49 protein-coding genes (2 of these 49 cut by a window edge) are annotated in these 57,671 nt (G+C 41.6%); 45 read left to right on the forward strand and 4 right to left on the reverse strand.

What is annotated here, in order from left to right; all coding sequences use genetic code 11:
* Positions 1-427 carry the 3' portion of a S9 family peptidase gene (locus tag AAA938_RS12485; RefSeq protein ID WP_338229068.1) on the forward strand. 2,384 nt of this gene lie to the left of the window's left edge, so only the last 427 of its 2,811 coding nucleotides appear in the window; its start codon lies off the left edge, out of view; the stop codon is at positions 425-427.
* Between the two features lie 36 nt (positions 428-463).
* Here AAA938_RS12485 and AAA938_RS12490 read toward each other — a convergent pair whose 3' ends face one another.
* Positions 464-847, reverse strand: coding sequence for a nuclear transport factor 2 family protein (locus AAA938_RS12490; RefSeq protein WP_338229069.1), 384 nt, complete (start codon positions 845-847; stop codon positions 464-466).
* 82 nt (positions 848-929) lie between these two features.
* On the reverse strand, positions 930-1,724 hold the full coding sequence (locus AAA938_RS12495) for a thymidylate synthase (RefSeq protein ID WP_338229070.1): 795 nt from the start codon (positions 1,722-1,724) through the stop codon (positions 930-932).
* Between the two features lie 124 nt (positions 1,725-1,848).
* Here AAA938_RS12495 and AAA938_RS12500 point away from each other — a divergent pair, with 124 nt between their 5' ends.
* Positions 1,849-4,137, forward strand: coding sequence for an efflux RND transporter permease subunit (locus AAA938_RS12500; RefSeq protein ID WP_338229071.1), 2,289 nt, complete (start codon positions 1,849-1,851; stop codon positions 4,135-4,137).
* Here AAA938_RS12500 and AAA938_RS12505 read toward each other — a convergent pair.
* On the reverse strand, positions 4,102-5,145 hold the full coding sequence (locus AAA938_RS12505) for an endonuclease/exonuclease/phosphatase family protein (protein ID WP_338229072.1): 1,044 nt from the start codon (positions 5,143-5,145) through the stop codon (positions 4,102-4,104). The two genes, AAA938_RS12500 and AAA938_RS12505, sit on opposite strands and share 36 nt — an antisense overlap.
* A 261-nt stretch (positions 5,146-5,406) precedes the next feature.
* On the opposite strand from AAA938_RS12505, the gene AAA938_RS12510 reads away from it, so the two are divergent.
* The 19 genes from AAA938_RS12510 (at position 5,407) to AAA938_RS12600 (ending at position 27,021) form a co-directional block, all read left to right on the forward strand.
* The gene (locus tag AAA938_RS12510; RefSeq protein ID WP_338229073.1) at positions 5,407-5,973 is read left to right on the forward strand and encodes a DUF2911 domain-containing protein; all 567 of its coding nucleotides are present in this window, start codon (positions 5,407-5,409) and stop codon (positions 5,971-5,973) included.
* 123 nt (positions 5,974-6,096) lie between these two features.
* Complete coding sequence (locus AAA938_RS12515; protein WP_338229074.1) at positions 6,097-8,511, forward strand: penicillin acylase family protein; 2,415 nt, start codon at positions 6,097-6,099, stop codon at positions 8,509-8,511.
* 6 nt (positions 8,512-8,517) lie between these two features.
* Positions 8,518-8,889 carry a hypothetical protein gene (locus AAA938_RS12520; RefSeq protein WP_338229075.1) on the forward strand — a complete coding sequence of 124 codons (372 nt, stop codon included), beginning with the start codon at positions 8,518-8,520 and terminating at the stop codon, positions 8,887-8,889.
* A gap of 137 nt (positions 8,890-9,026) precedes the next feature.
* On the forward strand, positions 9,027-9,545 hold the full coding sequence (locus AAA938_RS12525) for a DeoR family transcriptional regulator (protein ID WP_338229076.1): 519 nt from the start codon (positions 9,027-9,029) through the stop codon (positions 9,543-9,545).
* Positions 9,546-9,692: 147 nt separating this feature from the next.
* Positions 9,693-12,305: a polysaccharide biosynthesis/export family protein gene (locus AAA938_RS12530; RefSeq protein WP_338229077.1), complete on the forward strand. Its 2,613-nt coding sequence runs from the start codon at positions 9,693-9,695 to the stop codon at positions 12,303-12,305.
* Positions 12,306-12,311: 6 nt separating this feature from the next.
* Positions 12,312-13,631 (forward strand): UDP-glucose dehydrogenase family protein, encoded by a 1,320-nt coding sequence (locus tag AAA938_RS12535; protein WP_338229078.1) that lies wholly within the window; start codon positions 12,312-12,314, stop codon positions 13,629-13,631.
* A 54-nt stretch (positions 13,632-13,685) separates the two neighbouring features.
* Positions 13,686-14,291 (forward strand): DapH/DapD/GlmU-related protein, encoded by a 606-nt coding sequence (locus tag AAA938_RS12540; RefSeq protein WP_338229079.1) that lies wholly within the window; start codon positions 13,686-13,688, stop codon positions 14,289-14,291.
* Positions 14,288-15,727 carry a lipopolysaccharide biosynthesis protein gene (locus tag AAA938_RS12545; RefSeq protein WP_338229080.1) on the forward strand — a complete coding sequence of 480 codons (1,440 nt, stop codon included), beginning with the start codon at positions 14,288-14,290 and terminating at the stop codon, positions 15,725-15,727. The genes AAA938_RS12540 and AAA938_RS12545 overlap by 4 nt, the downstream gene beginning before the upstream one ends.
* 29 nt (positions 15,728-15,756) lie before the next feature.
* Positions 15,757-16,806: a DegT/DnrJ/EryC1/StrS family aminotransferase gene (locus tag AAA938_RS12550; RefSeq protein WP_338229081.1), complete on the forward strand. Its 1,050-nt coding sequence runs from the start codon at positions 15,757-15,759 to the stop codon at positions 16,804-16,806.
* Positions 16,807-17,041: 235 nt separating this feature from the next.
* Positions 17,042-18,085, forward strand: coding sequence for an ATP-grasp domain-containing protein (locus AAA938_RS12555; protein ID WP_338229146.1), 1,044 nt, complete (start codon positions 17,042-17,044; stop codon positions 18,083-18,085).
* Positions 18,086-18,090: 5 nt separating this feature from the next.
* Entirely contained in the window at positions 18,091-19,155 is a 1,065-nt protein-coding gene (locus AAA938_RS12560; RefSeq protein ID WP_338229082.1) for a polysaccharide pyruvyl transferase family protein, read from the forward strand.
* On the forward strand, positions 19,152-20,087 hold the full coding sequence (locus tag AAA938_RS12565; protein ID WP_338229083.1) for a glycosyltransferase family 2 protein: 936 nt from the start codon (positions 19,152-19,154) through the stop codon (positions 20,085-20,087). The genes AAA938_RS12560 and AAA938_RS12565 overlap by 4 nt, the downstream gene beginning before the upstream one ends.
* Entirely contained in the window at positions 20,087-21,169 is a 1,083-nt protein-coding gene (locus tag AAA938_RS12570; RefSeq protein ID WP_338229084.1) for a glycoside hydrolase family 88 protein, read from the forward strand. The genes AAA938_RS12565 and AAA938_RS12570 overlap by 1 nt, the downstream gene beginning before the upstream one ends.
* Positions 21,162-22,037, forward strand: coding sequence for a glycosyltransferase family 2 protein (locus AAA938_RS12575; RefSeq protein ID WP_338229085.1), 876 nt, complete (start codon positions 21,162-21,164; stop codon positions 22,035-22,037). Before AAA938_RS12570 ends, AAA938_RS12575 begins: the two co-directional genes overlap by 8 nt.
* Positions 22,037-22,981: a glycosyltransferase family A protein gene (locus AAA938_RS12580; RefSeq protein WP_338229086.1), complete on the forward strand. Its 945-nt coding sequence runs from the start codon at positions 22,037-22,039 to the stop codon at positions 22,979-22,981. The genes AAA938_RS12575 and AAA938_RS12580 overlap by 1 nt, the downstream gene beginning before the upstream one ends.
* Positions 22,974-24,035, forward strand: a complete 1,062-nt coding sequence (locus AAA938_RS12585; RefSeq protein ID WP_338229087.1) for a GNVR domain-containing protein — start codon at positions 22,974-22,976, stop codon at positions 24,033-24,035. Before AAA938_RS12580 ends, AAA938_RS12585 begins: the two co-directional genes overlap by 8 nt.
* Positions 24,036-24,087: 52 nt before the next feature.
* On the forward strand, positions 24,088-25,272 hold the full coding sequence (locus AAA938_RS12590; protein WP_338229088.1) for a hypothetical protein: 1,185 nt from the start codon (positions 24,088-24,090) through the stop codon (positions 25,270-25,272).
* Positions 25,260-26,330, forward strand: a complete 1,071-nt coding sequence (locus tag AAA938_RS12595) for a glycosyltransferase family 4 protein (protein WP_338229089.1) — start codon at positions 25,260-25,262, stop codon at positions 26,328-26,330. The genes AAA938_RS12590 and AAA938_RS12595 overlap by 13 nt, the downstream gene beginning before the upstream one ends.
* On the forward strand, positions 26,251-27,021 hold the full coding sequence (locus tag AAA938_RS12600) for a WecB/TagA/CpsF family glycosyltransferase (RefSeq protein WP_338229090.1): 771 nt from the start codon (positions 26,251-26,253) through the stop codon (positions 27,019-27,021). Before AAA938_RS12595 ends, AAA938_RS12600 begins: the two co-directional genes overlap by 80 nt.
* Here the strand turns inward: AAA938_RS12600 and AAA938_RS12605 are convergent.
* A complete protein-coding gene (locus AAA938_RS12605) occupies positions 27,018-28,340 on the reverse strand; it encodes a right-handed parallel beta-helix repeat-containing protein (RefSeq protein ID WP_338229091.1) in 1,323 nt (440 codons plus the stop codon). The two genes, AAA938_RS12600 and AAA938_RS12605, sit on opposite strands and share 4 nt — an antisense overlap.
* A gap of 328 nt (positions 28,341-28,668) precedes the next feature.
* On the opposite strand from AAA938_RS12605, the gene AAA938_RS12610 reads away from it, so the two are divergent.
* From AAA938_RS12610 to AAA938_RS12725, 24 genes are all read left to right on the forward strand, one after another.
* Positions 28,669-30,054 (forward strand): capsule assembly Wzi family protein, encoded by a 1,386-nt coding sequence (locus AAA938_RS12610; protein ID WP_338229092.1) that lies wholly within the window; start codon positions 28,669-28,671, stop codon positions 30,052-30,054.
* Positions 30,055-30,277: 223 nt separating this feature from the next.
* On the forward strand, positions 30,278-31,573 hold the full coding sequence (locus tag AAA938_RS12615; protein WP_338229093.1) for a nucleotide sugar dehydrogenase: 1,296 nt from the start codon (positions 30,278-30,280) through the stop codon (positions 31,571-31,573).
* Positions 31,574-31,648: 75 nt separating this feature from the next.
* Positions 31,649-32,476, forward strand: a complete 828-nt coding sequence (locus AAA938_RS12620; RefSeq protein ID WP_338229094.1) for a polysaccharide biosynthesis/export family protein — start codon at positions 31,649-31,651, stop codon at positions 32,474-32,476.
* Positions 32,477-32,484: 8 nt separating this feature from the next.
* Entirely contained in the window at positions 32,485-34,869 is a 2,385-nt protein-coding gene (locus AAA938_RS12625; RefSeq protein ID WP_338229095.1) for a GumC family protein, read from the forward strand.
* A gap of 99 nt (positions 34,870-34,968) precedes the next feature.
* Complete coding sequence (locus AAA938_RS12630) at positions 34,969-36,669, forward strand: ABC transporter ATP-binding protein (RefSeq protein WP_420915743.1); 1,701 nt, start codon at positions 34,969-34,971, stop codon at positions 36,667-36,669.
* A gap of 10 nt (positions 36,670-36,679) precedes the next feature.
* Entirely contained in the window at positions 36,680-37,765 is a 1,086-nt protein-coding gene (locus AAA938_RS12635) for a glycosyltransferase family 4 protein (protein WP_338229097.1), read from the forward strand.
* 21 nt (positions 37,766-37,786) lie between these two features.
* Positions 37,787-38,779 carry an N-acetylneuraminate synthase family protein gene (locus AAA938_RS12640; protein ID WP_338229098.1) on the forward strand — a complete coding sequence of 331 codons (993 nt, stop codon included), beginning with the start codon at positions 37,787-37,789 and terminating at the stop codon, positions 38,777-38,779.
* A gap of 6 nt (positions 38,780-38,785) precedes the next feature.
* Entirely contained in the window at positions 38,786-39,943 is a 1,158-nt protein-coding gene (neuC, locus tag AAA938_RS12645) for a UDP-N-acetylglucosamine 2-epimerase (RefSeq protein ID WP_338229099.1), read from the forward strand.
* Positions 39,944-39,946: 3 nt separating this feature from the next.
* Positions 39,947-41,068, forward strand: coding sequence for a class I SAM-dependent methyltransferase (locus tag AAA938_RS12650; RefSeq protein WP_338229100.1), 1,122 nt, complete (start codon positions 39,947-39,949; stop codon positions 41,066-41,068).
* 21 nt (positions 41,069-41,089) lie between these two features.
* Positions 41,090-41,776 carry a class I SAM-dependent methyltransferase gene (locus AAA938_RS12655; protein WP_338229101.1) on the forward strand — a complete coding sequence of 229 codons (687 nt, stop codon included), beginning with the start codon at positions 41,090-41,092 and terminating at the stop codon, positions 41,774-41,776.
* Between the two features lie 2 nt (positions 41,777-41,778).
* The gene (locus tag AAA938_RS12660) at positions 41,779-42,483 is read left to right on the forward strand and encodes an acylneuraminate cytidylyltransferase family protein (protein ID WP_338229102.1); all 705 of its coding nucleotides are present in this window, start codon (positions 41,779-41,781) and stop codon (positions 42,481-42,483) included.
* Between the two features lie 3 nt (positions 42,484-42,486).
* Complete coding sequence (gene asnB, locus AAA938_RS12665; RefSeq protein WP_338229103.1) at positions 42,487-44,184, forward strand: asparagine synthase (glutamine-hydrolyzing); 1,698 nt, start codon at positions 42,487-42,489, stop codon at positions 44,182-44,184.
* Complete coding sequence (locus AAA938_RS12670; protein WP_338229104.1) at positions 44,181-45,587, forward strand: hypothetical protein; 1,407 nt, start codon at positions 44,181-44,183, stop codon at positions 45,585-45,587. Before asnB ends, AAA938_RS12670 begins: the two co-directional genes overlap by 4 nt.
* Positions 45,587-46,729 (forward strand): glycosyltransferase family 4 protein, encoded by a 1,143-nt coding sequence (locus tag AAA938_RS12675; RefSeq protein ID WP_338229105.1) that lies wholly within the window; start codon positions 45,587-45,589, stop codon positions 46,727-46,729. The genes AAA938_RS12670 and AAA938_RS12675 overlap by 1 nt, the downstream gene beginning before the upstream one ends.
* Entirely contained in the window at positions 46,726-47,856 is a 1,131-nt protein-coding gene (locus tag AAA938_RS12680; RefSeq protein ID WP_338229106.1) for a glycosyltransferase, read from the forward strand. Before AAA938_RS12675 ends, AAA938_RS12680 begins: the two co-directional genes overlap by 4 nt.
* Positions 47,846-48,961, forward strand: a complete 1,116-nt coding sequence (locus AAA938_RS12685) for a glycosyltransferase family 4 protein (RefSeq protein ID WP_338229107.1) — start codon at positions 47,846-47,848, stop codon at positions 48,959-48,961. Before AAA938_RS12680 ends, AAA938_RS12685 begins: the two co-directional genes overlap by 11 nt.
* On the forward strand, positions 48,954-50,369 hold the full coding sequence (locus AAA938_RS12690; RefSeq protein WP_338229108.1) for an O-antigen ligase family protein: 1,416 nt from the start codon (positions 48,954-48,956) through the stop codon (positions 50,367-50,369). The genes AAA938_RS12685 and AAA938_RS12690 overlap by 8 nt, the downstream gene beginning before the upstream one ends.
* 9 nt (positions 50,370-50,378) lie before the next feature.
* The gene (locus AAA938_RS12695) at positions 50,379-51,698 is read left to right on the forward strand and encodes a phenylacetate--CoA ligase family protein (RefSeq protein WP_338229109.1); all 1,320 of its coding nucleotides are present in this window, start codon (positions 50,379-50,381) and stop codon (positions 51,696-51,698) included.
* Positions 51,698-52,159 (forward strand): GNAT family N-acetyltransferase, encoded by a 462-nt coding sequence (locus tag AAA938_RS12700; protein ID WP_338229110.1) that lies wholly within the window; start codon positions 51,698-51,700, stop codon positions 52,157-52,159. Before AAA938_RS12695 ends, AAA938_RS12700 begins: the two co-directional genes overlap by 1 nt.
* Positions 52,156-53,811, forward strand: a complete 1,656-nt coding sequence (locus AAA938_RS12705; RefSeq protein WP_338229111.1) for a hypothetical protein — start codon at positions 52,156-52,158, stop codon at positions 53,809-53,811. The genes AAA938_RS12700 and AAA938_RS12705 overlap by 4 nt, the downstream gene beginning before the upstream one ends.
* Entirely contained in the window at positions 53,786-54,868 is a 1,083-nt protein-coding gene (locus AAA938_RS12710) for a lipid II:glycine glycyltransferase FemX (RefSeq protein WP_338229112.1), read from the forward strand. Before AAA938_RS12705 ends, AAA938_RS12710 begins: the two co-directional genes overlap by 26 nt.
* Positions 54,865-56,061 carry a glycosyltransferase family 4 protein gene (locus tag AAA938_RS12715; RefSeq protein WP_338229113.1) on the forward strand — a complete coding sequence of 399 codons (1,197 nt, stop codon included), beginning with the start codon at positions 54,865-54,867 and terminating at the stop codon, positions 56,059-56,061. The genes AAA938_RS12710 and AAA938_RS12715 overlap by 4 nt, the downstream gene beginning before the upstream one ends.
* Positions 56,058-56,936: an NAD-dependent epimerase/dehydratase family protein gene (locus tag AAA938_RS12720; protein WP_338229114.1), complete on the forward strand. Its 879-nt coding sequence runs from the start codon at positions 56,058-56,060 to the stop codon at positions 56,934-56,936. The genes AAA938_RS12715 and AAA938_RS12720 overlap by 4 nt, the downstream gene beginning before the upstream one ends.
* A gap of 1 nt (position 56,937) precedes the next feature.
* Positions 56,938-57,671, forward strand: partial view of a glycosyltransferase gene (locus tag AAA938_RS12725; protein WP_338229115.1) — the 5' portion only. It continues 301 nt past the right edge of the window; only the first 734 of its 1,035 coding nucleotides appear in the window; it begins with the start codon at positions 56,938-56,940; its stop codon lies beyond the right edge, outside the window.

Consider the following 57,671-nt stretch of genomic DNA (forward strand, 5'->3'; position numbering starts at 1 on the left):
CTACGGAGGGATTCGCTGGGGTACAGGGATGAGCCGTATGTTCCAATACGAGCAAACTCAGTCCAGAATCGGTGGCACCCTTTGGGAAAAGCCAATGTATTACCTGGAAAATTCCCCACTGTTCATGATGGATCGAGTGCAAACTCCTGTTCTAATCATGCATAACGACCAAGATGGTGCCGTGCCATGGTATCAGGGAATCGAAATGTTCATGGCTATGAAGCGATTGAATAAGCCTGCTTGGCTGCTTCAATACAATGGTGAGGATCACAATCTGACCCAGCGAAAGAATGCAAAAGACCTCTCCATCCGCCTCAGTCAGTTCTTTGATCATTACCTCAAAGGAGCTCCTGCTCCTCTATGGATGACCGAAGGACTTCCTGCAGTGGAAAAGGGAAGAACATTGAAATACGAACTGGCAGATTGATCGAAAAACGCCTCGGATTAAGAAATCCGGGGCGTTTTAGCTTATGTCTGTAATTTTTGTGATGCCTTTTGACCCAAACTCAAAAACTGATTTTCCCTGAAGGGAAAGTTCTTGCCCTTTTTTGATTCCATTCGGAAAATCCATTGCGGCTATAGCCCAATAGTCAATTTTGATTTCTGTCTTCTCTTTCTCATGGGTCATTGATTTTATCTCCTGCTTTCTGCTGGAAAAATAAGCCAAAGCATCATTTGCCTGAGTTTGGAATTCCTTTTTACCATTAAGAGAATGAGTTTTTTCTCCGGATGAAAAATTTTCGAATACTACGTCGTCTTCCAAAACCTCCATCATCCCTTCCACATCTTTGGCGTTGTAGGCCTCCAGATAAGCCTGAATCAGTTTTTCTCTTTCCTCGGTTTTCATGGTTAATCTATTTAGGTATAAAAAAAGAAGGGCTGAAAATCTCTTCTCAGCCCAATTTCAAACTTTAGTCCTTCTTCTCTCATTAGACAGCGACCGGAGCCTTGATATGTGGGTGAGGATGATAGTCAAGCAATTCAAAATCCTCAAACTTAAATCCAAAGATATCTTTTACCTCAGGATTGATTTTCATCTTTGGGAGCGGTCGGATATCCCGGCTAAGCTGCAATTCAGTCTGCTCGAGGTGGTTCAAATACAAGTGAGCATCCCCAAACGTGTGGACGAACTCACCCGGCTCCAAATCGCATACCTGAGCAATCATCATTGTGAATAAGGCATAGGAAGCAATATTGAAAGGAACTCCCAAAAACACATCCGCGCTGCGCTGATATAGCTGGCAAGAGAGCTTGCCCTCTGCTACATAAAATTGGAACATGGTATGGCAGGGAGGCAAAGCCATGTGATCCACATCCGCTACATTCCAGGCACTTACGAGATGTCTTCGGCTATCCGGCTTGGTTTTGATCTGATGGATCAGGTTTTTTATTTGATCGATTTCACCGCCTTTGCCGTCAGGCCAGTGTCTCCACTGATAGCCATAGACAGGGCCCAAGTCTCCGTTTTCATCAGCCCATTCATCCCAGATGGATACCCCGTTTTCCTTCAGCCAGTTGATATTGCTATCTCCTTTCAAAAACCAAAGCAGCTCAATGATGATGGATCGAAGATGAAGCTTTTTGGTCGTCACCACGGGAAAACCTTCGGATAAATCAAATCGCATCTGATGGCCAAAAATACTCAAAGTGCCTGTGCCGGTCCGGTCGGTCTTTTTTACTCCATCCTGGAGAATTTTTTTCATCAAATCGTGGTACTGCTGCATATTCGGTCTAGGAAAATCTTGAAGTGGCAAGATAGTAATTCAATAAAATTAAAACATTCCTATCTCCATTGGTTTTCTAAAAGAAGGTATATTTCCTCTTTCACTTGGTGATCTAAGGCACTTCATGTTTAAAAAGAAAGGAGCATTTACTTCATTGACCCTAGGTCTTTTGATCACTGCTTTGCTGCTCATTTTCAGGGCAGAACCTAAGTTCGATTACGATTTTGAGCAGTTTTTCCCTCAGGATGACCCGGATTTGGAGTTTTATAGGATTCATAAATCCACATTCGGAGGAGACAACGATTACCTTTTGCTTGCCATAGCCAATGGTCAGGAGACTTGGCTGGATTCTTCCTTTCTGGAAAGAGCCTACTCCGCACAATCCGAAATTCAAGAACTGGAAAAAGTAGACACCCTACTTTCAATTTTGGATCTGAAAGTCCCTGTCATCAGCCCTTTTAATATTCGAACCAAAAAAGTTCTGGACTGGGAATCGCCTGATGGAGTTCAGGCCTCTCCCGATCTCCTCGATCAATTTTGGTCTACTTTGATTTCAAAAGACGGAAACAGTCTTCTTTTCTTGGTTCAAAACCAAGATGGCATATCCAAGGAGGCAGGAGATACGCTGTATTCAGAGATCAGGGAAGTCCTTCAGCGGCACCAACTCCAACCTGAGGCTGTGGCTGGAAAAATCCAAACCCAAGGTGATTTTGTCACTTTAATGCAGCGGGAATTTGGTTTGTTTTTGGGCGCCTCGGTGGTATTGATAGTTCTTCTTTTGCTGTTGGTTTTTCGTTCTTGGTGGGGAGTGCTGATCCCTGTTCTGGTTCTTTGTTTGGGGATTTTATGGGCTTTTTCCCTTATCCTGAAGTCAGGAAAAGCTCTGGATATCATGTCCGTAATGCAGCCTACGCTATTTCTTATTGTGGGAATGAGCGCTTTGGTCCATTATTTTTCTCTTTTGGAAAAAAAGCTGAAGTCATTGTCCAAGGACAAGGCAATTGAGGAGACCTTCCGGGAACTGACTCCGGCTGTGGCATTGACAGTCTTCACTACTTCACTTGGGTTTTTGTCGCTTTATTTCACATCTATTCCAGCTTTGCAGGATTTTGGACTGTGGACAGGTTTGGGGATTGTTTTGCTTTTTTTCGTCATTCTGATTTTCACTCCCGGGTTGATCTATTTGTTCCCTGTTGACAAAAAGTTGAGTAAAAACTGGGATACGGGCTTTGGATGGTTTCCTAAGCTCTTTCTTGGAGTGGTGAAATCTAGGAAAACCATCTTTTGGAGCTTCTTTCTCTTAACAGCCGCAGCACTAATTGCTGGTTCTCAACTTCGAGTCAATGGGTTTCTATTGGATAATCTACCCCTTGACCACCCCATTCAGCAAGATTTCACCTTCTTCGATCAGCAATTTGGCGGGTCCAATCCTCTGGAATTGTCGATTGAAGCCGGGGATAGTGCGCAGTCTCTGTTGGACTACGAGGTTTTGGAGGAATTAAACAGGCTGGAGGAAAAGCTGGGAGAAGTTTTTCCCGGAAGTCAGTTCGTCTCTCCGGTAAGCTTGGTGAAGACCCTCAATCAGGCCCAAAATCAAGGCTCACCTTCCGCATTTCGTTTTCCTTCAAGAGGGCAGTTTCAAAGAATGACCCGCTACTTCGGACAGTTGGACTCGTGGGGAGGGGGGCAGGTGCTTGCTGAAGATGAAAAAAGAGGAAGAATCAGCTCCAGAACTGCTGATTTGGGCAGTTGGGAAATGGGAAAAAAGCGTGCTGAAATTCTAGCTTTTGTAAGACAAAATATCGATTCCAAACTGGTGAGGGTAAGATGGACAGGAACAGGCTATCTGATTGACCGGGGACATGCATCCGTCACCTGGCAGATGGCAAAAGGTCTGGGAGTTGCTTTTCTCATTGTTGGCGTGATCGGAGGGGTTTTATTTAGATCTTGGCGTATTTCTTTTATTCTTTTGATTCCCAATACGATTCCCCTGATTTGGATGCTGGGCATGATGTATCTTTTGGGTATTGATTTCAAGTTGACTACTGCCATTTTATTTACGGTAGCATTCGGCATTGCTGTGGATGATACCATTCATTTCATGACCAAGCTGAAGCTGGAATTGGAAAAGGGGAAAAGTATGCTTTACGCGATCAAAAGAACTTTTATGGAAGCAGGTCGGGCAATTTTCCTAACCACATTGATCTTGGTTTCTGGCTTTGCTTTGCTGATTTTCAGCAAGTTTGGAGTGACCCATTTCACAGGATTATTGATCAGCTTTTCCTTGGTCTTTGCCTGGTTAGGGGATATGTTTTTGCTACCCGTGCTTCTTTTCCCGCTCAAAAAAGTCTGGGAATCCAAACGCGCCAAAAAGCGGTCAAAGCTCCATTCCCTCCCAAGTGAAGGTAGCTGATACTGGGTAATGATCTGAATAATCTACTTCTCGGTGGGTTTTGAAAAACACAGGATTGAGCTTTTCTGATGCAAAAATATGATCGATTCGTAGAAAAAACAGGACTCGGTTATACGTGAAACCAAAACCTCTTCCAGCCCCTTCAAAGGCGTTTTTAAGAAGCTGGCTTAATTTGAAGTAAGCGAAGGAGTAGGGGATTTCGTTCAAATCTCCCAGGAGAATCACGGGATGTGGACTGTTGGACAGATGCTCATACAGCAAATCCAACTGCTCAGCCCGAGCTAGACTGCCTCGATGCAACTTTCCCAAAGTTTGCCTGTAGACCTGCTTGGCTTGTTCGTAGTTATCCAGGGACTCCGCCTGAATTGCCATTGACTCGAGGTGTGTATTATAGATCCTAATTGTATCCCTTCCTACTTGAATATCTGCAAAAATCGCCCCATTGGTGTGGCGGGTGTCGAAGACAATCCCGTCGTTAAGAATGGGGTATTTGGAAAAAATGGCCATTCCCATGGACCTTCTGTTCTTATTTCCATCCACAGGATGATAGCTTTGAAAAAATTCCCCGTTTTTCCCGATAATTTTCAGGGCATCTCTACTCGGTGTGGTATTATCCTGATAAAACTCCTGAAACACTTTGATATCAGCCGGGTGTTCGGCAAGCCAGGTGTAGACATTGGGATCAAATTCCCCGGTTAGCCTCCTTTTGTAATCAAACAGATGGACATTGTAAGAAAGTACTCGAAGACCGGCTGTACTTTCTTCCCCTGGATTTAACTGAAACGTGATCAGAAAAAATCGGTATCCAATTCCCAAGGCCAGAATAGGGATAAATGCCATTTTTTTGCCAGAAAGGATTAGAATTCCTGCCAAAAACAGGTTGATCACTAAAAAAAACGGAATAAGAAAAGGCAACAGTCCTGCGTATGGAAAATAGGCCGGAGAAATATACACGCTGGAATAGAGTAAAAGGGAAAGGATAAAAATGACCCAAAGGATATACTTCATGTAGGACTTAAAGTGAGTGATTAAAAACAGTAAACAATTTTAGGCCCAAAAAAAGTATTTTTCAATGAGTTTTATTTTTCTTTAACCAAATTTGAGAGGAGATGGAGAAGTTGGAGTGGAAATTATCTTGAATCTATTTGGCAGACTTTTCGTAGTATGACAAGATAATTCAAGAGTAGAACGAGTCCAGACAGAGGAGGAAATTATATCGTTGTTGGCATAGTCTGGTCATAAGCACATAAACAACTTATTTACAACCCTATGAAAAAATTGATTTTAGCAGCATCGGCCCTTATTGCTGTAAATTTGATCAGTTGCCAGCCTCAAAAGACAGAATCTGTCGAAGAGACTGTAGAAAGCCCTTCCACTGAGACTTCTGAGGAAGATCAAAGGCCTAGCCCTACTGAGGTCAAAGACGGAATGATTGGAAGCAAAGCTGTTCAGGTGCATTATGGTTCTCCTGCAGTAAAAGGCAGAACAATCTGGGGGGATTTGGTTCCCTACAACGTAGTTTGGAGAACGGGAGCAAATGAGGCCACCTACCTCGATTTTGCCGAACCAATGACCGTGGAAGGAAAGGCTGTCCCGGCAGGTAAATATTCCTTATTTACCATTCCCAAAGAATCCGGCAAATGGACTGTGATTCTCAATTCAGACTGGGATTTGGAACACGGCCATTTTCAGTACGATGAAAAAAATGATGTTTTGCGGGTGGAAGTTAGTCCTTCTTGGGAGGAATCAAGCTCTGAGAGACTTTCTATCGAAATCGAATCTCCCGGTTTGGTTCTACGATGGGAAAAGCTAAAACTCCCCATCTCCGTTCAATAAGTAAAAAAATCCCCGACTGGTCCGGGGATTTTTGTTTGTATTCCTTGAAATTTCTTAGTTTCGGTTTCCTGATCACCCTGAGTTAAATTTCCTTCTGGTTTATTACCTCAAATTCCAAGGTTTATGAAATATTTCTCCTTCTTCTTTGTATTGGCGATTGCCGTTGCTTTGGCGATTGCTGCATCTATTCCATTGGGACCCATTCCGCCGTTGGCGCCCTTGCTGGATCCCAATCATGGCTTTTGGCAAAATACCCTGAGCGAAGATGCACTTGCTGAAGAAGAGTTGGAATTGAAGAATTTCTCAGCCCCAGTCAAAGTGGTATACGATGAAAATTTGATTCCTCACATTTTTGCAGAAAATGAGGCCGATCTCTTTCGGGCACAGGGGTATGTCACCGCACAGCATCGCCTATGGCAGATGGAATTTCAGACTCGAGCGGCTGCTGGACGAATTTCTGAAATAGTAGGGCCGGTTGCTTTGGAATTGGATAGAATGACCCGAAGAAAGGGTTTGGCTTTTGGGGCAGATTTGGGTCTTAAGTACCTTCAGGAAAATGATCCTGAAATCTACACACTGATTGAAGCTTATTCCGACGGGGTCAATCAATACATCGAAAGCCTAACTCCAGCCAGACTGCCTGTAGAGTATAAAATTTTGAACTATCGACCTGAGCCCTGGACTCCCTATAAATCCATTTTGCTTCTGAAATACATGTCGGATATGCTCGTCGGAGACCGCGATCTGGAATACACCAATCTAAGGGCTATCTTGGGAGAAGCAGGTCTAAATAAACTTTTTCCCAATTTCCCGAAAGAAAATGATCCGGTGATCGAGGCAGAAAGAGTATGGGATTTTTCGCCTTTAGCCATCAATAAGCCTGATTCTACCGGATATCCAGATCAAACTTTGGTGATGACACCCCTGCCTCAGCCGACTGAAGGTACAGGCTCCAACAACTGGGCAGTAGCCGGTAAAAAAACCAAAAACGGGAATCCGATTTTAGCCAATGATCCCCATCTCAGTTTAAATCTTCCATCACTTTGGTACAGCATGCAGCTGACCACCCCTGAGCATTCTGTGAAAGGAGCTACCCTTCCCGGAGCCTTGGGTGTCATCTCAGGATTCAATCAAAACATTGCCTGGGGGGTCACCAATGCCACTAAAGATGCGAGAGATTGGTATAAAATCACCTTTCAGGATGAATCCAGAAAAGCCTACAAATACGGAAATGAATGGAGACAGACTGATTTCAGGGTCGAGGAGATCAAGGTAAAGGGAGAAGATGCCTTTTTGGATACAGTGGTCTATACCCATTATGGGCCTGTGGTATATGACAAAAACTTCCGATCTGACCGACAGGATGTCAATTTTGCATTGAAGTGGACCGTGCATGAAGGTTCCAATGAGCAGAGGACCTTTATCATGATGAATAAGGCAAAAGACCATGCGGGCTACAATGCTGCCTTGGACCATTACACTGCACCCGCTCAGAATTTTGTTTTCGCTTCCCGCACTGGAGATATTGCGATGCGAATTCAGGGGAAATTCCCTCTTAAATGGGAAGGTCAGGGGAAATTTTTCATGGATGGGGCGGACCCTTCCATGGAATGGCAGGGTTATATTCCTTTCGATCAAAACCCCAATACCTTGAATCCGGAGCGCGGGTTTGTCTCTTCGGCCAACCAGCATCCTGTAGATCCCTCATATCCTTATTATGTGTTTGACAACTCGTACGAACATTACCGAAACCGGAGGCTCAATCGAAGACTTCGGGAAATGGAGGGCATTACAATAGAGGACATGAAAGCCTTGCAGTTTGATGATTACCATTTACAGGCTGCAGAAGCTCTTCCTGTCATGATTCAGCTTTTAGGAGATTATCAAGCTGATGCTCAAGAGGCTCAAAAGTACCTTTCCGAACTCAAATCTTGGGATTTTTATGCCGATCCGAATCAAAAGGCTCCTTCACTTTATGCCATTTGGTCCTCAGAAACCATGGAAAGTATCTGGAGAGAGTTGGTCAGTCAGCCAGCCCCGGTGGTAAGACCCAATTCCTACCAGACGATCGAGTTGATGACCTTAAACCCCACAGATACAGTTTTTGATATTTCCTCTTCGGCAGCGATAGAAACAGCATCTTACCATGTCAAGGCGGGTTTTGACTCTCTGTTGGTCGCCATGAAAAAATGGGAAATGGAAGAAGGAGATTATTCTTGGGCTAATTACAAGCGAACTTCCATTCAGCATTTGGTCCCTAATTTCAAGTCTTTTTCTGTTTCCAATGTTTACACAGGAGGAGGAAGCGGGATTCTAAACGCTACGGGTAGTCGTCATGGTGCTAGTTGGAGAATGGTAGTGGAAATGGGAGAGGAAATCACCGCCTTTGGGATATATCCGGGTGGGCAATCAGGAAATCCTGGAAGTAAGTATTACTCCAATTTCATTTCCAGATGGGCAAATGGGGAATACCTGAATTTTAACCTTCGTACTCCAGATCAAGCCGAGGGTGTACTATTTGAAACCACTTTAAAGTAAAGAAAGATGAAATTTATACTGCTGACCTTGGTAAATATCTTACTAGTTGTCTTTCTTGGGCCATTTGTTCCTTTTTGGGGACTGATGATAGGGATAGGCTTGCTAAGCTTTTTGATTGGTCCCAAAGGGATTGGAGCTTTTTTAGGCGGAGCTTTAGGGATGGGGCTGGGCTGGGTAGGAATCAGTACCTATTTGGGACTTACCTCAGCCAGTGCACTTCCGGATCAAATGGGGGAGCTGATGGGGCTTGGGTCTGGAATGACTTTGGTGGGTTTAGTCGGAGTTTTAGGATTTCTATTGGGAGGATTTAGTGGGCTGACTGGAGTTTTGTTTCGGAATTTGCTCAGACCCACAGAAAAAAACATCTACCGTGGCTAGTATTTCCAACGAATAAATTCTGCTTTTTTCGGATTCTCAACCAATTCCATCGGATTCTCAATTCCTAAGGTAATTTAACGCCTATTGTTTTTACGAAAGTTAAGAATGAGTACCTTTGTTGCTCATTTGGATTTTTTATGCTCGAATCACTCATCACATCCAAAACCAGACTCAAGCTTCTGATTAAATTTTTTGTGAATTCACAAAATCACAGTCACTTACGTGGTTTGGCAGATGAGTTTGGTGAATCCACCAATGCCATCCGAAAGGAACTCAACAATCTTACCCAAGCGGGTATTTTGGTTCGTCACTCAGATAAAAACAAAATTGAGTATCAGGCTAACGTAAAGCATCCGTTTTATACCAACATCCGGGATATCATCCGGAAGTATTTGGGGTTGGATATGCTTTTGGAAAATATCCTGGAAAGAATGGGAGCTGTGGAGCAAGTGGTTTTGACAGGGGACATTGCCCGGGGTAGCGATACGGGTACCATTGACGTAGTGGTCAGCGGGGAAAATCTAAATGATGAATACATCAATCATCTCACCAAAAGAATAGAAGAACTGATCGATCGTAAAGTAATCTTTACGCTTTCGACAGGTCGTACTTCGGTGGGTGGTCTTGTACTTTTTGACAGGGAAGCGGGAATCTGATTTTTTGGATTTCCGATTTACTGCTAGGTCCAATATGGGACTGAAAGGGCGAAGCTGTATCCAATTGGTAGTTTTCTACAGGATTTTATGCAATTTTAGCCTTGTTTCGAAATTAGAATTAGGACATACTTTCAACACGGGAAGAATTTGAAAAAAATAATTGGATTTCTTTTGCTGTTTTTGAGCTTGACTTTGGCCGGATTTGCCCAAAATCTAAGCAACCTCAGCACTCTAAGGGTAGATAATCTCTCTGATGCTCAAATCGAACAGTTGATCAAAAGAGCTGAGTCAAGTGGACTCACTCCCACTCAATTGGAGGCCATGGCTAGAGAGCAAGGTCTTTCACCAATTGAAGCAGCAAAGCTTAGGGAACGAATTAACAATCTCCAAAGAAGAACACAGTCTTCCAATCCAGGGTCTGCTTCCATAGGAAATAGAAATATGAATGGAAGTATGATGACCAATGACCCTTTTGATTCCATTCGGAGAGCGGATCCCTATTTTGACCTGACCCCATTCCAAAAGAAGATTTTTGGTTACAAGCTTTTCCATAACAGAAACTTGGATTTTAATCCCAGTCTGAATTTACCAACCCCCCAAGGGTATGTGATTGGTGCAGGTGACCAGCTCCTTGTAGATGTATATGGTGCTTCTCAACAATCATTTGATCTCACAGTCAGTCCTGAAGGCAGGGTTTTGATCCCTAATATTGGGCCAGTTCAGGTAGGTGGTAGTACAATCGAAGCAGCTACCTCAAGATTAAAAGGTTCTCTTAGTAGAATTTACTCGGGTTTATCCGGAAGCAACCCCAATACCTTTTTGGAGATCAGACTTGGAAATATCCGCTCGATCAAGGTCTCCATGGTCGGAGAATTGACCAAGCCGGGTACATACACACTTCCATCTTTTGCCACGGTGTTTAATGGGCTTTTTGCTGCAGGTGGTCCAAATGAAAACGGAGCTTTCAGAAACATTCAGGTATATAGGGACAGCCGATTGGTGGCCACGGTTGATATTTATGAGTTTTTGGCCAAAGGAGAACAATCCTCCAATATTACTCTACAGGATAATGATGTGGTCATAGTGCCCCCGGTACAAGCTCGGGTGGAGATCGTGGGGCCTGTCCGTAGAGAAGGTTTTTTTGAGGTAAAACCCAATGAGTCTCTACAGGACCTGTATATCTATACTGGTGGGTTTTTACCCACAGCCTACAAAGAAAGGATCACCGTGAGGAGATTTGAAAATAACCTAAGAAAGGTATTGGATGTAGTCCAGGCTGATTTCGGAAGCTTTTCTCCCAAAGACGGCGATGAAATTCTCATCAGCGAGTCCATAAACCGATACACTAATCGTGTACAGATTTCAGGGGCGGTTTTCCAGCCGGGAGAGTATTCTTTGGAGGAGGGAAGCTTGACCGTGTCCCAACTAGTCAAAAGAGCGGAAGGCCTAAAGCCAGAGGCATTTGTGACTCGAGCTACCTTGTATAGAACCAATTCTGACTTAACTCTTGGAGCAGAAAGTATTGATTTGAAGGGAATTTTGGATGGAACTTCTCAGGATGTAGATCTCAGAAATGAAGATTTATTATTTATCCCTAGCCGATATGAGATACAGGAGGAGTTTTATGTGAAAATTTCCGGTGAAATTAATTTGCCGGGTACCTATCCTTATGCTTCAGAAATGACTGTGGGCGATTTGATTTTGAGATCAGGTGGGCTTTTGCAGTCAGCAACCAATTCATCTATAGAAATAGCTAGGAGGGTCAGAGATGCCAGTTCTGGTAAGATTGCAGAGATTCTTACCCTTTCAATCAATTCGGATTTAAGTCTTTCTGAAGAAGAGAAAAACCTTTCCCTTCAGCCATTTGATCATGTTTTCATTAGAAGAAGCCCTGGTTTTGAACGAGAGCAGCTAGTTAGGGTTACTGGAGAGGTGATTTATCCAGGGGATTTTGCGATATCCGGTGCAAATGAGCGAATCTCTGATGTGATCAGAAGAGCAGGTGGGTTAAATCAATTTGCCTATCCAAGAGGAGCAAACTTGATCAGGAGAACGGTTTATTATAAGGGCATGACCGAGGAAGAAATCAAGGAAATGTTGATGAAAGAGATTCGTTCAAAGCTTGACCCTGAAAAGAACAGAGAAATCAATGAAGCTGAAAACATCCTTTTTGAAAGACTTAATAACAAGCTCCTAGAATTGGAAGAAACTAAACTTGAACGGTCTAGATTAGCCGCTGAAAAGCGTCTGGACCAACTCAATGTGATGGATAGTCTTAGGTTGGATTCTGCTCTCAACGCAGTTAGGCTTAAAGAGCAGGATTTGGTAGGGATAGATTTGGAAGCGATTTTGGCCAATCCTGGGGGACCTGAGGATTTGATTTTGCAGGAAGGGGATATCATTCAGATACCCAAGCAGCTTCAGACTGTCCGAATGGTAGGGGAGGTACTTTTGCCCACCACTACCCGTTTTGTGAAAACACAAGGCCTTAGAAGTTATATCTCCAAAGCGGGAGGGTTTTCGGAAAACGCCAGGAAAAGCAAGACATATGTCATTTATGCCAACGGAGATGCCCGAAGGACACATTCTTTCTTTGGAATTAAATTTTATCCGAGGGTCGAACCGGGGGCTGAAATTGTAGTACCTGAAAAACCGGTCAGAGAGAGAATCACAACGGCAGGCTGGATCGGTTTAGCATCCAGTTTGGCAACAGTTGCCATCTTGATTCAAACTATTGTTAATAATTCAAATAATAATTAAAGGCTTATGAAAATTACTGTGGTAGGTACTGGCTATGTCGGATTGGTATCCGGAGCTTGTTTCGCAGATGTGGGGATCGAAGTTACCTGCGTGGACATCGACCAAAAGAAAATTGATAAACTCAAAAATGGCATCATGCCGATTTATGAGCCTGGTTTGGAGGAAATTGTAGTCCGAAATTATAAAAGTGGCCGTCTCCACTTCAGCACAGACTTAGGGGAAGCCATCCAAGGAGCTGAGGTTGCATTTATTGCTGTGGGAACCCCTCCTGGAGAGGATGGCTCAGCTGATCTCAAGTACGTTCTTGCTGTTGCCGATGAAATCGGCAGAAAAATGACAGATTACATTGTTGTGGCGACCAAGAGTACAGTCCCTGTGACCACAGGAGAAAAGGTAAGAGGTGCCATCAAGGCTGCTTTGGAGAAAAGAGGCTCCGATCTACCGTTTGCAGTAGCATCTAATCCTGAATTTCTCAAGGAAGGTGCTGCAGTGGAGGATTTCCTCAGACCGGACCGAATTGTAATCGGAGTAGATGATGAGCGGGCTGAGAAAATTATGCAGAGACTCTACAAACCTTTCCAGCTCAGCGGGGAACGTATCATATACATGGATATTCCCTCTGCTGAGATGACCAAGTATGCAGCCAATGCCATGCTTGCCACCAAGATTTCTTTTATGAATGACATTGCCAACCTCTGCGAACGAGTAGGGGCAGATGCCAATATGGTGAGAAAGGGAATCGGTTCTGATCCTAGAATCGGCAATAAATTCATTTATCCAGGTGTAGGATATGGAGGTTCTTGTTTTCCCAAAGATGTGAAAGCGATTATCAAAACAGCCAAAGAATATGGGTATGATCTTCGCGTACTGCAATCTGTAGAGGATGTAAATGATGATCAAAAGCACATTTTAGCTTCCAAGGTCAAGGCTCATTTTGGTGAAGATTTAAGCGGGATGACTTTTGCCATGTGGGGTTTGAGTTTCAAGCCCAATACCGACGATATGCGGGAATCTCCTGCAGCAGTCATCATCGATGAGTTGAGAGCCGCTGGCGCCAAGGTTAAAGCCTACGATCCCAAAGCGATGGAAGAGGCCAAAGCGCATTACATTTTCGATAAGGTAACCTATTGTAATGATGCATATGACGCTTGTGTGGATGCTGATGCATTGTTGCTGGTGACGGAATGGTCCGAATTTAGAATTCCAAGCTGGGAGGCGATTGGTAAGCTTCTGAAGAATAAAGTAGTATTTGACGGAAGAAATATTTACGATAAAAAGTACCTGTCTACGCTCGGTTTTGTGCATTACGGAATTGGGTCTAAGTAACAGATTACAAATGATGTTCCCTGAGAATAGCTCGGGGAACACTTTTTATTTATTATGGTAATAGCAGGTGCAGGAGGTCATGGTCAGGAAGTTTTTCAACTTTTGGTAAACCAAGGGTTTGAACCTGAAGGCTTAATATTTTTTGATGAAGACGTGACTAAAAAAGGCAGGAGAATAGGAGGAACTGAGATAATTACAGACTGGGATACTTTAAATAAGGAGATTGAAAAAGATCCTAGATTCTGCCTTGGGGTAGGTAACCCGGAATCAAGACAAAACCTAACACAAAAGATTGAGAATCTTGGAGGTAGGCTATTTGGTCTAAAAGGATCGTTTTTGGATTCATTTTATAATGTCCCCGTCGAGTTTGATCAAATGTCATTTACATTCATTGGTCCTTCAACAAAAATTGGAAAAGGGGTACTTATCAACACTCGAGCGAATGTACATCACGGAGTGGAAATAGGTGATTTTTCGGAGATCGGACCTGGAGCTCTCCTTTTGGGAGAAGTAAAAATCGGAAATATGTGTCGTATTGGAGCGGGGGCTATAGTCCTTCCTGGTGTGATTCTTGGCAATCGAGTCATTGTAGGAGCAGGAGCAGTGGTAACAAAGAATAGAATTACTCAAGGAACAATAAAGGGGATTCCGGCAAAATGAGCTTAAAAGCAAAAACTATTACCGGATTTTTTTGGAGTTTGAGTCAGCAGTTTGGGGTCCAGATTACTTCGATTGTTGTTACCGTTTTTTTAGCTCGAATTTTAGAACCATCGGATTTCGGGTTAATTGGAATGCTTGCTGTATTTATGGCATTGGGAAATAGTCTGATTGATGCAGGGATGACTTCCAGTTTGATTCGAACCAAAGATGCCGACCAGAGAGATTATTCTACGGTTTTCTTCATCAACTTGATTGTAGGCATACTCGTCTATGCAATCATGGTCGCTTGTTCAGGCTTTATCAGTCAATTTTTTGATCAGCCTGAACTAGAACATATTGTTAAAATTTACTGTCTGACTTTTGTTATTTATCCTTTTTCGGCTGTTCAGCGAACCCGCTTGGTCAAAATGATGGATTTTAAGACCGAAATGAAAATCACGATTCCTTCAACCCTCTTAGGAGGCATTACAGGTTTGGTTTTAGCTTTTCAGGGATACGGGGTTTGGTCTTTGGTAGCAATGAACCTTCTTCAAAATCTTCTTCTGAGCATCCAATTTTGGATCTATTCCAAATGGAGACCTTCTTTGCTATTGGATTGGTCTTTATTCAAGAAGCACTTTGATTATGGGGCAAAGCTTACCTTAGCAGGGATAATCAATTCTGTTTTTTCCAATATTTATCATTTAGTCATCGGGAAATATTACCCATTGGCTCAATTAGGGTATTACACCAAAGCGGATTCTTTGAAGCAAATTCCAGTAAAAAACATTTCGACTACACTTTCCAAGGTGACTTTTCCGTTGTTTTCTGAGATTCAGGATGACGATGCGCGACTGAAGGTGGCCTATAAGCGAATCATGCAACAGGTTTTGTTTTGGCTGACTCCAGTCATGGCACTTTCCGCTGTTTTGGCAGAGCCCTTATTCAGAATCGTTTTGACAGAAAAGTGGCTTCCTGCCGTTCCTTATTTTCAAATCCTGTGTTTTATCGGTTTGATGTTTCCGGTTCACTCTTACAACTTAAATATTTTAAAAGTGAAGGGAAGGAGTGATTTGTTTCTAAAACTTGAGATTATCAAAAAATCACTTACCCTCATCGGCATCGTCCTTGCTCTTCCCTATGGTATATTTGCTTTGCTTTGGACTCAGGTAATTTTAAATCTTGTGGCATTTGGAATCAATTCTTTCTACAGTGGGAGATTTATAGATTATCATGTGTTTAAACAAATTCAGGATATATTTCCCATTTTCTTTGTTGGAGCATTGTCGGCATTGGGGTCTTGGTTATTGATGGATTGGGTTCAAAATATCCCTTTCCTGGATTGGATTCACCTGATTGGTGGAGGATTGATTGGAATGATAATTTATTTCTTGATTATGTGGGGAGCTAAGTCTGAGCCATTTATTGATTTTAGGAGAATTATACTGAAGAGATGATACCCGTTACCAAACCTTATTTACCCCCTTTGTCTGAATATCAGGAATACCTCGAGGGGATTTGGAAAAGACAATGGTTGACCAATAACGGTCCATTAGTCAATGAATTGGAGCTGAAGGTTTCAGATTATCTGAATGTGAATAATTTCCTGTTTATGTCAAATGGGACTATAGCACTACAGATAGCAATTAAAGCTTTGGGATTAAAAGGGGAGATAATCACCACTCCATTTTCTTATGTGGCTACTACAAGTAGTATAGTTTGGGAAGGTTGCAAACCTATCTTTGTTGACATTGATCCAAAAACACTGAATATTGATCCCAAAAAAATTGAAGAGGCAATTTCTGAAAATACCTCTGCGATATTGGCAACGCACGTCTATGGGAACCCCTGTGATGTAGAAGCAATTCAAAAGCTAGCCACCAAATATAAGCTGAAAGTAATCTACGATGGGGCGCACGCCTTTGGGGTCACTTTCAAGAAAAAGTCAATTTTTTGCTTTGGAGATATTTCCACAGTTAGTTTTCACGCCACAAAACTTTTTCATACGATAGAAGGCGGCGGGGTTTTTTCCTGTTCCTCTGAGCTGATTCAAACCATGGCTTATCAGCGAAATTTTGGGCATGATGGTCCCGAAGCTTTCCAAGGCTTGGGGATCAATGGTAAAAACTCTGAATTTCATGCCGCTATGGGCTTGGTTATCCTGAAAAAAATGGATTCTATTGTCGCGAAGCGTAAAGAACTATCCGAGTACTATGATAACCGACTGGCTGATTTGGGATTGCAGAAGCCCCAAATCAATAACCAGACTGAGTATAATTATGGATATTACCCGGTTATTTTTTCTAGCGAAGAACAAATGCTTCGATGTATTAAGAAGCTGAACAGATCTGAAATTTTTCCTAGGAGGTATTTTCACCCTAGTTTGGACCAATTGCCCTATGTAGATAAAGCAGAGATTCCAAACACGGAATCTATTTCCAGACGAATTCTTTGTTTGCCTTTGTACTATGAGCTTTCATTTGAAGAAGTTGATTTAATTTGCCGCCTTATAAAATCAGTCTGGGATAATGGGTGAAAAAAAAATCAGGGTTCTGGTTTTTCCCTGTGGGTCAGAAATCGGACTTGAAGTGTACCGATCGTTAAAATATTCCCGACAGATAGAGCTTTTTGGAGCAAGTAGTGTTGACGACCACGGAAGGTTTGTTTATAAGAACTATTTTGGTCACATCCCCTACATAAATGACTCTGATTTTAAGGAGGTTTTTACAGCTCTAGTTCAAAGTCTTGGAATTGATGCAATCTATCCTACCATGGATGGAGTAATTACCAAACTTCATGAAATTTCAGCTCATTTGAATTGCAAAATCATTGGATCCCCCAATGAAACCAACCTACTTGCTTTATCGAAAAGTAAAACTTATAGCTTTTTTGAAGGAAAAATCAGGGTGCCCAAGTTGTTTTCTTCTGTAAGTGAAATTGAGGCTTTTCCGGTTTTTTCGAAGCCTGATATTGGATATGGTTCTCGGGGTACAAAGCTTTTGGTAAACCAGGAAGAAGTGATTAAAAGATGGGAAAAGAATCCTGAAACCCTGGTTTTGGAATATTTGCCTGGTGAAGAATTTACCGTTGATTGCTTTACAGATCGGGAAGGAAATTTACTTTTCTGTTCTCCTAGAAAAAGAGGAAGGATACAAAAAGGAATCAGCGTCAATACCACTCCAGCTACGGAGATTGCCAGTTCTGTCAAAGAAATGGCTGAAGTAATCAATAAAGAGGTTAAACTTCGGGGCGCTTGGTTTTTTCAGGTCAAGGAAAATAGCAACAAGGACTTAACTCTTTTGGAGATAGCCACTAGGCTTGGAGGAAGTAGCGCCCTTTATCGGGCAAAAGGGGTGAACTTCGCCTTAATGAGCGTTTTTGATGCTTTTGATTTCTCTGTTTCTGTCTTGGAAAATGACCATTTCCTAGAGATGGATAGGGCATTGGACCAGCGATTCCAATTGGATATCACGTATGATGCAGTTTATGTTGATTTGGATGATTGCCTTATTATAAATCAAGAAGTCAATCCTGTATTAGTAGGGTTTTTATACCAATGTCTGAATCAAAACAAAAGAATAGTTTTACTGACCAAGCACGAAAAAAACTTGGAGGAAACCTTGAATCGCTTTCGCTTATCAAGAATTTTCGATGAGCATATCCATATCAAAAAAGAAGAATCTAAAGCCGATTTTATAACAGACCGAAGCGCAATATTTATTGATGATTCTTTTGCCGAACGAAAAAATGTAGCAGAAAAATTGGGTATTCCTGTTTTCGCACCTGATGCTTTACCCGCTTTAATTAACGATTAACCAGAATGAGAATTTTACATACCTATTGTCTTAATTACAATATAGGAGATTATGCCCTTGGTATTGGAGTAAAGAATTTACTGAGAAAATATCTTGACGTCACCCTGATCGGGAATACCAATCTCCAAGGCAGAGAATTCAACTCTTACTATATCCATGAAGTAGTCAATAAGAAATATGATCTCCTAGTAATCGGTGGAGGCGGGATAATTCATGGGGCCCATTGGCCAAATGGTTGGTTTTGGCTTATTGAAAAAGACCTTATCAAAGAAATCAAAATCCCATTTATCGTTTATGGAGTCGGATATAACTACTGGAAAGAGGAAGGAGGGATTCCTGAAAGAGGAATAATTCATCTGGAGGAAACCATGAAGTATTCTACCTATTTTTCAGTCCGAAATGATGGAAGCCAGGTAAGATTGGCAGAGCAATTCGGAAGGACAGTTCCTGCAATCCCTGATCCAGGTTTTCATGTGGATATTAATTCGAAATATGAAAGAAAGGAACCCTTACCCTACGTGCTGATTCAATTGGCTAATGATAAACCGGAGCGAAGGTTTGGCTCTTTAGAAAAGAGGGACAGCTTTGTACGACAAATGAGAGAAATAACCCAACATCTTTCTAAAAGATATAAGGTTATCTTTTCTCCACATGTACCTGAAGATATACCACTAAGCGAGGAGGTTTCTGCAGGAATTGCCAATACTAAAGTTTGGGATTTTGGATATTTTGCTTTTGATCATTCTGACGAAGCGGTCGGATATTATAAATATGCTGAATTTGTTCTTGCCATGAGAGGCCATGGTCAAATTGTTCCAATTGCATTTAATACTCCTGTCATTTCACTAGAAAATCATCCTAAGCATCGAGGCTTGATGGAGAATTTGGGATTGGTTGAATACAATGTGTCCTTAGCACAGGATGATTTCCAAGAAGAACTAATTGGTAAAATCAATTTATTGGAAGCCAATTATTTTGCATTGAAGGAAAAATATCAAACCATAAATCAAGAGTTACGCACTTCCTCTGAATCAGCATGGGGTGAAATCAAAAACCGCTTGGGGAAATGACTTTAGGGCAGCCATTAGTCAGCATATCTTGCATCACCTATAATCATGCCCCATATCTTAGGCAATGTTTTGAAGGATTTTTATCCCAAAAAGTGGATTTCCCTTTCGAAATCGTCTTGTACGATGATGCTTCCACAGATGAAACCGTGTCCATCATCAAGGAGTACACTGAAAAATACCCATCCTTGTTCCAAGTTTATCTGAATCAGGAAAACCAATATTCAAAGGGAATAAGGGGTATGAATATGAAGTTTAATCTACACAGAAGCAGGGGGAAATATATAGCTTTTTGTGAAGGAGATGATTTCTGGACTGATCCAGAAAAGCTTCAAAAACAAGTCGATTTTTTAGAAAAAAACCCATCTTATTCCATCTGCTGTACAAACTATTCAGAAATAAACAGTCAGGGAGATATATTGGTAGAAAATGCCTGGACTGGAATCAAGTTGACTCCAGAAATCACACATTTAATGGTTTTGGAAAAATATAAGCCAAAAATTCTTACCTCGATATTCAGAAAAGACGCGATTATCGGAAAGATTCCGGATGTGTTTTTCAGTGCTTTCAATACTGATAACTTTCTATGTGCAATCGCCACCGAAAATGGACCGGCAGCCTTTCTAAATTTTAATTCGGGCTGTTATCGTGTTCATAACCAGGGTATTTGGTCAGGAAAAACCGAAATACATCAATTTGAAATGCAATTGGATACTTACCTCAAAATGCAAGGGTATTTTACCAAGGATTTTCAACAAAAAGCTATTTCAAATCGAATCTATAAAATACGGAGAAAGCTTTCCAGACTCTATGCCAAAGACCTTCATTTTGGAAAAAGTATGAACCAAATGAAATATATGTTTTCTGTCAATCCCAAAGATTCTTCTAAGGTATTGTTTGGAAACCTGATTGCTCCTATCCGTAAAGTTTTTTAATGAACACAGAAGAAATTTTAATTCTTTCATCAACAGCTGCATTAAATCATCAGCTTTCTGATGGCGCCATGCCTCCTGGACACAATGGTCCCTATAAGGATCCCGAAACCCCAGTAAGGAATACTTCACATTGGTTGATTTCATTTTTGAGATCCTACGAACTGACTGGTGATAAGAAGTTTAAAGAAGCTGCAGAAAAATCGCTTGCCTATCTGATGTCCAAAGAAGCCCGACCTATGGGAGCTTCCTTTTGGCACCGGAAGAATCCGAAAAAAGACTTTTCTAATGGTTTAATGGGCCAAGCATGGACCCTTGAGGCTTTAGTATACGCTTACCGCGCTTTTGGGGATGATTCAATCTTAAAGTTGGCAACAAAAGTATTTAAACTTCATCCTTACAAATCCACGCACAAGGCTTGGGAAGTGGTCAATGTGGATGGAAGTATTCGAGGATTTGACCCTACATTCAATCATCAGTTGTGGTTTGCTGCCATTGGTGGTTTTTTGACAGAGTATGGAGACCAAGAAGTCAAAGCCCAAGTGTTGGATTTCTTGAAAAGTTTGTCTAATACCATGAAAACCTATTCCAATGGAGTCATCAAGCATCATCCTACGGGTTATCAATCGGTAGGAAAGAAAGATAAAATTCTCGCTCAATACAAACATTTCAGATTACCCGAAAGTCAAAAAAAATATATCTATCTCAAGTCATTGGGCTACCACGGATTTAATCTTTATGCCTTAGGGTTAATCCATAATGTCTTTCCTGATTTGTCATTTTTCACTACTTCTCTTTTCAGATCCATGATTGACGTAATTGATACGGAGGAGTTTAAATCTAAAATTTCTCTTTCTCCTTACAGCTTTTCCTACAATCCCCCCGGATTCGAATTAGGGTTTGCTCTTCAGAAGTTTGGAGATAGCTCAAAAGCCAATTATTTTCTTGAAAAGGATTTCAAAAGGTCCTATTCTCGTGAAAAAGAACAATGGGGAGTCAAGAATCCAGTGGACAAAGAAACAGCCGCTGCAAGGGTATATGAGCTTTACCAGCTTTCAAAAATGGAAATAAACATCCATGAATGAAAAGCCTGTAGTTTCGGTAATTATCCCCACTTACCGAGAATGGGATATTCTTCCTCGATGTCTTTTTTCCATTCAAAACCAGACATTTCCTCAGGAAGAGCTAGAAGTGATTGTGGTAAATAATGACCCTGAATCATTACCCCCTTCCACAATTCAACTTCCAAAAAATACCAGAATCATAGATCAATCCAGTCCAGGCTCTTACGCTTCCAGAAATTTAGGTGTTAAGGCCTCTAGAGGTGAAATTCTTGTTTTTACAGATTCAGATTGTGTCTCTGATCCCAATTGGATTAAAAACGGGATAAAATATTTGCAAAATGGAGCAGATTTGGTTGGAGGTAAGATGGAGTTTTTCAAGGTGCAAGGAGGAGATGAATTGGTTTTTCTTTATGAGAAACAATTCTCTTTCAATCAAAAAAGAAATGTGGAAGTAAATAGGCAAAGTATTACTGCCAACCTGTTTGTGAAAAAAGAGGTGTTTGAAAAGGTCGGTTTATTTCCTGAAAACCTTTTGTCTGGGGGAGATTTTGAATGGACCAAAAAAGCCAGTCAGATTGGCTTTAATTTAGTTTTTGGAGAAGATGTATTGGTGAAGCATCCCGCTCGAAAATCTATAGCCTCTCTTCAAAAAAAGAAGAAAAGGACTTCGGGTGGGATGTATTTCAAGTTCTTCAGAGATTATTCTGTCTTAAAGAAAATCAACTTTTCTATTTTTTTGCTAAGACCTCCAGTTACCATATTTCTTCTCAAGGATTACACTTTTGCCCAGCGGATTCGTCTTTTTTTTCTCCGTTGGAACTTGGAATGGGTCGGTGTACAAGAATTATTCAAATTGAGTTTTTCAGGAAAAAAAGCAGAACGGGTCTGATGTTTTCCATTATTATTCCTTGCCATAACAAGGCCCCCCATATTCATAGATCGATAAGCTCAGTGCTCAATCAGAGTTTGGGAGAGTGGGAGATGATATTTGTTGATGATGCTTCCACTGACTCTTCTTTGGAAGAGGTGAGAAAATTTGAGGATAGAAGAATTCAGGTGTTTCAAAGAGAAATTCCCGGTCCTGGAGGCTATGCAGCCAGAAATTTTGGAGTAACTAAGGCCAGATTTCAATGGATTTGTTTTTTGGATGCTGATGATGAATGGAAGCCAAACTATCTTAAGAATTTAAAATTTCAAATTGAAAAGAATGAGCAGATTCAATTTATAGGATCAGCTTGGGAAGTTTCGGATGGGACTACTTTGAAGGCTTGCTCTGCCACTAATCAGTTCTCTTCTTCTAGTTTTCATCTTTTGTCCTTTGAGGAGTTTTTAAGGAAGTCCATTTCAAATTCTCCCGTAGTTTGGACAAGTACTGCTTGTGTCAAAAAGGATGTTTTTGAAAAAATAAATGGGTTTCCTGAAGGAGATTGCAAATCAGGAGGAGATATTGATACTTGGTTTCGATTGGCTGAGCAAGTAAAGGTAATCGGATTTTGGAATGAGATTTCAGGCACATATCATATTGATAGTGTAAATATGGTCACTCGACTTGGGCAGACATTTGAAGTGCCATGCGTGGTAAAGACCATTCGGAACTTACTCAAGGAACGTGAATCAGATCTGGTACACTTAATCAAAAAATACTCCAATAAGTACTTATTGGCACAGATTGCCAAGTCGATAAAAGCGAATCGGTTCAATCCCGAATTATTGGAGTATTTCTACGGAGACTTGGACTGGAAGAAAAATGCTATTCTAAAAACATTTAAATTTCGCGCTTTGAGAGGGTTATATCGGCAATATTTAGAAAAAATGGGCTCCTTTTATGGCTAATGAGACAGTAGACTTAGCGGATTTGATCCGCTTTATGATCAAAGAGAAAAGAAAGTTTTTCAAGATGGTTTTGGCCTTTGTCGGGATAGGGGTTTTACTAATTTTTCTAACCCGAAACCATTACTCCTCCACTCTCAAATTTATCGCCCAGACCAATTCCAAATCAGGTAATTTAATGGGACAATTAGGAGGCTTATCAGGATTGAATTTGGGAAATATTAATTCCCAAGAACCTGGAAGTTTATCGCCCCAACTTTACAAGGAAATCGTGTACAGTTATCCTTTTTTATGGAGATTGAGTCAGAAAACCATTACTCCCGATGCAGAACCAATCAAGTTGGGACTTTATGTGGAAGAAAATCGAAGACCTTCATTTCCATCCTTGGTGAAAAAGTACACCATAGGTCTTCCCAAGGTGCTTTTCGGTGAAAAACCCAAGCCTTTGGATTTAGATACCGAAGTTCAGGACTCTCTGATTTTCCTCAATAGAGAACTGGTGCCTATGTTCAATGAATATCGGAAAATCATCTCCCTTTCTACAGATACCGAGACAGGATCTATATCTATTGAAGTCCAAACGCTGTCCCCTGAAGTTTCCGCTCAAGTGGCGGCTTGGGTTTTTGAATTGCTTTCAGAATATGTGATTGAATTCAAAACCGAAAAGGCTCTGCAAAACATGAAGTTTGTGGAAGCCCGGTTCGAAGAAGCAAAAGAGAAGTTTTATGAGGCGCAAAACAAGCTTTCCAACTTTAGGGACAGAAATCAAAACCTGAGTTATTCCACAGCCCGAGCTCAGGAAGAACGACTCCAATCGGAATACAGTCTTGCTAACAATCTCTACAATAATCTGGCAGTGCAGCTGGACCAAGCCAAGATCAAAGTACAAGAAGACATCCCTCAACTGACAGTGATCAATCCTCCTGTCGTTTCCTACCAGGTATCCAAGCCCAACATTCCGCTGATTATGGCCTTGTCTGTATTTATGGGGATTGTCTTGGGCTTTACCCGCTTGCTGTTTCTTTATTTCAAGAATCAATTTGGAGCTAATCGCTAGAAAACAGGGATTCGATTCCTTTTTTTCTTTCCTTCAATACATCCTGCTTTTCATGGCATTGACCTATCTCTTGGTTGATTGTCTGAATGGAGTTTTGATGAGGCTAGGTATAGGCATAAGTATTTCTCAACTTTTTAAAATGGCGATGCTCGCCGGTATGCTTCTTTTTCTTCTGGGTAAAAACTTAAGTGCATTTTTACTTTCCTTCGGATTGATTTTATTTTTTCTTTTTCCTTTGATTTTGAAGGCCATGCTTACGGGAGATACCTCCGGTGTGGTGGGTAATTTTGGATATAACCTGAAGCTTATTCTGTTTCCTATTTCGCTATTGTTTTTTTCCAGTTTGGAAATGAAGGAAAAGTCCCTTACGAAGTTTTGGTCGGCCTTTGCGTGGTTTAATTTTTGGCTGATTGCCGGCAATATACTTTTAGGAGTATTGGGGATTGGATATAGCCAATACGACAGTCCAGGAGGACAGGGTATTGGAGGAAGAGGGTTCTTTTTTGCAGGGAATGAGGTAGCGGGAATTTTCCTGCTTTTCTCCAGTATTTGTTGGTTTCAGACCAGAAATTGGCTTGGAATCTATCGCTTTGTTTTTTTCCTTTTCCTTTTGGCTTTAGGGGTACTCAATACTTCCAAAACGGCTATTCTAGGAATAATTTTGATTGTTGGATTGATGGAAATTCCTAAATTTTTCAGCATCAAACTTAGTGTAGGAAGGTTTTTGGGACTTTTGTCCTTGCCCGTTCTGATGATTGGGATGGGAGCTTTGATTTATTGGGGAGTTCATGCGACCGGTTTAATTGATCGGATTGCTTTTTTCTATCAAAAATTGGATTTGCTTACTTTCATTTTGTCCGGGAGAAATCAGATGGTGATGGGGGCTTGGAACTTTTTCCCAAAAGTTTACAGCTTCTGGGATTATCTTTTTGGGGTGGGCAATCAGGAATTTCTTCGTCTAATGGGGATCTATCATGGAAATGCTCATACCATAGAAATAGACTTTTTTGATTTGTTGTTTATGAATGGATTTTTGGGTTTGGGCCTGGTATTAGGCATTTTCTTTTGGGCTACTTGGAGAAGTTTCGCGGGAAATCTTAGCCATAATCCCATTTGGGCTTTGAATCTGGTTCTTTTGTTGATCTCATTTATGGCTGGTCACATCTTCAATTCTGCCATGCTGGGAATCAGTCTAGGCTTGGTCAATGGTCTTGGACCTAAGGTATGGAGAGCATAAGAATCTATCTGATTTCGAATATGTACCCTTCGGTTGAGAGTCCAAATTTTGGAGTTTTCGTCCGTAATTTTGAGCGGGATTTTCCTTCGGAAAAACTTGTCCTTGTAGACAAAACAGTGATTGAAGGCAAAAAAAGCGGTTTCAATCTATTGATTGCTTACTTGCTGTTTTTTGTGGAGGTTATTAAGAAATTACACCGGGGTGATTTTGACGCAGTGTATGTCCATTACTTACAGCACTCTTTGATTCCTTTCCATTTTTGGAGAAATAAGTCAGGGAAAAAGGTGATTTTGAATGCGCATGGCACAGATATTCTTGGAAAAGGAAAACTCTACGAAGGCATTAGAAAGTGGAATCAGTCCATTTTTGATCGGGCTGATTTGGTAATAGTCCCTTCTTTTTTTTTTATTGAAAAATTGACTCAGTTGGGAGTAAATCCTGACAGATTAGAAGTTTACCCTTCGGGTGGAATTAATCCTGAGATTTTTTTTCCTGCGGAAGAAAAAGCCCGCCCTCAGTATAGGTTGGGATATCTGGGTAGAATTGATTCGGGAAAAGGGGTAGACACACTGATTCGGGCCTTTTCGAAATTACCTCTGGCAAATATTGCTTTGGAAATTTGCGGACCCGGGAGTCAAAGGGAAGAAATGGAGCGACTAGCTCAAACCCTAGAGGTTAATCAAAGAGTTAGCTTTTTGGGGAATATTTCTCAAGAAAAAATCCGGGAGATTTTTCTAAGATGGGACGCTCTGGTTTTTCCGTCCGAATTGGAGGAAAGTCTGGGGCTGGTGGGACTGGAGGCTATGTCGTGTGGTCTGCCAGTCATAGGTACGGGCGAAGGAGGAATGTCAACTTATCTGATTTCCAACGAAAACGGTATCGTTTTTGAGCCGGGGAATGTTAGTCAATTAGTCGAAAAAATTTCAGATTTTTACCGGCAAGATCAAGCATTTAGAAATCGATTAGCAAAAAAAGCAATTGTTACAGCAAGTAGATATCATTCAAAAAGAGTCAACTCAGCACTCAGAAATAGAATCCAAGCCCTCTTTTCAGCCTGAATTTCGGAATATCAATGGGATTCGTGTTTTTGGATTTCCAGATAAGGCTTCCCTTATTGATTTTGCCCAAGGCAAAAACAAAATCCTGATAGCTGTCAATGCTGAAAAAATCTACGGGGCAGATAAGGAATTGAAAGATTTGATTAACTCCAATATTGGCTATCCTGACGGTATTGGAGCAGTATGGGCCCTCAAACAAAAAGGCATCAAGGAGGTAACCAAAATTCCTGGTGTAGAACTTTGGCTGGAGATCGTTAGGAGCAATTACAAAAAGAAGTCGTTTTACTTCATCGGTGCCCGGGAAGAAATCATTCAGGGAACAGTACATAAGCTTAAGCAGGAGTTTCCCGGGATCCAACTAGTAGGGTATCGAAATGGCTACCTGAAAGGAGAGGAGGAAGATAAATTGATCGAAGACGTAGCTTCAAAAAAGCCAGATTTCATTTTTGTCGCTATGGGCTCACCCGCACAGGAGAGGCTCATGAGAAAAATGAAAGCAAGACACGAAGCGGTATACCTAGGCCTTGGTGGAAGCTTCGATATCTATTCCGGAAAAACTAAGCGAGCTCCAAAAGTTTTTATTGACTACAAGTTGGAGTGGTTTTATCGCCTAATTACTGAGCCAAAAAGAGCATATCGGCAAATCAAATTGATTGATTTTGCTTGGAAGATGATCAATAAGAAATACTAAAACTCATCAATCCCGCTTTTGGAGCGATGCTTGATTTTATTGTTTTTTCCTTTTTTGGCGTCACTTGTAATCTGACTTACTGAGAAGTCATATAATCCATAGGTCTGAGTCTTTTTGGATTGATTATCGATACACTCGTTGTCATCAAAGGTGTTGTCAGAAAGGTGTTCTTTCAGAGCTATTGCACCACGGGTAGATAGGGTTACTCCCCTTTGGTTCCCATTGATTGCCTTATTTCCGACCACTTGTGAATTGGTCATTTGTCTGAATAAGAAGCCATGAAGTCCGCTTTTCTCTGCTTTGTTGTCCTTAAAAAGCAGGTTGTTGGATACCTCAGGGAAGGGGTGAGAGGCAACTTCGACACCAAAGCCATTTCCACAACCCACAGCTTGGTTATTGATCAGCTGGGTATCTGATTGAGGTACATGGATTCGAAAGCCATAATTACTACAGTTGATCGCGGTACAGTTTTCAATAAGCGCACCTTTACGGTAAGCTATCGCAAATCCGGATCCAAAACCCTTTTCAGGACTTGGTCCGCCTTTAGCCGAACAATCCCTTACTGTAAGTTGGTCTACAATGAGGTAATATCCATTGTCCTCAAACCAATTTTCGGCATGATTGCCAATCAGAGTGATATTTCTTCCATGAGCATAGAATCCTGTTCCGGCTCCTATACTTTGAGATTGAATAATCCGAGCACCGGGATCCATTACCAAAATACCTCTCGGCCTTCCGGAGTTGTCTTTTGATGTGAAAGCATGGGCATTTTCTGATTTTACTTCCTCAATGCTATTTTCAGAATTTTCCCCTTTAAAATCATAAAAAGCCACCCCATGCCAAGTATTTTGAGTGATTACATCCCGGATTTTGCTTTTGCTGCAATTTCTTAGACAAATGCCTCCTTTGGCTCCAGATGATTTTCTTTCAAAATTACCATTGATGGTTAAGCTTTCTACGAGGATGTTAGTGTTGGACAAATTGGGAAGAGTGGAAATGAGGCCTTGGGATTTAGTAGTTTTCCAATTTCCCGTATCCGGATTTCGGAAAAGTATAACCGACTCCTTGGACTCTCCTTTCAATATTACATTGGATTTGAGAATCACTCCGTCGTCTAGTAAATATTTCCCTTTTGGAATGAAAATAGTACCTCCTCCAACTGATGAAAGACTATCTACTATTTGATTTATCAATTTGGAATTATCTTTTTGTCCACTGGGATCTCCTCCTGATTCGGCTAGATTGATTGTCTGAGGATAGGTGTTCAGAGAAAAAAAGAGTAACGAAAAGAATACGGGGAAGAAGCGAAATAGAGGCATGGGACATGGTGTTTTTATCAAACTGTTAAAGGTTAAAGCAATTAAGTTTAGTCATTTTTTTAAGATTTTAACTGTTTTTACAGGTGTTTTTACCTTTTCTAACGCCCTTTTTGGTCAATCCTTCCAAGTAGGGATTCCCGTAATCGAAGAAGCCTTGAGGCGAAATCAGGTGATTGGTGATTCAGTAGTTGGTCCTGGTTTCACTCTTCGTTCATTACCTCTGAATGCGAGAAGTGACGTTTCTTCCGCTTGGATGGGGGAGTTCGAGAAATTACTCCCAAGATCGAAGAATTATGCGGTTCTGCTTCCATTTAGACAAACTTTGGCCTTGAATACCCAAAGACCCTATGGCTGGGGAAATGGGCCGATGGTTCCTAATGTTGGATTTCAGTCTTACACCCAAGGAGGTATTTATGCCAAATTTTTGATTTTTAATCTTCAATTGGGTCCTGAACTGGTTTGGACTCAAAATAAACCCTTTCAAGGATTTGAATTCAGGGATCCTCGTATTGCTTCCTCGAGGTATCGTTCTTGGAGTTTTGGGGATTACCCTGAGCGATTTGGAGACGGACCTTCTACCCTGATTTGGTGGGGACAATCCAAGTTCACTATTCAGGCTGGCTTTCTAGAAGCAGGGGTTTCTACTGAGAATATTTGGTGGGGGCCGGGACAGTTTAGCTCCTTGACCTTTTCCAATAATGCAAGAAGCTTTCCCCATCTTACACTAAAGTCCCGGAGACCTGCCACGACTTTGCTTGGGACCTTTGAAGGGGAGGTGATTGTAGGAAGATTGGAAGATTCTGGAATTGAGCCTGCACAGATTGATGAACTCAACGAGGTTTATTTTTTCCCATTTTCGGGAGATTACAAATACCTTAATGCAATTACCGTCACCTACCAACCCAAATGGGTTCAGGGACTTTTTGTGGGTTTTTCACGAACCCACCAACAATATTCCCAGCAAATGGGAAACTCTTTGGGAGACTATCTTCCCATCTTTGAACCTTTTCAAAAGACGGTTTATGGATTTGACAGGGATAGTGAAGGGAGAGATCAACAGTTTACCTTTTTTGGCAGGTGGGTCATACCAAAAGCGAAGATGGAACTGTATTTCGAGTATGGCAGAAGAGATCATGCCTACGATTGGAGGGAGGCTATTCTTAATCCTGAACACGCCCGGGCGTATTTGATGGGACTCAACAAACTTTGGGCGACAGGAAAACCCGATCAATTGATCCAAATAAGGGCAGAAATGCTCCATCAGCAGGAGTCAATCAACAGGATAATCAGGTATCCCGGATTAGGTGGAGGTTATACTTGGCATACCCATGGTCAGGCTCGGGGATTTACCAATTATGGAGAGGCCTTGGGCACTGGACCCGGAGCAGGCTCTAATGTTCAGACACTTGAAGTAAGTGTGTTAAACAGGCTGAATAAAAAAGGACTTCTATTTGAAAGACTTGCCAACCATCAGGATTTTTTTTATCGGTCTTTTGGAAGAAACTCTGCCAAAAAGCCATGGATCGATTACAGCATCGGGCTACTTTGGGATCACCAATGGGATCAGTTGATCATCAGCGGAAAGGCACAGCTTACACAGGCGACAAATTACCAGTGGCAGGATCAGGGGATTTCTACCGAGGACTTCCATTCAGGATTTAATCCGGTTTCTTTCTTTGGCCAAATCCACCTCATCTATTTGTTCAAAAATTAATCATACCTCCCAAATCTTCCTTTTTAGGCTTATGTTTGCACCGGATTTTTAATGAGTAATTTTGGTACTCATTTAAGCTTTAAGGTTACTTGCTTTTCCTTTTTCAAGGTTTCAAGGAAATCTGAAAATGCTTTTGGAAGGATATGGAGCGCAAAAGCTAAGTCTTGGGACTGAAAGGGCGAAGCTGTAAAATCTAGAAAATACGTAAATAAAAATTTTGACTATGCTTAAACCGTTTGAAGAAGCGAAAATCGGAATTATTGGACTAGGCTACGTTGGCCTTCCATTGGCAGTTGAATTTGCTAAAAAATTCCCTGTGGTAGGGTTTGATATCGACCAAAAACGTGTAGCTGACCTGAAGAAGGGCAAGGATTTTACTCTAGAGGTAGAAGATGAACTTTTACAGTCTGTTCTTTCCAGTGATTCCCAGTCCAGGGGCCTTTTTCCCACCTTTGATTCTGAGCATTTGGCTACCTGCCAAATCTACATTGTGACCGTACCTACCCCTACAGACAAACACAATCGTCCGGTACTCACTCCTATTATTAAGGCTTCTGAAAATATTGCCAAATACCTCAAAAAAGGGGATGTGGTAATCTATGAATCCACCGTATATCCCGGAGTGACAGAGGAGGAATGTGTCCCCGTATTAGAGAGAGTCTCTGGATTGAAGTATAATTCAGACTTTTTTGCTGGATACTCTCCAGAAAGGATCAATCCCGGAGACAAGGAGCATACTGTATCAAAAATCCTAAAGGTAACCTCCGGCAGTACTCCTGAAGTAGCCGAGTATGTGGATCAGCTTTACAAAGAGGTCATTGTGGCTGGTACTCACAAGGCCTCATCAATCAAGGTAGCTGAAGCGGCCAAAGTGATTGAAAACTCCCAGAGGGATATCAATATTGCTTTCGTGAATGAACTTTCAAAGATTTTCAACCTGTTGGGAATCGATACTCACGAAGTCTTGGAGGCAGCAGGCACTAAGTGGAACTTCCTCAAGTTTAAACCCGGACTAGTTGGCGGGCATTGCATTGGAGTGGATCCATTCTATTTGGCCCAAAAAGCCCAAGAAGTGGGCTATCATCCGGAAATAATCCTAGCAGGAAGGAGACTTAATGACAGCATGGGCAAGCATGTGGCCACGGAAGTAATCAAGCTCATGATGCGAAAGGATCTGAAAGTCATCGACTCCAAAGTTTTGATTTTGGGCTTTACCTTCAAAGAAGACTGTCCCGATGTCAGAAATACTCGAGTCATCGATATCTACAACGAGCTGAGGTCTTTTGATATGGAAGTAGATGTCTATGATCCTTGGGCCAGCCCCTCTGAAGTAAAGCATGAATATGGTCTGGATATCTTATCCGGAGAAAAAGCTCCTTCCTTGGAAGGATACTCTGCCATTATCCTAGCCGTATCCCACAAGCAGTTTAATTCGCTTCCCATCCAAAAGTCAGCTCTTCAAGTCGTATACGACGTCAAGGGTTTTCTGGAGAAAGAAAAAGTGGATGCGAGATTGTGATGAAAACTTCCAAAGGAAAAACCTATTGATTAATTTCTATTTTTGCAACCGAATTAACAATCTAATTTATTCTAAATGAGGTTCAACTACTCCAAAAAACTAATTCCTCTTTCACTCCTTTTTTTGACACTTTTTTCTTGTGTTTCAAACAAGAAGCTGATCTACATGCAGGAACTTGAAGAGGGGACAGGCCCCTTGATCGAGACGAGTAAAAAATATCCTTACGATACGGAAGAGTATCTGCTTCAAGTAAATGATATCGTCGAAATAAACATCAAGACCACAGATCCCAACTTGAATCAGGTTTTTTCTGCAACCTTGGACCCCCAAAATCAGGCAATGATGGGAGGGGGGCAGGCCTCTGGAGATGCTTTTTTTATGAATGGATATACCCTGGATGATTCGGGTCTAGTAGAACTTCCTCTCATCGGCAAACTCAAGCTTTTGGGAACAACCACCGAGGAAGCCAAGCTCTTGGTGGAAAATGAAGTCAAAAAATTCATCAACGAAGGAGAGTATTTCGTCAGGGTAAGACTAGGCGGGATTCGGTTTAGTGCCTTAGGTGAATTCAATAGATCAGGGAAATATACCATCCTCCAGAATAGAGTAACCATTTTTGAGGCAATTGCCTTTGCGGGGGATCTCAATAGAGTAGCAAAAAGAGATGAAATCATATTGGTCAGACAATATCCTGATGGTTCTCAAATTCACAAGATTAATTTATTGGACAGAGAACTTTTGGGTTCAGAATACTATTTTTTACGGCCAAATGATATGATTTATGCCGAACCTATGAAAGTGAATGAGATCGGTTCAGGAAATACGCTTACTGAGACCTTGACCCTTCTTATTTCTTCCATCACTGCAGTGGCCCTTGTCCTGGCAATTATCCAAAATAACTAATACTAAACATGAGTTTGGATTCAGAAGAAAATGACTTGTTCAAAGGCGAAGAAAGTAGCTTTGATTTAAAGTCTATTTTACCCAAGGTTATCAGAATTTGGCCTTGGATTATTTTAAGCCTGGGGTTGTTTTTGGGTGTTGCTTTTTACATCACAGAGACATCACCGCCTACCTACCGTGTCTCCTCTAAGTTTTTTATAAAGGAGAATGAAAAAGGTTTTTCTTTTTTTGAAAGCCCTGCAATTAGTCAGGAGCAGGGAATGGGACTGACCAATGAAATGATCATTCTTAAGTCAAGACCTATCGCTGAGGCCACTTTGAGAAAATTGGATTTTCAGGTAGAATACTACCAAGAAGAGACCTTCAGAAACCGGGAAATCTACAAACAGACGCCAATTGTAGTAGAAGTGGATTGGAAAAATCCTCAGCTACTCAATGGTAAAATTAATGTCACTTGGAATTCTATAGATTCTTACGAATTAAGCTTTCCTGAAAAAGGATATACTCAACTATTTCCAGATGGAAGCTTTGGTTCAGTAGGAGAATTGGCTTCCGCTACTTTTAAGTTTGGAGAGTGGGTAGAGACTCCTAATTACAAAATCAGAGTAAGCAATACCTCAGGTGTAGAAAGTGGGGCTTCCCTCTTTGTATTGAGAGATAAGAACTATCTGGTGAATTATTACTCTCTTGGTTTGATAATTGAACTGGAAGCCAAAAATTCCTCAATCCTGAATATTAGTCTTTTGGCTCAAAATCGACTGAAAGGGGAGGCGTATTTAAACGCTCTCATGGAAACCTATTTGGAGTTGGAGCTTCAGGAGAAAAATGAAATTGCCAGCAGAACCATCAATTTTATTGACTCTCAGGTAGCTGGTGTGGCCGATTCTCTGAGCTTTTTTGAAAATCAGCTTCAGGATTACAGGGCTACCAATCAGATTTTTAATCTTAGCTCAGAAAGTTCTGCTGTTTTTGGGCAATTGACAGAGATTGAAACTCAATTGGCGAATGAAAACCTCAAGAAAAGGTATTACCAATCCCTTAAAGATTATCTGGTCAGGGAAAATTACAACGAAATAGTGGTTCCGTCCGGACTGGGGATCGATGATCCTTATCTTAATGGATTAATCGAAAACCTTCTTGCAGTTCAGGTGGAGCGCTCTAGACTACGTGCCACCCAAACCGAACTTTCCCCTCAGGTAAGAGAGGCTAATAAAAAGTTGGCAGATTTAGCCGGTTCTATCTCTGAAATTCTCGAAAATGTTGACCGAAACAACTCCATGGTCATTGCAGACCTTGAGAATAGGAAAAGGCAAATAGAAGCATCTTTCAGGTCTCTCCCTCAGGCCGAACAAAACCTAATTCGAATCCAAAGACAAGCCACCTTAAACGAAAATATTTACAATTTCCTTTCCGAACGAAGGGCCGAGTCAGCGATTTCAAAGGCATCAAATACACCTAGCAACAAAATAATTGAATATGCCAAGGCTGGAATGCTTCAGGTCAGTCCCAAGCCGGCAAGAAATTATCTGGCAGCCCTACTTGCCGGAATCATTCTCCCTGTTTTGATCGTGTTGGGAAGGGAATTTTTCCGCACCAAGATTGAGGAGCCAAAATACCTCGAAAGAAAGCTTAAAATCCCTGTCTTGTCCACTATTCTACAAAACAAGAGCAAGGATAATCTGGTAGTTTTCAACTCAGGAAAATCAGGAATTGCAGAAGGCTTTAGATCTCTTCGATCAAATATCAAATTTTTGGTCCCTAAGGATAAACAACTGACCATGATGCTGACTTCCACCATCTCAGGTGAAGGAAAAACTTTCTGCGCGATTAATTTGGCATCTGTCTATTCACTTACCGGAAAGAAAACCCTGCTGATCGGTTGTGATATGAGAAAACCGAAAATCTTCCAGGATTTTGGACTAAAGAATGACGTGGGGTTATCCAACTTTTTAAGTGGTCAATCTGAAGATCCCAAAGAGATTATCAAGCATACTTCTTTCGAAAATCTGGATATTATCCTCTCGGGACCTATTCCTCCAAACCCCTCTGAACTTCTTTTCTCTCCTAATTTTGAAAAGCTGGTTGAGCAGTTAAAGTCTGAATATGAGGTGATAATTTTGGATACGCCGCCTGTGGGTTTGGTATCTGAGACGTTGGATTTGTTGACTTTGGTAGATTTTACTCTATTCGTTTTCCGTCAGAATTACTCCGAAAAAGTCTTCATTGATGCTCTCAATGGACTCCGGGAGCAGAAGGGAATCAAAAATCTCTATGCGATTTTCAATGGCCTAGATGCTACCAAAGTATCCTATGGAGGATATGGCTACTCCTATGGGTATGGATATGGATATTATGATGACGAGAAAAGCGTCAAGAAAAGATTTAAAGCTTAATCTGATTTGAAAAACTTTATAAAAAAGTATTTCAGATACTTCTCGTTTTTTTATGAGTATCTGGGATTTAAGGTCATTTTACTGATTGGAATAAGTTTTTTGGTCGGCTTACTGGATGGATTCGGATTAGCTTTGTTTATTCCTGTCTTTCAGATGGCTGCAGACGGTCTTACCCCAGAAAACAGGGCGGCTTTAGGAAATTTGGACTTTATCCTGGATTGGATAGAGCTTTTGGGATTTGGTCTAAGCCTCAATGTGATTTTGTGCGTCATGGTTGGCTTGTTTGTTTTCAAGTCCATACTGAAGTTTTATGATGGGATGTTTAAGACTAGACTTCAAATGGAGTTTGTCAAAAAACTTCGCTACGAAATGGTGGACGGATTGGGAGGAATGACCTATAAAAACTTTGTCAATCTGGATGCAGGAAAAATTCAGAATACTTTGTCGGGAGAAGTTTTTAAGGTCACCTATAGTTTTCTGACCTATTTCGGTACCATTCAGTATGTTGTACTCTTACTGGTCTATGTAGTTCTGGCCATGCTCTCCAATTTTCAGTTTGCTCTTTTGGTAAGCTTGGGTGGAGTATTGTCTAATTTCATCTTTAAAATTATTTTCAAATTTACTGAGAAGGCCTCGGTGGGAGTGACGGCATTTAATCATGAGTTTCAATCTTATCTCATTCAGGCTGTTCACAATTTCAAATACCTCAAAGCCACCGATTATTTTTCCAAGTACAAATTAAAGCTGAAAGGCATTATTGACTCTATTGAGATTCAACAGCGGAAAATTGGGATTTATAATGCCTTCTTAGGAGCCATCAGAGAACCTATTGTTTTAATTGTGGTAGTCCTGGTAATTCTGGTCCAAGTCAATTTTATGGGAGGGCAGATGGCTTCCATTCTAGCCAGTTTGTTGTTTTTTTACAGAGCATTGAATTACCTGATTAGCCTGCAAACCAGTTGGCAGGGTTTTGTGGCCCATTACGGAGGTATTGTTGCAGCAATGGAGCTGATGGACGAGTTCAGAACTCTGGGTGAATCTGGTTCTTCCAAGAAACCAATTTCCTCAATTCGACAAATAGCGATCAACAAGCTTGATTTTCATTACAAACCCGAGATTCAAGTCTTGAAAAAAGTGGACCTAACCATTGAAAATCTTCAGACCCTTGCTTTTGTCGGTGGGTCAGGAAGTGGAAAGACTACCTTGGTCAACCTAATCATCGGTCTCCTGGAGCCAATTGCTGGAAAGATTGAAGTAAATGGAGAAGATAGAGCCAAGTTTGATAGATCAAGCCTTAGAAAAAGATTTGGATACATTACTCAAGAGCCAGTAATCTTCAATGACTCGATATTCAACAATGTCACCTTTTGGGATGAGCCTAGCCCTGAAAACTTCAGGAGATTTGAACATGCCATTCAGTTAGCTAGAATCTCAGAATTTGTAGAGAACCTCCCGGAAAAAGAAAAAACAAAGTTGGGTGATAATGGGATGCTAGTCAGTGGGGGGCAAAAACAAAGAATTTCGATTGCCAGAGAACTTTATAAAGAAGTAGATATTTTGATTCTGGATGAAGCTACTTCCGCCTTGGATAGTGAAACCGAAAGATCGATTCAGGAAAATATCGAAAATCTCAAAGGAAAATATACCATCATTATCGTAGCACATAGGCTTAGCACGGTCAAAAAGGCGGATAAGATTCTCGTTTTGGATGCCGGAGAAATTGTCAGTCAGGGCACATTCGAGGAATTGATGGAAGAGAGTAAGCTGTTCAAAAGAATGGTTGAGCTTCAGGATTTTTAAAGGAGAATTCTTGAAAAAAAACAAGACAGTCTTGATTTCAAATCTGGGACTTCCCTATCAGGGAATTGGCAGCTGGACTTACGAAATCAATCATTTTTTAGCAAATAATGCGAGTATTGATGTGGTTTTATCCCCAACTGATCAGCCAAATTCGAGGTTTATTTTTTGTAAAAAGAAACCTTGGCATAAGTGGCATAAAATCAATAGAAACTACTTTTTGAAAAAGTGGGTGGCTGGTGAATATATTCAGGCCCTGTTAAAGCTTGGAGAAGCTAAACATCCGCTACAGATCTTGGTGATTGATGATCAGGTGTTATTAGAAGCAGTAGCTTTAATCAAGCACCGGCTTCCTCCGGGATCCTCTATTCTTTTTTATTATCATGGCCATTCGCTTAGCTGGTCTAGTTCCCTTCAGGAAAAAGTCGACCGAGTACTGTTTTTGACTGAGCAAGGGTACTTGGATACGATTAAAAATCTGGAAAGATTCACTCCACGAGTTCATGTTTTGGGCAATGGAATCGACCCAAGTCTGTTTTTTCCGATTTCTGAATCAGTTAAGCGTGAAAGAAAAGTAGAAATGGGGTGGGGATCAGAGGATTTGGTGTTGGTATGGATGTCTAATTCCAGACCTGTCAAAGGGCTTCATCTTTTCCAGCAGATGATCCCTTACCTACTTGAAATCAACGATTCCATTCGGATATTAATTATAGGAAATAAAGAGTCGGTGTCTGATCACCCTCGTGTAGTCCAAGCCGGGTTAATTTCAGGGGAAAAGGTGGCCTATTATCTTCAGATGAGCGATTTTTATTTTTTTACATCCCTATGGAAAGAGGGCTTTGGTTTGTCTTTGGCAGAAGCTGCTCAATGCGGAAATTATATAATTACCTCTGCTAATGGAGGTATACCTTCCGTGGTTTCAGAATATCCAAGGTGTACACTCATTCACAAGCCTAATGTACTCGAAGAATGGATTGAAGAATTTCGTTCAATTCTGGAGGCCAATAATTGGAAAACTGCATCTTTGGCCAATGAGGGAAGTGATTTCTATAGCTTGGAAGCATGGGAAAAGCGATTGCTCGAAATCTTAAATAATTAGACCACTAAACACAAAGAGGCCTTGATAATTGCAGAAATAGCTCAAGCTCATGATGGTAGTCTAGGTACAGCACATGCCTACATAGATGCATTGGCGGAGACCGGTGTAGATGCCGTCAAGTTTCAGACTCACATCGCTGAGGCGGAAAGCTCAATATATGAGCCTTTTCGGGTTAAATTCTCCAAGCAAGATGCTACGCGCTTTGACTATTGGAAAAGGATGGAGTTCACCCTAGACCAATGGAAAGGCCTGAAAGCTCATTGTGAGGAGAGGGGATTGGAGTTTATTTCTTCCCCTTTTAGCAATCTGGCGGTGGATTGGCTAGAGGAAGTAGGTGTAAACAGATATAAAATCGGATCAGGAGAGGTTTCCAATTGGCTGATGCTGGAAAAAATAGCTAAAACTGCAAAACCTATCATTTTGAGTTCCGGTATGAGTAGCTGGGAAGAATTAGATGCTTCATTTCAATTCCTTGGAAAATATGGGAGCCCCTTAAGCATTCTGCAGTGCACTACGGCCTATCCCACCCAGCCACATCAGTGGGGGCTTAATGTCATTCAGGAACTCAAAAATCGGTACCAAGTCCCGGTAGGTTTTTCTGATCATAGTGGAGATATTTTTGCTAGTTTGGCCGCAGCTGCTTTAGGTGCTGAGATTTTTGAATTTCACGTGGTCTTTGACAAAAGGCAATTTGGTCCGGACTCTCCAGCAAGTATCACAATTGACCAAACAAAGGGAATGGTCAAAGGCATCAAGCAAATCCAGGCTTCTATTTCCCACCCGATTGATAAAAATAATCTGGAACCTTACGTTTCTTTGAAACAGATTTTTGAGAAAAGTTTGGCAGTTAATAAATTCTTACCCAAAGGCACCGTTCTGAAGGCTGATTATTTGGAATCAAAAAAGCCCAAAGGATATGGAGTTCCCGCAAAAGACTTTACTCAGGTAATCGGTAAGAAATTAAAAAATGATCTCAATGCTTGGGATTTTCTCAATTGGTCAGATTTAGAATAATCCTTTATGTCTAAACGAAAAATTTGTGTTGTAATAACAGCACGTCCCTCTTATTCCAGGATCAAGACAGCGCTAGCCGCAATTAAGAACCATCCCGAGTTGGAGTTACAGCTTGTTGTGGCAGCTTCGGCCTTGCTTGATAGATACGGGTCAGCAGTAAATTATATTCAAAAAGACGGGTTTGAAGTAACAGCGAAGGTTTTCAATGTACTTGAGGGGGAAAATCTCACTGCAGCGGCTAAGACTACCGGAATAGGAATCCTGGAGCTTTCGACAGTATTTGACAACCTTTCCCCGGATATAGTAGTGACCATAGCTGACAGGTTTGAGACTATGGCAACTGCCATTTCGGCTAGCTATATGAACATTCCTTTGGCCCATATTCAAGGTGGAGAGGTGACAGGGAATATCGATGAGAAAGTACGACACTCCATCACCAAACTTGCGGATTATCACTTTGTAGCCTCGGAGGGTGCCCATGCTCGAGTTTTGAAATTAGGAGAAAACCCCAGTTTTGTATTCAACACAGGTTGTCCCAGCATAGATCTGGCAGCTGAAGTATTGAAATCTCCCAAGTTGGATTTTGACATTTACCAAAAGTACGGGGGAGTAGGGACGGCACCCGATCTTCAAAATGGCTATTGGGTAGTAATGCAACACCCCGTCACCACTGAGGTACAGTCTTCCCGAAAGCATATAGAGGAAACTCTTTTTGCCATGAAAGAAATCCAGCAACCTGTACTATGGTTTTGGCCGAATGTAGATGCAGGGGCTGACGGGACGAGTACAGGAATTAGGGCTTTTAGAGAAAAGTATGACCTGTCCAATTTCCATTTTTTCAAAAACATGGAGCCCAATGATTTCCTTAAGCTACTGGTCAATAGCAAAGGGCTTATAGGTAATTCAAGTGTTGGGATTCGTGAATGCGCATTTTTGGGCGTACCGGTGATCAATATAGGTACTCGACAGCATGCCAGAGACCGAGGCAACAATGTAATTGATGTGGATTACAATAGAGAAGAAATACTTTTAGCTTTAAGAAAGCACGAATCACATCCTAATCCACCTTCCTCTACCGTCTATGGAGGTGGAGATGCAGGCAAAAGAATAGCAGATCTTTTGGCTAATCTTGAGTTGAAATTTCATAAAACGATAACTTATTGATCTATGGTAAGAGAGAATGCTGACATACGGCAGGCCAAGACGATTTTTGATATAGTGGACTGCTTGGAAGAAGGTACTTATGGTGATGCCCCGATTGAGCTGATTCAATTTGTTGATAGCCTTCCGCAATCTCCGGAGATGAATTATCTCAGGACGCTGACCATACCCTATCTTTTTCATGATTTTGAAAAAAACGTAAGCTCTCCAAATGATCCAATTGGTCATTTTTCAGGTTTATTAAAGAGCCTTAAAGCATCATTGGAATCTATGGCAGATTCGAAAGATTTTTTCAACATTATGAATGGGGCTTTGGAGGCCGCTCCGGAAGACTACGGGGACAAGGAAATTAAAACCTATACGGGGCAGCATTATGGTAATTTATTTAAGGCTTTTGACCATAAAAGTTATTTTGAAGAGGCTAAAAAACTTCTTTCAGACAGGCTGGTCAGAAATGGAATCTCAATTCAGGGTTTGGAAGAGCTTAGCATTCTTGACCAGGGATGCGGAGGAGGAAGGTATACCACTGCATGGAAATTATTGGGTGCTAAAAAGTGTATAGGACTGGATTTTTCAGAAGTTGGGCTTCAAGATGCCAAAAGTAGAGTAGAAGCAGCTGGAATTGCTGATGTGGAATTCGTACATGGTTCTGTCCTTGATATGCCATTTGCAGATGAATCCTTCGATATTGTATTCAGCAATGGGGTTCTTCACCATACCGAAGACTGGAGAAAAGGAATCAAAGAGCAATTAAGGGTCATGAAATCAGGAGCTTGGGGCTGGCAGTATTTGATAGAAAAACCTGGAGGTATTTTTTGGGATCAAATCGAGATTTTAAGAGCAATTATGAGGAATGTTCCCAAACCGTTTGCTCAGCAAGTAATGAAAGGTATGGGGATTCCAGCTAATAGGGTTTTTTATATGCTTGATCACGTGATGGTCCCTATCAATACCCGGCTTACTCCGGAGGAATTGGCTGAAGAGTTAGCATCATGCGGGGCAGTTGGCATCCAAAGGCTATCAAGAGGGACTGATTTTGATCGCGTAGAAGCTTTGTATCAAAAGATTCCCGGTGCCAAAGAGAAATTTGGAGTAGGAGAAAATAGATTTGTATTTAAGAAAATCTGACGTAATATTTTTCACAAAATAATGAACGAGTTTTTTATCGCCTCCAAACTTTATCGAGATTATTCTCAAAAGGAGGGAAATCAGCACATTGCATCAGAGTATAATCTTTATCATATCCTCAAATATGCTAAGGATAAACAGGTGTCGAAGGTATTGGAAATAGGTACGGGTATAGGAACCATCCTTAGCTTGTTTCAAGAAGCCAAAAAAGTTGGTTTTTTGGATTTGAAAAAATACGTCGGCACTGAGGAAAATTCATATTGTCTTCAGCAGATCAAATTGAATTGTTTACCGGAAAAGGAGGCAGGTTTTGAACAGATAATTGTGGAAGAAGGAGATGAAATACAGCCGGACAAATTCGAGTTTGCGATTGTAGATGGAAAAGCTTCAAATCTGGAAACCATAGTGTCCGAATTTCTCACCGAAAACGCCCTCATTCTTATTGAAGGCTATCGTGAAGATCAGGTAAATAGAATCAAAATGGAATTGGACAAAATGAGATGGCCTTATGCCTATTTCATGAGATTTTCTACCTGGCGAAATCCCGATTATGGGCCTTTCCGCCAGAAATTTCAAGCAGGACATACTATTTTTTTCATTAACCCCAGCCAAAAGGAAATAGAACTTTGTAAAAAACTAAAGACTTTTGCCAGGTTAAGGTATAATGCACGAAAAGTCTTCAATTTTAGAAACTGGGTAAATAAATAATATTGAAAGTTCTTGGATTAATTCCAGCCCGAGGAGGTTCAAAGGGAATTCCTGGCAAAAACATCAAACCCTTGCAGGGTAAGCCTTTATTAGCCTATACTTTTGATTCTGCCAGAGAATCTTCTTTGCTCACTAGAGTGATTCTCAGTTCGGATGATCCCGAAATTATCAAGGTAGCCAAGGAGATAGGACTGGAAGCTCCTTTCCAGAGACCAGTGGATTTGGCGACAGATACTACTCCTACATTACCCGTGATTATTCATGCCTTGGAATCACTTGCCCAACAAGGCGAATACTTTGATGCGGTTTGCCTTTTGCAGACGACTAATCCTTTCCGACCAAAGGGAATGATCGATCTCGCAATTCAGAAATTGGCCGAATCTGATGCTGATGCTTTGGTTTCTGTTTTGCCTGTTCCGCATGAATTCAACCCTCATTGGGTATTTGAGCCCAGTTTGGATGGTAATTTGAAAATAGCTACGGGAGAAAATAAAATCATATCAAGGAGACAGGATCTTCCACCGGCTTTCTTTCGGGATGGTGCGATCTATTTGACTAAAACTCAAGTCCTGTTGGAACAGCAGTCCCTTTATGGTGAAAAATTGGCTTTTATTGTCGGGGATGAAAGCCGGTATATCAATCTGGATACACTTAAGGATTGGGAAAAGGCCGAGCAATTAGTTAAGGAGTTTTTCCCTTCTATTTAGCCTATGTGTGGTATTGCAGGTATTTTTGGACCCAAAGCTAGCAAAGAGGTATTAAGCTCGATGTTAGCCAAGCAGACCCATAGGGGACCTGATTTTACAGGGATTTTTGTGAAAGAGGCAGAGGTTGCCTTGGGGCACAATAGATTGTCAATCTTGGACCTTTCGGATGCTGCTAATCAACCCTTTCATTCTCCGGATGGGAGATACACGCTGATTTTCAACGGTGAAATCTACAATTATCTGGAAATCAAACGCAGTCTGTCTTCCAAGTACCAATTCATTACGCAGTCAGATACAGAGGTTTTATTGTTTGCTTTTCAGGAGTGGGGGACAGCTTGTTTACATCAGCTAAATGGAATGTTTGCTTTTGCTATTTGGGATCATCAAACCCAAAAACTGACAGCAGCCAGAGATAGATTTGGAGTGAAGCCTTTGCATTATTCACTGATGGAAGGCTCTTTGGTTTTGTCTTCCGAGATTACCCCAATCTGGACTTTCGGAGTTAGAAAAAAAGCTAATAAAAAGATTTGGTCCCGGTTTTTTGTACAGGGAAGATACGGTGAGGAGGAAGAAACTTTTTGGGAGGATGTTTTTCAACTTCCAGCTGGACATTGGATGACATGGCAAGAGGGAAAGCTGACCGTAACTCCTTGGTATGATTTTGTAACTAATATCTCCAGGCAGCTTGAAATACCTCAAGACCAGCAGGAAGAATATATTCTGGATTTGCTTAGAGATGCTGTAAAATTAAGGTTTAGAGCAGATGTTCCCGTTGGGTTTAATTTGAGCGGTGGCTTGGATTCCAGTACACTATTGGCATTGGTTTCGGACTTATTTCCTCAGGATGGAGCTATCGAGACTTTTACTTTTGTGACAGGGGATGATCGATATGATGAGATTCTTTGGGTAAAACAAATGCTTCAGGGGCGACCTTACCCTTTAAATTCCTGCCTGCTCACTTGTGATGAAGTGCCAGAATTGACGGCAAAAATGAGTTTGCTCCAGTCCGAACCCTTTGGAGGAATTCCTACATTAGCCTACAGCAAAGTTTTCAAAAGAGCCAGGGAAAAAGGATTTCTGGTCTTATTGGACGGGCAAGGCGCAGACGAAGCTTGGGCAGGTTATGATTACTATCTCAAGAAAGAATCCGGAATCGTACAGGGGACTCAAACCTCCCCACTCAAGCCAAATGCTTTGGTAAGGGAATTTGCAGAGATGTCTCACCAACAAGCTTACCCTCAGCCATTTGAATCTAAAATTCTTAATCTCCAATATCGAGATCTTTTCAAAACAAAAATCCCCAGAGCCCTCCGGTTTAATGATCGGGTAAGTATGGCTCACAGCACGGAGTTAAGAGAGCCATTTTTAGACTATAGGCTTGTGGAATATGTGTTTTCCAGACCGGAATCATTCAAAATCCGCGATGGTCAGCAAAAGTGGCTCCTCCGCAAAATCGCCGGGCGATTCCTCGGAGACCAGATTGCTTTAGCACCAAAGAGACCTGTTCAAACCCCCCAGCGTGAATGGCTTGCCGGTCCGCTTAAGGACTGGGTATATTCCCAATTGGAGTCATTGTGCAACCAAACCGACTGGTTTGAAAAGGATCAAATCCTCAAGGAATGGGAAGATTACCTTAGGGGAAATCAAGACAATAGTTTTTACCTCTGGCAATGGATCAATACCGCCGAACTGATGAAATGAGTAAAATTTGTTTTTTAATTCCTGATGGAGTAGGCATCCGCAATTACCTCTATTCAGGAGTACTTTCTGAATTACGACAAGAGGGAATAGAAGTTCAAATCTGGCATTCTTTATGTGAGGAAGTCATTTCTCTCTCTGAAAAAATCTCCGGCTACAAGCCTCAGTCATTTTCACTGAGTAACTATCCGGAGGATGCGATTACCCAAATCATGAGAGAATCCGCCTCCTATGCCCGTCTTCTTCACAACGTGCGAAAGACGGATAACGAAACTCTGATGGCAAATTGGAGTTTTGGAAATCCGGGATTGGGAAAGAAGCTGCTGATCAAGTTGGCAGAGTGGATAGGAGCATCTACCCGATCCTATGAGTCGATTCTTTCTGTAGAAAGTCTTCTATGGAAGAAATTGAAAAGCTCGCAAAATTATAAGTATAGTCGAAAAAAATTACAGGAAATCCGCCCCGATGTTCTATTCTGCACCCATCAACGAATGCCTGGGGCCAGTGCTGCTATTCTTGCCGCAAGAGAGTTGGGGATACCTACAGTCACTGCTATATTTTCTTGGGATAATCTGCCCAAAGCCAGATTAGCTATGAGGACAGATTATTATTTGGTCTGGTCCGATTATATGAAGGAGGAGATGCATTTTTATTATCCGGAAATTCCACAAGAGAGAATTCTGGTGGTAGGGACTCCTCAGTTTGATTTTTATCATGATGCTACTTTAGTGCAGTCCAGAGAGGAATTCGCTGCTCGCTTCGGTTTAGATCCTAGCAAAAAATGGATTCTTTTCTCGGGCGATGATGTCAAAACCTCTCCCAATGATCACCTTTACCTCAGAGATATTGCAGAGTCCTTACAAGATCAAGATGATTTGCAACTCATTTTTCGCCAGGTTCCTGTAGAGGGAATTGAGAGATATGCTCAAGTGATGGAAGCCTATCCTAAGATTATTCACATTTCTCCTTTCTGGAAAAAAGGAAATAACTGGCAGCAGTTTTTTCCTTTTCCCGAAGACGTTTCTCATCTGGTCAATTTGGCTTTTCATTGTGCCACCGTGGTAAATATCGGGTCGACTATGGCTTTGGATTTTTCATTTTTTGACAAGCCGGGGCTTTTCCTGAGATACGATCATCAGCCAGGTCAGGCATGGACGGTAAATGATGTCTATCGTTTTCAGCATTTTAAAACCATGGAGGGACTGGATGCTGTAGGCTGGATAGATTCAAAAGAAAAAATAACAAGCCAAATCCGATCTGCAGTAGACCATCCATCCACGATAGCTAAGGATAGAAGGCAATGGTTGGACCGGGTAGTTCAACCCAGCCCCGATTCTACTTCCTCACAAAGAATTGCCTCTTTCTTCTGTAAGATCACTTCTCTGGCTCAAACCCAGTTTTCCTAATGCATATTTGCTTTTTATCTCAAGAATACCCTAGACAGGGAGTTACGTATGGAGGAATAGGTACTTTTCTATTGACCATTTGCCAAGCATTAGTCAAAGGAGGACACAAGGTAACTGTGATCGGGATTTATGGAAGCAAGGATCTCGATGAAAATTTGAATGGGGTCAGGGTGGTGACATTCGGAAGAAGTCAGGCCAAATTGATAAGTTGGTGGAGGAATTTCTCCAGAATATCAGACTTTTTGGAAGTACTCCATCGGAGTCAGCCTATTGACTTGATCGAAGGTTCCGAATTGACTTTTGCTTTTGTCCGTAAACTCAAAAATGTACCCTGCGTGATTCGTCTTCATGGGGGGCATCATTTTTTTGCAGAAGGAGAAAATAGACCTCTAAACCGCTGGAAAGCTTTACAGGAAAAACAGTCTTTCAAAAAAGCGGATGCCTTTATAGCGGTGTCAGAATACGTCAAAGTCCATACTGGCAAGTTGCTTTCTTTTCATGGAAAGCCTGTCAAGGTAATAAACTACCCTGTTTCATTTGACAAGTTTTACAAAGCAGACCCTTCCAAAAGTATTCCATATCGCCTGGTTTTTGCCGGTACTGTCTGTGAAAAAAAAGGAATCCGTCAACTGATTCAGGCATTGCCAGAAGTTGCTAAAACATACCCTGAAGTTCATTTGGAAGTATATGGAAGGGATTGGCTATTCCCGGATGGCAAATCCTATATGCAATACCTCAAAGAGATTTTTCCCAAAAAAGATTTGGAAAGAGTAAGGTTCCACGGACCTGTATCTCACGAGGACTTGCCCAAATATTACGAAGAAGCAGAGATTTGTGTATTTCCTTCCCATATGGAAACCCAAGGCCTTGTTGCTCCGGAAGCTATGGGAATGGGCAAACCAGTAATTTTTTCTAAAACCGGTCCGGGTCCGGAAACCATTGACCATGGAGTCAATGGGTGGCTTTGTGATCCGAAAGATCCCAAAAGCATCAGCAACGCCATTCTAGAGGCTTTTTCCCAGAGAAGTTCCTTCGGCAAAATCGGGGAAGCAGCCATCAAAAAGGCACATCTGAAGTTTGATCCTGACACCATTACCCGCCAAAATCTGGAGTTCTACCAAACCCTCATCCAGAAGCCTTGAATTTTTTAATTATTGGACATGTCGTTCACAAGGTTCGTAATGGATCATGGTATGCCTATGGTCCTTACGTGAGAGAGATGAACTTGTGGATTGCACAGGTTGATCGTGTGACCTTGCTGGTTCCTGTAGATAAGGGACTTCAGCCCGATCCCATTGATTTGGCCTACGAGCATTCTTCCATTCATGTGGTCGAGGTGCCTGCTTTCAATACCTTAGGACTAAAGCAAATCCTGAATACAGTCTTCAAATTGCCAATCTTATGGTCCACAACCTGGAAAGAGATGAAAAAGGCAGACCATATTCATCTTCGATGTCCAGGAAATATGGGATTGTTGGGAGCGATGGTGCAGATATTTTTTCCAAAAAAAATCAAAACGGCAAAATATGCCGGAAATTGGGATAGAAGTGCGCATAAACCTTTTTCTTATCGCATCCAACAGTATCTGCTCAGTCATCCAGTATTGAGCAAAAACATGAAGGTTTTGGTCTATGGAGAGTGGGAAGATGAAACGAAGAATGTTTTTCCTTTTTTTACAGCTTCCTATTCCAATAAAGATATCCTGCCGTTTTTTTTGCGGGCGATTGCGCCTTCCCTCCCTGTAAATTTGATTTTTGCCGGCACACTATCTTCTGGCAAGCAGCCGATTCTTTCCGTAGAGACTGCTCATCAATTGATCAAAAAAGGGTATAAGGTATCCTTGGATTTCTACGGAGAAGGACCAGAACGCTCCCGAATAGAAGAATATATTTCCCAAAATGGACTGACAAAAGAGGTGACTCTGCATGGGAATGTACCTGCTGAAGTACTTAAACTAGCCTATCAAAAAGCCCATTTTTTGATTTTTATATCCGAAAGTGAAGGTTGGCCCAAGGTAGTGGCAGAGGCGATGTTTTGGGGATGTGTTCCTTTGACTTCTGCAGTATCATGCGTGCCTCAAATGTTGGGAAGAGGGGAAAGAGGAGATTTGGTTCAGTCAAGTCCCAAACAAGTAGGAGATCTAATTGAAACCTATTTGAATCAGCCTGAGCAATACCACCAAAAAAGCCGAAAAGCCATGGAGTGGTCAAATCAATTTACCCTGGAAAGATTTCAGGAAGAAATTAAATCCCTGCTGATTGAAGGATAAATATTCTGAGTTGCCAAAAATCGCCCAACTGATTGACTCTCTTGATCCGGGAGGAGCAGAGAGAATGGCTGTTAATTTGGCCAATGAATTTCAGCATTTGGGCTGGTCCAATCTCTTGATTGTATCAAGGCACTTGGGCGGACTTGCTGCCCAGGTTACCGATCAGGGGCAGGTTCATTTATTGAAAAAAACAAGCACGTTTGACCGAGCAGCGTTTGGTAGATTTTTGGATTTGCTCAAATCTGAAAGAGTAGAGATTTTGCATGCCCATGGTCCGTCCGTGTATTGGGGAGTAATTGCCAAATGGTTTTTGCCTCGAATCCATCTGATTTGGCACGATCATTTGGGGATATCAGATGACGTGGTGAAAAATAATCCCCGACGGGAAATCAGGTTTTTGTCACGCTGGATCGACCGGGTCATTACTGCCAATGAAAGCACAAAAGACTATTGGATAGATAAGGGCTATTGGAATAGGGATAAGGTAGTATATCTACCAAATTTCCCCCGCCTTGAAGAATTCCCAAGGATAAAAAAGGAGAAGTTTACATTTATTCACCTGGCCAATTACAGAAGTGAGAAAGGACATTTTCATTTAATCGATGCGGTGGGACTTTTAGAGAAAAAAAGAAAAGACTTTATGGTCCGTATGGTGGGAAAAGACGTGGATCCTCAATGGAAAAATAGGGTGTCACAGGCTGTAAAAGATAAAGGTTTGGGCCATGTGATTTCAATTGAATCCGAATCCGACCAAGTATCCCGGTTGTTAGCAGAAGCAGACGCTGGACTGGTGGTTTCGGACAGGGAAGGATTGCCTGTTGCTCTTTTGGAATATGGGCTAGCCGGACTTCCTGTCATTTCTTCACGAGTTGGCCAATGCAGTGAAGTGTTGGGTGAAGGGAAATGGGGCTTGCTTTTCAAAACCGGAGATGTGGAAGAGCTGAAATTCCAGATGGAAAAGTTATTGGATTCTCCAAATGATGCCAGGGAATTAGGGCAATCATTCTTAGGTTGGGTCACAGCTAACTATAGCGGCAAGAAATTTATATCCCTATATTCCGAGTTGTTGTCAGGAATAAATCAAACTCAAAAGGCTCATGATTAAAGTTCTTCTCGAGAACAAAATGCCTTGGCTAATTCTTCTGATCCATGTGATTTTGGGGGTAAGTTCAACCTTGTCCCCAATTCCGGTGATTGTTTGGTTTTATCTGGTGATCTTTTCATCCCTTCATTATCTCCTGAAGAAGACTCCTAGTCCAATCCTATTGATTGCTACCATTCTCTATTTGGTTTCCTTTGAGCTATTGGCAAGAATGGCAAGAACATCTCCTTTCATTCCCTATGAGCTGGGGAAATATCTGCTTTTGGCAGGAATGGTCTGGGCGATATTGATGAACAAAACGATCGGTTATTTAGGGTGGGTGATGCTAATTTGTTTGATACCTGCGGTGTTTATTGATGTTTCAGGTATAGTTTCAAGAGATGATTTGGTTTTCAATCTTTTAGGCCCGGTCAATGTGGCTCTAGTAGTCATAGTTTTCTATAAGCAGAAAATCAGTCTGTCAAACTTTTCATCTTTGATCCGGCTCATGATCTATCCCATTATCGGAGTATTGGCATTTACTTTTATCAAATCTCCGGAATTTGATCAGGTGGAGTTTTCTTTAGGCGCCAACTCAGATTGGTCCGGAGGCTTTGGCTCAAACCAAGTTTCTACCTTATTTGGGTTGGGAGCATTGATGCTTTTCATACTGATGATCAATCGCTGGAAGTTTTCAGGATTTTTCATTCTGGACGCGGTCTTCTTATTTGGCTTTGTATTTCAAGGTTTGCTTACTTTTTCTAGGGGTGGGATGCTCGGTGCTGTAGTGGGGATATTCATTATTTTGTTTTATCTCAGGACCTCGGAATATAGGGAGCGTCAAAAATATAATCTTCCCAAAGTAGGTAAGTATGTGCTCCCGGCTATTTTCTTCGCAGCTTCAGCTTACATTGTTGTAGATGAATTGACAGGAGGAATGCTTTCTTTGAGGTATGCTGGTGAGACCGCGGGTACCCTTCAGGGCTCCAAGATCAAATCTTTTAATACAGTAACCACAGGTCGATTGGATATATTTCTTGGAGATGTGGATTTATGGCTGGACCATTTCTTCTTTGGAGTAGGCGCAGGTGCCTCAGGTTCATTGCGGGAAACCATGGAAGGAGCCGCCGCTCACGTGGAGTTGAGCCGTTTATTGGCAGAACACGGGCTGTTGGGTTTGATTTATTTTGTGGTTTTGTGTTGGCTAGGCTTCAAGCTTCTTCGCGAAAACCCCAACCCTATGGTAAGAGGCATTTTGGTGGCATTTTTCACAGTTGCGATTTATACGACCTTTCATGCTGCCATGAGAACCTTCGTTTCCCCTGCATTGATCGGGTTGAGCTTACTTGCAGTAAATCTACCAAAAACAAACCCAGTAAAGAGAAAGCCTCAAGGCTCATCAAAACAGAAAGTCTTGGTTCGGGTGAAATAGCCCAAGAGCATGTTTAGAAGTCAAATTTTTTTAGAGAATTTTATTCTTCCCCTGACCGATAAGGTCAATAAATCCCCGTTTCTTTCCAAACTTAAAGAGTGGAGAAAAATTTCTCTTTACTCCAGAAAAGAACTGGATGAACTTCAGCGTAAAAAATTGCAGGCTTTATTGGAGCATGCCAGTAGCAAAGCAGAGTTTTATAGGCTTCTCAGTATTTCTCCAAAAAAGGATCCCTACGCTTGGTTAGCCGAATTTCCAGTTTTACCCAAAGCCTCCTTTAGAGAGCATCTGCCCTTGTTTTTGACCATACCTGAAAACCAAAATCTGACTTCAATCATGTCTTCAGGTTCTTCAGGCCCCCCCTCCAAGGTTTATTTTAATAAAGAGGAACTGGCTAACAATCGAGCATTACAGGTTCTGTGGTGGGAATGGGCCGGTTATTCTTTTGGAAACTCCATTCTTCAGACTGGAGTGAATATGAACCGGTCTAAAGAGAAAAAGATTAAAGACTTTTTGCTCCAAACTCACTATATCAATGCAATGAGTCATTCTGATAATGAGATTGAGGAAGAACTGAAAAGGCTGGTCAAAGAGCCAAGAGATCATTTTATTGCTTATGCCTCCAGCCTTTTTTTATTTGCCAAGGTAGCTATAGAGAAAGGGATTGAGGGGGTGAAATTTAAATCTGTGATTTCTCTGGGAGAGAAATTACTTCCCAACTTCAGAGAAACCATCGAAAAAGCCTTTTCTTGTCAAGTCTATGACACGTATGGGGCGTCTGAAGGCTTTCTTATTGCCAGTCAATGCCAAAAAGGCAACTACCACATCCTTTCCCCCCATGTGGTACTAGAAATCCTCGATGACCACAACCGCGAAGTCAAACCGGGTGAAATGGGGAGGGTGGTTCTTACCGGTTTGGACAACTTCACCACTCCGCTAATCAGGTATGAGGTAGGGGATTTGGCCGTGAAGTCAGTGGAGAAAGACTGCTCTTGTGGTCTAAATTACCCCTTGCTTGGAGAAATTATCGGTCGTCAGACGGAGTTTATCCTTACTAAAAAAGGGAAATATATCACCGTTCAAAATGTGGTCAGGGTGATGAAGCATTTTCCTGAAGTGGAGCAGTTTAAGGTAGTACAGGATCAAGAGGATAGCATCAGGATCATTTATATAAAGGATCGAAATGCTCCTGTAGTGAGAGAGTCGGAGATTCAACAAATGTTTGAGGAGGTTTTTCAGGAGCCGATGACATTCATTTTTGAATCAGTAAACGTGCTTCCAAAAGCAAAAACCGGAAAATTTCAGTTGATCGAAAGAAATATCCCCTAATGAATTGGTTAAAAAAAATATGGCCATTCCCTGTAGATCGACTGATCTATTATTACCCAAATGAAAAGGAATTTGAGCTTAAGCCAGAGATAAATGGCCTTCCTTTGATCGAAAAGTCCGGAGAATATACCCTCGAACAAGCCGGGAAATCAGTACATAGAAGCAGGGTATTTAAAAGCAGCCATTTGTTAAAAAGTTTTCACTACAAAGACCCTTTTGTGGTCATTGGTGACTGTGTTACCTCCCCTGATTTTAGAGGAAAAGGCATTTATCCTCAAGTTATCCGCTTTTTAGGGCAGAAATACAGCAGGAATTTTCAAGTATATATTTTGGTAGACCCAACTAATGCACCTTCAATAGCGGGGATTGAAAAAGCAGGCTATGTTTTTATGGGTAGGATTCAGGGTATCCGTCTCTTGTTTTTTTACATCAAAAAACGAATAAGTATCTTAAAAAATTGATAGCCAAGTCCACTTGGAAAATATTGGGGGCTCAAGGTCTCCCTTTACCATCCGATTGCTACGAAATCAAAAGCACTGGAGAAAAGGATTCCATTGAATTTGATTTATTCTTCAGGAAGGAGGTAGAAGTAAGTCAAGTGGTATTGGAAGTAGCCTTCCAAGAACCTATTGAAGGATGGAGATATTTGGACTACACCTGGCGGCAAGTATCTAAATCTGCTTGGGTAGCTCCTGTTCATAGTCCAAAAGTTCTTCGATTGAATAATGGCTATCTGGTAGTAGCCCAGAAAAACATTGGTTGCTGGCAATATGAACCTCAATCGGGTACCCTCTTATGGTACTTTATTCACCCTAATTTGGCACCGACATTGGTTTATGATTCTTTGGATAGAAGAGTCTTTCTTCAAAGTCAGGAAATAACTAGGGGTACCTGTATTCAAACTGGCCTAATAGGGACACAAGGTACGGTAGAGGAGTGGGCTAGAACTCCAGAGGGTTTTATGCCAACGATTTGCTTTACAGATCATTCCGACTTTGATACCTTGCAAAATCTTAGGATTCAGCGGGATTTTTTCTCTTCCTTAGGAATCAAGGTCACCAAAGGGTTTTTCTTATATGACTATACCCACAAAGATGAAAATGCAAGTTTTGAAGAGCAAGAGTCCAGAATTGAACTGATTCAATGGAAGGAGGAAGGACACGAACTGGCTTACCATGCCTTTAGCCAAAGTTACAGAGGAGTAATTAGTGAAAAGGAATTCCAATCTTTCGAGTGTCCCCAAGAAATAGCCCCAATAGATACCTATATCGATCATGGGTTTCACCCTTACAACTATACCCAACAGCAACTTGGGAATTGGGAAAGCTGGTACAAGCACATGCAATCCAAGGGAATTCAAAGGTTATGGACCTATGTGGATGCCGGAGAGGCTCATTATTTCAATCTAAACCAGCTCAATCCAGAGGGGTTTACGCTGAAGAAAATGGAACAGTCAGCAAAGTTGGCCCGAAAAAAAGGTAAAGCCAGATCCAAGCTTACCGATTTCCGCAACTTTCTCATGTATGGCGTACCAGAATCTGTATTGAGAGAAGGGAAGTTTTTTGGTGCTGCCCTGCTTGGCCTGAGTTCCAGACCCAATTTATCAAATCTAAAAAGAGGGGGTGTTTCTGGCTTCCGCTTTCTCGGTGAGATGGTGAAGCCCAGTAACCTCTCCGAAACTATTTTCAGACTAAGTCATATTTTCCCTGTCAATCAGTTTTCCCCTTTATTTTTCTTTTCTCCCAACCAGAAAAGCACTCAACTCAAGTCCTTTCAGACTCTGGCAGTTCGGGATTTCGATATCGCTTTTTCAGAAGAGGCTATAGATTCTCTTTTGCGAGAGAATGGGGCTTTAATAGCTCACACCTACTTTGCTTATCTGGGTGTAAATCATCCGGGGCGGCTTTTTGAAGATCGAAGCTGGACCATTAGGAATGCCGCAAGAGAGGGATTTGAAAGATTGGGTAAGCTGATCCAAGAAGGAAAGATTTGGAATCCCACATTGAGAGAAATGGAGGAATTTCATAGGCAATTTGAGGGAATTGAATACTCCAAAAAAGGGGGAAATCTGGTAGTGAATAATTTTAATGGAATTACAAGAATTATCGAGTAATCAAGCTACTTGGATTCATACCAAGGATCAAAACTGGCTGATTCAATGGGATGCTATTCAACGAAATCACCAAGAGGGGATGTTTACTCAGACCTCTTCCTGGTTGAGTTCTTATCGTGCCTATGGATTTGATTTTGAGTTGCTTATCAAGGTAGATTCAAAAAATCAAATTGAGGCTGGTATGGCTTGCCTACTGATCAAAGCCGGTCCTTTTACGATTTATTCTTGTCCTTGGGGGCCGTTTTCACCTAGGGCTGAGTTTATTCCTGAGTGTCTGGAAAAATTTGACCAACGAGCCAAAGAAATAGGGGCGATGGTATCCCAGCTGAATCCCGCCTGGAGAGCGGATACGGATATTCTCATCCAAAATCTCGAGGATGGAGGTTATCAAAAAGGGACATTTTTGAAAAAAGTATTTGTACCGACTGACTTCAATATGATTGCCCTTCCTTCCCTTGAGGAAAAAGATTGGGAAAGAATCCTTTTGAAGTCTTTTTCTGAAAATGCAAAAAGAAACATAAAGACGGCGCTCAAGCAGGAGGTTACTTTAAAGAAAGTCCAATCATTCGAAGAGTTAGAGGAAGCCTATGCCTGTTTTCAAGCCAATGCAGACCGGGAAGGTTATACTATAAGAAGTTGGGAAGATATACGCGATTCCCTTTGGGACGGAGTAAAAAACGAAAATTCACTTGTTCTTTTTGCCCAATTTCAGGGTCAGACCGTCGGGGCGATTTGGTGTGCCCATGGTGGAAATATGCTTTCTTATATCATGGGAGGAGTAGACAGGACTGAAAAGGACCTGAAACTGGGCCATCTTCTTCAGTGGTCTGCCATTTCTGAGGCCGTAAAGAGAAACTATTCGAGGTATAATATTTCAGTGGGAGGTAGTGAAGGGGTTGTCCGATTTAAATCAAGTTTTTATCCAACCCAAATCAGTAGCTCAGGTCCTTATTTTAAAGTACTAAGAAAGGCACATTACCTTGGTTTCAATGCTGTATTTCCATTTTTGGAGAAAAATAAAAAGTTGGCATCCCGGATTTTAAAGCTGATCAAGTGAAAATTCTTTATTTCTATCAATACTATGCTACACCCCAAGGTTCTTGGGGAACTCGAGTTCATGAGTTTGCTAGGGAGTGGGTTAAACAAGGGCATGAAGTGCAGGTAGTATCGTCCATTTATTCCAAATCAGATCTCAAGGCAAGTCATTTTATTGAACATCAGCAGTTTGACGGGGTAGATGTAACGGTAATTAATGTCAGAATAGACAATAAACAGCCATTTTTGAAGCGTATTTTCACCTTTGTAGCTTATGCTCTCTGCTCCATTTGGTATGCTTTGACTGCAAAAGCTGATGTGGTAATTGCTTCATCAGGTCCGATTACTGTAGGAATACCCGGCTTGGTAGCCAGATACCTTAGAGGGAAAAAAATGGTGTTTGAGGCAAGAGACTTATGGCCTGAAGGGGCTATAGAACTTGGATTGATTCGGAATGCATGGATAAAAAAACTTGCCTATGCTTTGGAAGCCCGTTGCTATAAGGCCTCGTCTCTTGTTGTCGCTTTATCCATAGGCATGCGACAGGATATTCAGAAGAGATTTCCAAATACAAGGGTCATTGACGTGACTAATGCTGCCAATATTCCTCTTTTTTCGACTAGAGTGCCTTTTGAAGGTAGAGGAGTGCTTACTCAGGGAAAGTATTTGATCTACACGGGTAATATTGGACAAGTAAATAATTCATTATGGATATTGGAAGCAGCCAAAATCTTGAAGAACCAAAAATTTACCGCTTACAAATTTCTTTTGGTTGGAGAAGGGCAACAGAGGGAATTGATTCAGGAGGAAATTGAAAAACTGGGTTTGGACAACCTGATTATCTGGGGGCTGATGCCCAAAAATAAACTTGTAGGTTTGATCCAAAATGCCTGTGTTTCCTTGGTTCCTCTCAAGGGTACTCCAATTTTGGACACCTCTTCTCCCAATAAGTTTTTCGAGTCCTTGGCTGCAGGAGTACCGGTTGTCCAGACTACCAACGGCTGGATGAAGGACTTTCTTGCGCAGCATGAGGTAGGATTTACCTTAGATCCTAATTCTGCAGAATCTCTTGTGCAGTTCGTTCAATCTTTGGATCAAAGGGAGGAAGAGTTAAAGCAAATGGGGCAAAAAGCGAAAGTTTTGGCAGCCAAAGAATTTGGGACACCTTATTTAGCTCAAAAAATGTTGACTGGAATCCAAGAGGCTATTCTATGAAGATTTTGCTCACTGGTGCAAGTGGCTTTTTGGGTAAATCCATGCTTTCATCTTGGTCGTCCCAGCATGAGGTAATCACTTTGGGAAGAGATGAGTCTAATTTAATTCAGATAGATCTGTCTAGGGAAAAGCCCTCTCTTCCCACGTTAGATATGGTTGTTCATGCTGCTGGTAAAGCCCATATCGTTCCCAAAACAGACCAAGAAAAGCAGGAGTTTTATGAGGTGAATCTACAAGGTACTCGACATTTGCTTGAAGCAATCACTGAGCTGCCCCGTCTCTTTGTTTTTATTAGTACAGTAGCTGTCTACGGACTGGAGGAGGGAAACCTGATCTCTGAAGAGGCTCCCTTAAATGGGACAAGCCCCTATGCCGAAAGCAAAATTCAAGCAGAACAATATCTCATCCGATGGGGGCAAAAGATGGGTGTGCCCGTCGTAATCCTAAGACTTCCCCTGATAGTAGGGCCAAACCCGCCGGGTAATTTGGGAGCTATGATTCATGCGGTCAGGAAGGGGTTCTATTTTAGGTTGGGTTCGGGAGAGGCTAGAAAGTCAATGGTTTTAGCCAAAGATGTGGCAGATTTTATTCCATCTCTTTTAGGGCACGAAGGAATATTCAACCTTTGTGACGGAGCGCATCCAAGCTTAGCCGAATTAGACCAAAAAATTGCTGATCACTATGGCAAGAAAGTGAGATCAATCTCTGAAAAGCCGCTGTCTTATTTGGCAAAAATCGGAGACTTCCTGCCGTTTTTTCCATTGAATAGCTATAGACTTGGCAAACTAGCCAATACCCTCACTTTTGATGATCAAAAGGCCAGAAAAGAACTGGGTTGGAACCCTCGGTATACATTAGATAATTTGTTTGAATAGCATGAGAATCCTTTTTTTAGGTGAAACCTACCGGGCAGATGCTCAGACATGGATTAAAGGCATACAGGAAGTTTCCGGAATCACCCTTGAAACCAAAGAACTTTCTCAGAATAAAAGCAGAGTTAAAAGGGTTTTTGAATCCCTGGGGTTTGTTATTGGATTGATTTTTTCAAGCCAAAAATATGACCTGGTGCTGGCCGAAAGGGCCACAAGCTATGGATTCTTTAGCCTGCTTGTCAGAAGCAAAGTGAGAGTGGTAGCCCAACAAGGTGTTTCTGATGTCTGGCCTGAAAATGGGTTTGCGGGCTGGTACAAGGGCAAGCTGCAAAGCGCCGTTTACAAAAAGGCAGATTTGATCCATGCTTGGGGGTATGTGATGACTTTTGCCATGATCAATTCAGGGGCCAACCCCTCAAAGATCAAAGTAAAGCCCAAGGGCCTTTTTTTAGAAAGATTTAGAGGGGTGATGCCTGAGTCCAAAAAGAAAAACTTGGCTATTGTCACTCGAAGTCTATATCCCATCTACCACCATTCGGTCATTTTGGAAGCTATTTCTATTTTGAAAAACAAAGGAATAGCACTTCACTGCATTATGGTAGGAGAGGGGAGTGAAGGAGAGCGACTGAAAAAGCAAACAGAGCTATTGGGAATCAAAGATCAGCTAGATTGGAAAGGCAGAATCCCCAATTTGGAATTGCCAAATCTTTTGGCTGAGGCAGGGATTTATATCGCAGT

This window comes from Algoriphagus taiwanensis, from assembly GCF_036245645.1.
Lineage (GTDB): Bacteria > Bacteroidota > Bacteroidia > Cytophagales > Cyclobacteriaceae > Algoriphagus > Algoriphagus taiwanensis.

Coding starts and splice junctions, on each gene's coding strand:
- AAA938_RS12690 (WP_338229108.1), top strand. CDS start 48,954: ATGATTAAAGTTCTTCTCGAGAACAAAATGCCTTGGCTAATTCTTCTG.
- AAA938_RS12505 (WP_338229072.1), bottom strand. CDS start 5,145: ATGAAGTATATCCTTTGGGTCATTTTTATCCTTTCCCTTTTACTCTAT.
- AAA938_RS12490 (WP_338229069.1), bottom strand. CDS start 847: ATGAAAACCGAGGAAAGAGAAAAACTGATTCAGGCTTATCTGGAGGCC.
- AAA938_RS12670 (WP_338229104.1), top strand. CDS start 44,181: ATGAGTAAAATTTGTTTTTTAATTCCTGATGGAGTAGGCATCCGCAAT.
- AAA938_RS12495 (WP_338229070.1), bottom strand. CDS start 1,724: ATGCAGCAGTACCACGATTTGATGAAAAAAATTCTCCAGGATGGAGTA.
- AAA938_RS12510 (WP_338229073.1), top strand. CDS start 5,407: ATGAAAAAATTGATTTTAGCAGCATCGGCCCTTATTGCTGTAAATTTG.
- AAA938_RS12520 (WP_338229075.1), top strand. CDS start 8,518: ATGAAATTTATACTGCTGACCTTGGTAAATATCTTACTAGTTGTCTTT.
- AAA938_RS12555 (WP_338229146.1), top strand. CDS start 17,042: ATGGATGGAGTAATTACCAAACTTCATGAAATTTCAGCTCATTTGAAT.
- AAA938_RS12580 (WP_338229086.1), top strand. CDS start 22,037: ATGTTTTCCATTATTATTCCTTGCCATAACAAGGCCCCCCATATTCAT.
- AAA938_RS12655 (WP_338229101.1), top strand. CDS start 41,090: ATGAACGAGTTTTTTATCGCCTCCAAACTTTATCGAGATTATTCTCAA.
- AAA938_RS12535 (WP_338229078.1), top strand. CDS start 12,312: ATGAAAATTACTGTGGTAGGTACTGGCTATGTCGGATTGGTATCCGGA.
- AAA938_RS12625 (WP_338229095.1), top strand. CDS start 32,485: ATGAGTTTGGATTCAGAAGAAAATGACTTGTTCAAAGGCGAAGAAAGT.
- AAA938_RS12620 (WP_338229094.1), top strand. CDS start 31,649: ATGAGGTTCAACTACTCCAAAAAACTAATTCCTCTTTCACTCCTTTTT.
- AAA938_RS12650 (WP_338229100.1), top strand. CDS start 39,947: ATGGTAAGAGAGAATGCTGACATACGGCAGGCCAAGACGATTTTTGAT.
- AAA938_RS12575 (WP_338229085.1), top strand. CDS start 21,162: ATGAATGAAAAGCCTGTAGTTTCGGTAATTATCCCCACTTACCGAGAA.
- AAA938_RS12720 (WP_338229114.1), top strand. CDS start 56,058: ATGAAGATTTTGCTCACTGGTGCAAGTGGCTTTTTGGGTAAATCCATG.
- AAA938_RS12595 (WP_338229089.1), top strand. CDS start 25,260: ATGGAGAGCATAAGAATCTATCTGATTTCGAATATGTACCCTTCGGTT.
- neuC (WP_338229099.1), top strand. CDS start 38,786: ATGTCTAAACGAAAAATTTGTGTTGTAATAACAGCACGTCCCTCTTAT.
- AAA938_RS12500 (WP_338229071.1), top strand. CDS start 1,849: ATGTTTAAAAAGAAAGGAGCATTTACTTCATTGACCCTAGGTCTTTTG.
- AAA938_RS12515 (WP_338229074.1), top strand. CDS start 6,097: ATGAAATATTTCTCCTTCTTCTTTGTATTGGCGATTGCCGTTGCTTTG.
- AAA938_RS12590 (WP_338229088.1), top strand. CDS start 24,088: ATGGCATTGACCTATCTCTTGGTTGATTGTCTGAATGGAGTTTTGATG.
- AAA938_RS12675 (WP_338229105.1), top strand. CDS start 45,587: ATGCATATTTGCTTTTTATCTCAAGAATACCCTAGACAGGGAGTTACG.
- AAA938_RS12540 (WP_338229079.1), top strand. CDS start 13,686: ATGGTAATAGCAGGTGCAGGAGGTCATGGTCAGGAAGTTTTTCAACTT.
- AAA938_RS12560 (WP_338229082.1), top strand. CDS start 18,091: ATGAGAATTTTACATACCTATTGTCTTAATTACAATATAGGAGATTAT.
- AAA938_RS12605 (WP_338229091.1), bottom strand. CDS start 28,340: ATGCCTCTATTTCGCTTCTTCCCCGTATTCTTTTCGTTACTCTTTTTT.
- AAA938_RS12565 (WP_338229083.1), top strand. CDS start 19,152: ATGACTTTAGGGCAGCCATTAGTCAGCATATCTTGCATCACCTATAAT.
- AAA938_RS12545 (WP_338229080.1), top strand. CDS start 14,288: ATGAGCTTAAAAGCAAAAACTATTACCGGATTTTTTTGGAGTTTGAGT.
- AAA938_RS12700 (WP_338229110.1), top strand. CDS start 51,698: ATGAATTGGTTAAAAAAAATATGGCCATTCCCTGTAGATCGACTGATC.
- AAA938_RS12695 (WP_338229109.1), top strand. CDS start 50,379: ATGTTTAGAAGTCAAATTTTTTTAGAGAATTTTATTCTTCCCCTGACC.
- AAA938_RS12615 (WP_338229093.1), top strand. CDS start 30,278: ATGCTTAAACCGTTTGAAGAAGCGAAAATCGGAATTATTGGACTAGGC.
- asnB (WP_338229103.1), top strand. CDS start 42,487: ATGTGTGGTATTGCAGGTATTTTTGGACCCAAAGCTAGCAAAGAGGTA.
- AAA938_RS12710 (WP_338229112.1), top strand. CDS start 53,786: ATGGAATTACAAGAATTATCGAGTAATCAAGCTACTTGGATTCATACC.
- AAA938_RS12570 (WP_338229084.1), top strand. CDS start 20,087: ATGAACACAGAAGAAATTTTAATTCTTTCATCAACAGCTGCATTAAAT.
- AAA938_RS12585 (WP_338229087.1), top strand. CDS start 22,974: ATGGCTAATGAGACAGTAGACTTAGCGGATTTGATCCGCTTTATGATC.
- AAA938_RS12525 (WP_338229076.1), top strand. CDS start 9,027: ATGCTCGAATCACTCATCACATCCAAAACCAGACTCAAGCTTCTGATT.